The organism is Saccharothrix sp. NRRL B-16348 (assembly GCF_001280085.1).
Taxonomy (GTDB): domain Bacteria; phylum Actinomycetota; class Actinomycetes; order Mycobacteriales; family Pseudonocardiaceae; genus Actinosynnema.
The window spans coordinates 57,672-115,342 of the sequence record NZ_LGED01000196.1; the positions used below are offsets into that span (position 1 = coordinate 57,672).

44 protein-coding genes, 2 tRNA genes and 2 pseudogenes (2 of these 48 cut by a window edge) are annotated in these 57,671 nt (G+C 72.4%); 29 read left to right on the top strand and 19 right to left on the bottom strand.

Going from position 1 to position 57,671, the window contains the following annotated elements:
* A protein-coding gene (locus ADK67_RS19345; RefSeq protein WP_053717849.1) for a hypothetical protein crosses the window boundary here: on the top strand, positions 1-597 show its 3' portion. Its footprint begins 552 nt before the window's first position; 597 of the gene's 1,149 nt are visible here — the last part of the coding sequence; its start codon lies beyond the left edge, outside the window; its stop codon occupies positions 595-597.
* A 10-nt stretch (positions 598-607) separates the two neighbouring features.
* Here the strand turns inward: ADK67_RS19345 and ADK67_RS19350 are convergent, their stop codons facing one another.
* Positions 608-2,377, bottom strand: coding sequence for a hydroxysqualene dehydroxylase (locus ADK67_RS19350; protein ID WP_053717850.1), 1,770 nt, complete (start codon positions 2,375-2,377; stop codon positions 608-610).
* A 363-nt stretch (positions 2,378-2,740) separates the two neighbouring features.
* Here ADK67_RS19350 and ADK67_RS19355 point away from each other — a divergent pair, with 363 nt between their 5' ends.
* The 4 genes from ADK67_RS19355 (at position 2,741) to ADK67_RS19375 (ending at position 10,703) form a co-directional block, all read left to right on the top strand.
* Positions 2,741-7,012 carry a S8 family serine peptidase gene (locus ADK67_RS19355; RefSeq protein ID WP_082403593.1) on the top strand — a complete coding sequence of 1,424 codons (4,272 nt, stop codon included), beginning with the start codon at positions 2,741-2,743 and terminating at the stop codon, positions 7,010-7,012.
* Positions 7,013-7,412: 400 nt separating this feature from the next.
* On the top strand, positions 7,413-7,967 hold the full coding sequence (locus tag ADK67_RS19365) for a GNAT family N-acetyltransferase (RefSeq protein ID WP_053717853.1): 555 nt from the start codon (positions 7,413-7,415) through the stop codon (positions 7,965-7,967).
* Between the two features lie 79 nt (positions 7,968-8,046).
* Entirely contained in the window at positions 8,047-9,357 is a 1,311-nt protein-coding gene (locus ADK67_RS19370; RefSeq protein ID WP_053717854.1) for a UDP-glucose dehydrogenase family protein, read from the top strand.
* A gap of 158 nt (positions 9,358-9,515) precedes the next feature.
* The gene (locus ADK67_RS19375) at positions 9,516-10,703 is read left to right on the top strand and encodes an RICIN domain-containing protein (protein WP_053717855.1); all 1,188 of its coding nucleotides are present in this window, start codon (positions 9,516-9,518) and stop codon (positions 10,701-10,703) included.
* A gap of 104 nt (positions 10,704-10,807) precedes the next feature.
* Here the strand turns inward: ADK67_RS19375 and ADK67_RS19380 are convergent, their stop codons facing one another.
* From ADK67_RS19380 to ADK67_RS19395, 4 genes are all read right to left on the bottom strand, one after another.
* The gene (locus tag ADK67_RS19380) at positions 10,808-11,998 is read right to left on the bottom strand and encodes a glycosyltransferase family 2 protein (protein WP_053717856.1); all 1,191 of its coding nucleotides are present in this window, start codon (positions 11,996-11,998) and stop codon (positions 10,808-10,810) included.
* A 34-nt stretch (positions 11,999-12,032) separates the two neighbouring features.
* Entirely contained in the window at positions 12,033-13,199 is a 1,167-nt protein-coding gene (locus ADK67_RS19385) for a glycosyltransferase (RefSeq protein ID WP_053717857.1), read from the bottom strand.
* A 178-nt stretch (positions 13,200-13,377) separates the two neighbouring features.
* Positions 13,378-14,040, bottom strand: a complete 663-nt coding sequence (locus ADK67_RS48270) for a transposase (protein ID WP_063797653.1) — start codon at positions 14,038-14,040, stop codon at positions 13,378-13,380.
* Between the two features lie 304 nt (positions 14,041-14,344).
* Positions 14,345-15,553, bottom strand: a complete 1,209-nt coding sequence (locus ADK67_RS19395; protein ID WP_157620596.1) for an RICIN domain-containing protein — start codon at positions 15,551-15,553, stop codon at positions 14,345-14,347.
* A 361-nt stretch (positions 15,554-15,914) separates the two neighbouring features.
* Here ADK67_RS19395 and ADK67_RS19400 point away from each other — a divergent pair, with 361 nt between their 5' ends.
* The 5 genes from ADK67_RS19400 (at position 15,915) to ADK67_RS19420 (ending at position 22,521) form a co-directional block, all read left to right on the top strand.
* Positions 15,915-16,724, top strand: a complete 810-nt coding sequence (locus tag ADK67_RS19400) for a class I SAM-dependent methyltransferase (protein ID WP_231648267.1) — start codon at positions 15,915-15,917, stop codon at positions 16,722-16,724.
* The gene (locus ADK67_RS19405; RefSeq protein WP_053717860.1) at positions 16,721-17,380 is read left to right on the top strand and encodes a hypothetical protein; all 660 of its coding nucleotides are present in this window, start codon (positions 16,721-16,723) and stop codon (positions 17,378-17,380) included. Before ADK67_RS19400 ends, ADK67_RS19405 begins: the two co-directional genes overlap by 4 nt.
* A gap of 186 nt (positions 17,381-17,566) precedes the next feature.
* Positions 17,567-19,051 carry a hypothetical protein gene (locus ADK67_RS19410; RefSeq protein ID WP_157620600.1) on the top strand — a complete coding sequence of 495 codons (1,485 nt, stop codon included), beginning with the start codon at positions 17,567-17,569 and terminating at the stop codon, positions 19,049-19,051.
* Positions 19,052-19,166: 115 nt separating this feature from the next.
* Positions 19,167-20,645 carry an RICIN domain-containing protein gene (locus ADK67_RS19415; RefSeq protein WP_053717862.1) on the top strand — a complete coding sequence of 493 codons (1,479 nt, stop codon included), beginning with the start codon at positions 19,167-19,169 and terminating at the stop codon, positions 20,643-20,645.
* Positions 20,646-21,063: 418 nt separating this feature from the next.
* Positions 21,064-22,521 carry a pentapeptide repeat-containing protein gene (locus ADK67_RS19420; RefSeq protein WP_053717863.1) on the top strand — a complete coding sequence of 486 codons (1,458 nt, stop codon included), beginning with the start codon at positions 21,064-21,066 and terminating at the stop codon, positions 22,519-22,521.
* A 144-nt stretch (positions 22,522-22,665) separates the two neighbouring features.
* Here the strand turns inward: ADK67_RS19420 and ADK67_RS19425 are convergent, their stop codons facing one another.
* Positions 22,666-23,337, bottom strand: coding sequence for an AIM24 family protein (locus tag ADK67_RS19425; RefSeq protein WP_053717864.1), 672 nt, complete (start codon positions 23,335-23,337; stop codon positions 22,666-22,668).
* A gap of 157 nt (positions 23,338-23,494) precedes the next feature.
* Here ADK67_RS19425 and ADK67_RS19430 point away from each other — a divergent pair, with 157 nt between their 5' ends.
* Positions 23,495-24,187 carry a class I SAM-dependent methyltransferase gene (locus tag ADK67_RS19430; protein WP_063797657.1) on the top strand — a complete coding sequence of 231 codons (693 nt, stop codon included), beginning with the start codon at positions 23,495-23,497 and terminating at the stop codon, positions 24,185-24,187.
* A gap of 76 nt (positions 24,188-24,263) precedes the next feature.
* On the opposite strand, the gene ADK67_RS51040 is transcribed toward ADK67_RS19430, so the two are convergent.
* Positions 24,264-24,947 (bottom strand): hypothetical protein, encoded by a 684-nt coding sequence (locus ADK67_RS51040; RefSeq protein WP_053717866.1) that lies wholly within the window; start codon positions 24,945-24,947, stop codon positions 24,264-24,266.
* A gap of 158 nt (positions 24,948-25,105) precedes the next feature.
* Here ADK67_RS51040 and ADK67_RS19440 point away from each other — a divergent pair, with 158 nt between their 5' ends.
* Together ADK67_RS19440 and ADK67_RS19445 are read left to right on the top strand one after the other, a co-directional pair.
* Positions 25,106-25,696 carry a hypothetical protein gene (locus ADK67_RS19440; protein ID WP_053717867.1) on the top strand — a complete coding sequence of 197 codons (591 nt, stop codon included), beginning with the start codon at positions 25,106-25,108 and terminating at the stop codon, positions 25,694-25,696.
* A gap of 125 nt (positions 25,697-25,821) precedes the next feature.
* Positions 25,822-26,031, top strand: a pseudogene (locus ADK67_RS19445) (hypothetical protein); the annotation flags it as partial.
* 62 nt (positions 26,032-26,093) lie between these two features.
* Here ADK67_RS19445 and ADK67_RS55100 read toward each other — a convergent pair.
* A pseudogene (locus ADK67_RS55100) lies at positions 26,094-26,225 on the bottom strand (hypothetical protein); the annotation flags it as partial.
* A gap of 361 nt (positions 26,226-26,586) precedes the next feature.
* Positions 26,587-28,779 carry a rhamnogalacturonan lyase family protein gene (locus tag ADK67_RS19450; RefSeq protein WP_197289521.1) on the bottom strand — a complete coding sequence of 731 codons (2,193 nt, stop codon included), beginning with the start codon at positions 28,777-28,779 and terminating at the stop codon, positions 26,587-26,589.
* 572 nt (positions 28,780-29,351) lie between these two features.
* Between ADK67_RS19450 and ADK67_RS19455 the strand changes: the two genes are divergently transcribed.
* The 6 genes from ADK67_RS19455 (at position 29,352) to ADK67_RS19480 (ending at position 33,118) form a co-directional block, all read left to right on the top strand.
* Positions 29,352-29,687, top strand: coding sequence for an ATP-binding protein (locus ADK67_RS19455; RefSeq protein WP_157620602.1), 336 nt, complete (start codon positions 29,352-29,354; stop codon positions 29,685-29,687).
* Positions 29,688-29,739: 52 nt separating this feature from the next.
* On the top strand, positions 29,740-30,192 hold the full coding sequence (locus tag ADK67_RS19460) for an SPW repeat domain-containing protein (RefSeq protein WP_053717870.1): 453 nt from the start codon (positions 29,740-29,742) through the stop codon (positions 30,190-30,192).
* 91 nt (positions 30,193-30,283) lie between these two features.
* Positions 30,284-30,355: transfer RNA gene (locus tag ADK67_RS19465), tRNA-Ala, on the top strand.
* A 24-nt stretch (positions 30,356-30,379) separates the two neighbouring features.
* Positions 30,380-31,714: an SDR family NAD(P)-dependent oxidoreductase gene (locus ADK67_RS19470; RefSeq protein WP_053717871.1), complete on the top strand. Its 1,335-nt coding sequence runs from the start codon at positions 30,380-30,382 to the stop codon at positions 31,712-31,714.
* Positions 31,711-32,856, top strand: coding sequence for a ribonuclease inhibitor (locus ADK67_RS19475; protein WP_157620604.1), 1,146 nt, complete (start codon positions 31,711-31,713; stop codon positions 32,854-32,856). The genes ADK67_RS19470 and ADK67_RS19475 overlap by 4 nt, the downstream gene beginning before the upstream one ends.
* 186 nt (positions 32,857-33,042) lie before the next feature.
* A tRNA-Gly gene (locus ADK67_RS19480) sits at positions 33,043-33,118 on the top strand.
* 1 nt (position 33,119) lies between these two features.
* On the opposite strand, the gene ADK67_RS19485 is transcribed toward ADK67_RS19480, so the two are convergent.
* Genes ADK67_RS19485 through ADK67_RS19495 form a run of 3 tightly spaced genes read right to left on the bottom strand, consistent with a single transcriptional unit; the run spans position 33,120 to position 35,525 of the window.
* Entirely contained in the window at positions 33,120-33,956 is an 837-nt protein-coding gene (locus ADK67_RS19485) for a hypothetical protein (protein WP_053717873.1), read from the bottom strand.
* Positions 33,957-34,008: 52 nt separating this feature from the next.
* Positions 34,009-35,010 (bottom strand): hypothetical protein, encoded by a 1,002-nt coding sequence (locus ADK67_RS19490; protein ID WP_053717874.1) that lies wholly within the window; start codon positions 35,008-35,010, stop codon positions 34,009-34,011.
* 2 nt (positions 35,011-35,012) lie between these two features.
* Positions 35,013-35,525, bottom strand: coding sequence for a SigE family RNA polymerase sigma factor (locus ADK67_RS19495; protein WP_053717875.1), 513 nt, complete (start codon positions 35,523-35,525; stop codon positions 35,013-35,015).
* Positions 35,526-35,747: 222 nt separating this feature from the next.
* Here ADK67_RS19495 and ADK67_RS19500 point away from each other — a divergent pair, with 222 nt between their 5' ends.
* Entirely contained in the window at positions 35,748-36,752 is a 1,005-nt protein-coding gene (locus tag ADK67_RS19500; protein WP_053717876.1) for a hypothetical protein, read from the top strand.
* A 6-nt stretch (positions 36,753-36,758) separates the two neighbouring features.
* Here the strand turns inward: ADK67_RS19500 and ADK67_RS19505 are convergent, their stop codons facing one another.
* Both ADK67_RS19505 and ADK67_RS51045 read right to left on the bottom strand, forming a co-directional pair.
* The gene (locus tag ADK67_RS19505) at positions 36,759-39,776 is read right to left on the bottom strand and encodes an AfsR/SARP family transcriptional regulator (protein ID WP_053717877.1); all 3,018 of its coding nucleotides are present in this window, start codon (positions 39,774-39,776) and stop codon (positions 36,759-36,761) included.
* A gap of 57 nt (positions 39,777-39,833) precedes the next feature.
* Positions 39,834-39,977 carry a hypothetical protein gene (locus ADK67_RS51045; protein WP_157620606.1) on the bottom strand — a complete coding sequence of 48 codons (144 nt, stop codon included), beginning with the start codon at positions 39,975-39,977 and terminating at the stop codon, positions 39,834-39,836.
* Positions 39,978-40,227: 250 nt separating this feature from the next.
* On the opposite strand from ADK67_RS51045, the gene ADK67_RS19510 reads away from it, so the two are divergent.
* Positions 40,228-40,788 carry an EF-hand domain-containing protein gene (locus ADK67_RS19510; protein WP_197289522.1) on the top strand — a complete coding sequence of 187 codons (561 nt, stop codon included), beginning with the start codon at positions 40,228-40,230 and terminating at the stop codon, positions 40,786-40,788.
* 85 nt (positions 40,789-40,873) lie between these two features.
* Here ADK67_RS19510 and ADK67_RS19515 read toward each other — a convergent pair whose 3' ends face one another.
* The gene (locus tag ADK67_RS19515) at positions 40,874-42,223 is read right to left on the bottom strand and encodes a beta-xylosidase (RefSeq protein WP_231648261.1); all 1,350 of its coding nucleotides are present in this window, start codon (positions 42,221-42,223) and stop codon (positions 40,874-40,876) included.
* A gap of 247 nt (positions 42,224-42,470) precedes the next feature.
* Positions 42,471-43,481, bottom strand: a complete 1,011-nt coding sequence (locus tag ADK67_RS19520; RefSeq protein ID WP_053717946.1) for a LacI family DNA-binding transcriptional regulator — start codon at positions 43,479-43,481, stop codon at positions 42,471-42,473.
* A gap of 160 nt (positions 43,482-43,641) precedes the next feature.
* On the opposite strand from ADK67_RS19520, the gene ADK67_RS19525 reads away from it, so the two are divergent.
* The 4 genes from ADK67_RS19525 to ADK67_RS19540 are packed head-to-tail and all read left to right on the top strand — an operon-like array spanning position 43,642 to position 48,290.
* Positions 43,642-44,874, top strand: a complete 1,233-nt coding sequence (locus ADK67_RS19525; protein ID WP_053717878.1) for a sugar ABC transporter substrate-binding protein — start codon at positions 43,642-43,644, stop codon at positions 44,872-44,874.
* Positions 44,875-44,885: 11 nt separating this feature from the next.
* The gene (locus tag ADK67_RS19530; RefSeq protein WP_053717879.1) at positions 44,886-45,764 is read left to right on the top strand and encodes a carbohydrate ABC transporter permease; all 879 of its coding nucleotides are present in this window, start codon (positions 44,886-44,888) and stop codon (positions 45,762-45,764) included.
* A gap of 47 nt (positions 45,765-45,811) precedes the next feature.
* Positions 45,812-46,573 (top strand): carbohydrate ABC transporter permease, encoded by a 762-nt coding sequence (locus ADK67_RS19535; RefSeq protein WP_053717947.1) that lies wholly within the window; start codon positions 45,812-45,814, stop codon positions 46,571-46,573.
* A 10-nt stretch (positions 46,574-46,583) separates the two neighbouring features.
* Positions 46,584-48,290, top strand: coding sequence for an amylo-alpha-1,6-glucosidase (locus ADK67_RS19540; RefSeq protein ID WP_053717880.1), 1,707 nt, complete (start codon positions 46,584-46,586; stop codon positions 48,288-48,290).
* Positions 48,291-48,435: 145 nt separating this feature from the next.
* On the opposite strand, the gene ADK67_RS19545 is transcribed toward ADK67_RS19540, so the two are convergent.
* The 3 genes from ADK67_RS19545 to rhaI are packed head-to-tail and all read right to left on the bottom strand — an operon-like array spanning position 48,436 to position 53,124.
* Complete coding sequence (locus ADK67_RS19545; RefSeq protein WP_053717881.1) at positions 48,436-49,887, bottom strand: rhamnulokinase; 1,452 nt, start codon at positions 49,885-49,887, stop codon at positions 48,436-48,438.
* Positions 49,887-51,926 carry a bifunctional rhamnulose-1-phosphate aldolase/short-chain dehydrogenase gene (locus tag ADK67_RS19550; protein ID WP_053717882.1) on the bottom strand — a complete coding sequence of 680 codons (2,040 nt, stop codon included), beginning with the start codon at positions 51,924-51,926 and terminating at the stop codon, positions 49,887-49,889. The genes ADK67_RS19545 and ADK67_RS19550 overlap by 1 nt, the downstream gene beginning before the upstream one ends.
* A gap of 37 nt (positions 51,927-51,963) precedes the next feature.
* Entirely contained in the window at positions 51,964-53,124 is a 1,161-nt protein-coding gene (rhaI, locus tag ADK67_RS19555) for an L-rhamnose isomerase (protein ID WP_053717948.1), read from the bottom strand.
* A 211-nt stretch (positions 53,125-53,335) separates the two neighbouring features.
* On the opposite strand from rhaI, the gene ADK67_RS19560 reads away from it, so the two are divergent.
* From ADK67_RS19560 to ADK67_RS19575, 4 genes are all read left to right on the top strand, one after another.
* Positions 53,336-54,346 (top strand): LacI family DNA-binding transcriptional regulator, encoded by a 1,011-nt coding sequence (locus ADK67_RS19560; RefSeq protein ID WP_053717949.1) that lies wholly within the window; start codon positions 53,336-53,338, stop codon positions 54,344-54,346.
* Between the two features lie 224 nt (positions 54,347-54,570).
* The gene (locus ADK67_RS19565) at positions 54,571-56,085 is read left to right on the top strand and encodes a sugar ABC transporter ATP-binding protein (RefSeq protein ID WP_053717883.1); all 1,515 of its coding nucleotides are present in this window, start codon (positions 54,571-54,573) and stop codon (positions 56,083-56,085) included.
* Positions 56,082-57,128, top strand: coding sequence for an ABC transporter permease (locus ADK67_RS19570; protein WP_082403598.1), 1,047 nt, complete (start codon positions 56,082-56,084; stop codon positions 57,126-57,128). Before ADK67_RS19565 ends, ADK67_RS19570 begins: the two co-directional genes overlap by 4 nt.
* A protein-coding gene (locus ADK67_RS19575) for an ABC transporter permease (protein WP_082403599.1) crosses the window boundary here: on the top strand, positions 57,118-57,671 show its 5' portion. Its footprint extends 478 nt past the window's final position; 554 of the gene's 1,032 nt are visible here — the first part of the coding sequence; the start codon lies at positions 57,118-57,120; its stop codon lies beyond the right edge, outside the window. The genes ADK67_RS19570 and ADK67_RS19575 overlap by 11 nt, the downstream gene beginning before the upstream one ends.

Consider the following 57,671-nt stretch of genomic DNA (forward strand, 5'->3'; position numbering starts at 1 on the left):
GTGCTGTCCACGGAGCTGTCCGGCATGTTCGTGATCATCATGGTCAGCCTGGTCGAGGTGATGCTGCAGAACCCGGTCACCAACCCGTCGTCCGACCAGAGCATCGTGCGCTTCGTGCCGACGTTCGGCGCGATGCAGGCGGGCACGACCGCCGGCTTCACCGACCAGGCGTCGTGGGGCTACTGCCTCTTGGGCCTGGTGTGGTTGACGGCGTTCGGCTCCGTCTCCGTGACCGCGTTCCACCGGCGCACCAAGGACCACGCCCGACGTGCCGACGCCGGCGCCGCGCCCGACCTGGCCGTGATCACGCTGACCACGCGTGCCGACGGCACCCTGCAGGTGCTCTCGGCGACCGGCCCGGTGGTGCGGTGCGCGGACCTGTCGCGGTGCCCGGCGGGCTGCGCCGACGATCCCGCCGGAGAAGCCGCCGACGAACCTGCCGGAGCACCCGCCGAAGAACCCGCCGTGCCCGTGCCACCGGCGCGCAGGACCCGGCGGACCGCGGCGGCCACCGGGTCGGCCGAGCGGGCGAAGTCGGGCGACCGGTCGCGGACCACGACCCTCGACGGCGTCAAGGCGGCGCCGCTGGTCCGGTGAGACCCGCCCGTCACACCGGCAGGGTCAGCACGTCGAACGCGTTGGGCAGCCCGAGCCGGTAGTTCACCTGGTCCTGGGCCTTGAGCAGCTCGAACTCGGGCGCCCGGTACAGCGGGCGCACGACCGCGCGGGGAGCGCCGGACCCGGCTTCGTCCAGCAGCGCGTTGACCGCCATGCGCGCGGCGCTGTTCGCCCCTTCCATGCTGGCGCCGTTGATCGGCGCCTGGACGTAGTCGCCGGCGAGGAAGAGGTTCGGCACGGCGGTGCGCGCGGTCGGGCGGCGACGCCAGGAACCCACCGGCTGCACCACGAGCTCGTCGGCGTTGCCGGGGTTCGGCCCGCCGAGCCCGGTCAGGGCGGGGTCCAGGAACCAGGTGACCAGGGACGACTCGTCGAGCACCGTCCGGCCCGAGTCGTTGAGGTGCTGCTTGAGCTGGGCCAGCACCTCCTGCACGATCTGCTGCTCGGTCAGCTGCTTCGCGGGCCGGCCGAAGAGCACGCCGGGCTCGTCCCAGTCCGAGATGATGACGGACACGCAGTCCGCGACGCGGCCGTCGCCGTAGTCGGCCGGGAAGTCGCGCGCCGGCCAGAACGCGGCCTGGCTGATCGAGCTGAGCGACCACGGCGTGTGGATGTAGTACACGTGGCCGTGCACGAGCGGGGTCGGCCGGTCGAAGTAGAGCATCAAGCCGACCATCCACTCCGTCTCCAACGTCGCGGCCTCGCGCAGCCGCGGGTCGGCGGCCAGGAGGTCGGCGTTCCACACGTGCCGGGCGTGGTCCACGGGCAGCGCGCAGACGTAGTAGTCGGCCTCGACGGTCTGCTCGTTGCCCTCCGGGTCGCGGGTGCGCGCCGACGAGATCCGCCCGCCGTCCACGGCCAGGTCCTCGACCGACCACCCGAGGCGGAACTCGACCCCGAGGTCGCGCAGGTGCCGCTCCCACGGGTCGATCCAGGCTTCGTTCGTCGGCAGGTGCAGCACCCGGTCCACCGGGCCTTCGCCGCCGCGCCCGAGGAGGTTGAACACCATCTGCTCGATGATGAGGCCGGCGGTGTGCGCGCTGGCGTTGTCCGTCCGGGTCGCGCTGAGCGCGCGGGTCGGCCCGTAGACGAAGATCCGCTGGTAGTCCTCGGACTTCCCGCGCGCCCGCAGGAAGTCCGGCCAGGTCGTGTGCTCCCACTGGCCGAGGCGGCGTTCCTCGCAGCTGGTGAGGTAGACCAGCACGCGCTGGGCGAAGACGGCCGCCTCGTGCGGCGGCAGGTGGAAGGCGGTCTCGGCGACGGCGCGCACCTGGCGCAGCAGCACGTCCGGCGTCAACTGCCCCACCAGGCCGTCGGGGAGCGTCAGCGGGATGCGCAGGTCCTCCCGCCCGCCGGCGAACGACGCCAGGAACTCGGAGGCGGGGAGCAGGTTGTCGTGCACGCCGTTGGGGTTGCCCGGGAACGGGATCCGCCGCAGCGTGTCCGGCAGGTCCTGGTAGAAGCCGAAGAAGATGCGGAAACCGTGCTCGCCGGGCAGGTCGCGCCGAGCGCCCTGGCCCGTGCCGGGCACCGGGATGCTGCGGGCCTTGCCGCCCAGGGCGCGCCGCTCGTAGACCGTCACGGAGAACCCGCGCTCGGCCAGCTCGTGCGCCGCCGTCATCCCGGCGACCCCGCCGCCGAGGACCGCCACCGTGCCCGCCGAACCGCTGCCCGAGGCCACCCCCGGCAGACCCAACCCCGCCAGACCGGCGCCGGCGCCGGCCAGGAACGTGCGACGACTCAGCTCGAACCCGTCCACGAATCCGCCCCCTCGACCCGAGGTCAACGGGCAGCACCCTAGACCATCGAGCAGCCCGCACGAAGATCGTCAGGCCGACGTCGTCGTTCGTGGAAATGCTTGTGCCCCAACGGTTTTCGTGGTGACGAGACCAAGTGGAACCCGCCGATCCGCCGCCGACTGGTCCGTCCGAGTGCACCGAGAATCACCTGTTCGGGTGCGAAGTCGGCGTCGACGTGCACCACGCGTGCGGGGACATCCGGCCACTTCGGCTACCCGCTGTGCGGCATTCGGCTTCCACCGTGGAGCCATGCGATCGCTTGACGGACGGTGAATTTCAATCATTGTCATAGGGGTAAAAAAATCTTACCAAGGAGACGCCGGATGCCCCACTTGCCCCTGCCGAAGCTGAGACGTGCCGCGAGACGGTCGGCCAGACCCTGGTTGGCCGTGGTGACCGCGGTCGGTCTGTTCGCGGCTTTGTCCCCGACCGCCCCGCCGCCGGAGTCCACCCCCGCGTCCGTCGCGCCCGAACTCGTCGCGGAGGTCCGGGCGGCCACGCCGGGCGAGCCGGTGCAGGCGCTGCTGATGCTCCCGAACGCCGAGCTGTCCGGCGACCGGGACGAAGTCCTCGCCGCCCTCCGCGACCACGCGGCCGACACGCAGGCCGAGGTCGCCGCGGCCATCGGCGAGACCGCGACCGTGGTGAACCGGTTCTGGCTCACGAACATGCTGCTGGTCGAGTTCCCCGCGGACACCGGCACGCTCGACTCGCTCGCGGCCGTGCCCGGCGTGGCGCAGCTCGTCCCGAACTTCGACGTGGTCGCGCCCGATCCGGTCGCGAGCACCGCGGACGTCACCCCGTCCGCCGAGCTCACCTGGGGTCTGCAGAAGATCGGGGCGGCCCGGGTCTGGGACGAGCTCGGCGTCCGGGGCAACGGCGTGCGCATCGCCACGCTGGACACCGGCGTCGACATCACCCACCCGGACCTCGCCGGGAAGATGGTGACCGACGACCCGGGCGACGCCAAGCACCCCGGTGGCTGGATGGAGTTCGACGGGACGGGCAACCGCGTCGCCTCGGCGCCGCGCGACTCCGCCTACCACGGCACGCACGTGGCGGGCACCATCCACGGCGGCGCGACCTCCGGCACCGCGATCGGCGTCGCGCCCGCCGCCGAGATGATGCACGGCCTGGTGATCCCGGGCGGCAGCGGCTCGTTCGCGCAGGTCGCCGCCGGCATGCAGTGGGCGGTCGCGCCGGTCGACGCGGCGGGCAACCCCGCGGGACGGCCGGCGGACATCGTCAGCATGTCGTTGGGCGGCACCGGTTTCCAGGCCGCGATGGTGCAGCCGACGCGCGCCATCCGCGCCCTCGGCTCGTTCCCGGCCTTCGCCATCGGCAACAACTGCGGCACGATCGGCACGGCCAGCCCCGGCAACGTGTTCGAGGCGGTCGGCGTCGGCGCGACCGACAGCTCCGACAGCGTCGCGTCGTTCTCCTGCGGTGCCGTGGTGCGCAAAGACCAGTGGACCAGCCCGCCCGCCGACTGGCCGGGCAGCTGGGTCAAGCCGGACATCTCCGCACCGGGCGTCGACGTGTACTCGGCTTCGCCCGGCGGCGGCTACCGGACCCTGTCCGGCACCTCGATGGCCACCCCGCACACCGCGGGCACCGTCGCGCTGATGCTGTCGGCCGCCGGCGACCTGCCGGTGTCCGAGGTCGTGGACGTGCTGGCGGACACCGGGTTCTGGGACGACCGGTACGCGGGCGCACCGCCGGACACCCGGTTCGGCAGGGGCCGGATCGACGCCTACGAGGCGACCCGGTTCGTCGCGCTGAACTCGGGCGTGCGGGGCGCCGTCACCAACGCCGCCTCCGGCTCGCCCGTTCCCGGCGCCACCGTCAGGATCGAGCCGGGCGGCCGCACCCTCACCACCCTCGCGGACGGCTCCTTCACCAGCAGGCTCGAACCGGGTGACTACACCGTCACCGTGGAGGCGTTCGGCTTCGGCAAGGCCACGGCCAACGCCACGGTCGCGCCGGACTCCTTCGCCGCGGTCGACGTCGTGCTCACCCCGGCGCCCTTCGGCCGGGTGACCGGTGTCGCGAAGCTGGACACCTCCGGGGCCGGGATTCCCGGTGTCGCGGTCAAGGTGGTCGGCGTGCCGACCGACCTGTCCGCGGTGACCGGCGCCGACGGCCGGTACACGATCGACGGCGTGCCCGCGGGCACCTACCGGATCGGCGCCTCGTACCCGACGTTCCGGGCGCCCGGCGAGGTCGAGGTGACCGTCGTCGCGGGCGAGGCGGCCAGCGCGGACTTCGCGTTCGGCGTCCCGCCGCGCTCGGTGGCGATCGTGGACAGCTCGGAGACGCGCGCGAACCAGTACCGCGACGTCGTGTTCGCGCCGCGCGGCGTCGAAACCGCGTACTACAGCTGGGACGAGCTGGACAAGGCGGCGCAGCACGCGACCGTCGTGCTCGGCTACGGCACGCTGACGTCGGACTACGACGCGGCGGTGTTCCAGGCGTTCCTGGACGCGACGGACGCCAACGGCACCGGCGTGATCTTCACCGACCACGCCTACACGACGGGCAACGGCCTCCGGCAGCTGTCGAAGCACACCGGGCAGCCGGTGTCGACCGGGTCCAACACGGGCGGCGGCACGTCGGCCGTGTCGTACTACGAGGTGACCGCGGCGCACCCGATCTTCGACGGGTACGCGGTGGGTGACCGCATCCCGCTCGACGACAGCACCCAGGCCAAGTGGGTCGCGTGGTTCGACGGGTACTCCGGCGCGGGCAGGCAGACGATCGCGAGCCTCGGCCGGACCGTGGACGGCGTGATGGGCGGCGGCATCGGCGTCGACCAGCGGGCCACCAACCGGCACGTGCTGCTGTCGCTGCACGGCGCGTCGGCGACCAGGGGACCCGTCGACTGGACGCCGCAGGCGACCGACGTGTTCCTGAACGCGATCGACTGGGCCTCGCCCGCGCCGGACCCGCAGCAGCCGTACTACGCCCTGCACGACCTGAAGGTGTCGCCGGGGCTGGTGAAGGCCAGTGAGAACGTCACGGTGACGGTCCAGGTCAAGAACGTCGGTTCGGCGGCGGGCACCTACAACGCGGCGCTCAAGGTCGGCGGCGCGGTCGAGGCGACCACGCCGGTGCAGCTGGCGGCCGGCCAGTCCAAGACCGTCACGTGGACGGTCGACCCCGATCGGCTCGGCGCGTTCACGGTGCAGGTCGGTCACCTGACCGGCTCGTTCCGGGTGCGCGCGCCGCGCGTCGACCTCTCGGTGTCCACTGTGGACGCTCCGGGTGCGGCCGCGGTCGGTCCGCTGGCCGGTGCGGTCGTCGAGCTGATCGTCGGCGGCCAGGTCCGCGGGCTCGGCAAGACCGACGCCGCGGGCAAGCTCGCGTTCGAGATTCCGGACCCGGTCGGCAGGTACACGCTGGTCGTGCGCAAGCCGACGTCGGAGGGCGGCGGCGACGCCTACCTGCTGCACCGCGAGATCACCGTGATCGACGACGACGTGATCTCGTTCGCGCCCAGGGTGCTCGCGGGTGGCACGAGAGCGTCCGCGATCGGCGAGAACTTCGCCGTGCGGGCGGACATTGCGCTCGACGCCGCCGACGCGCGGCACACCGGTTCGGTGTTCCTGCGCCCTTCGGGCACCGCGCCACACGGGTACCGCTACGAACCGGGCACACTGGTGGCGACGCTGGACCGGTACGAGGCGGTCACCGTGCACTCGGTGCGGCACTTGGAGCAGGACTGGTTCCTGCCGAGCACCAAGGTCTCCGGGCTCGACTGGACCACGCCGTACGACGTCCCGTTCGCGTTCGGCGGCGCGGCGAAGGTCTCGCTGGGCGACGTCGTGGTCGGCGCCGACGGCAAGGCCACCGTGGACTGGTCGGTGACCGACGCGCACGGCGTGCCGTTCGCGACGGTGGTGGCCTCCGCCGTGCGGCCGTTCCTGACCCTGCCCGAGCGCGCGGCGCTGGAGGACGTCGAAGGCCTGGTCCGGGCGGCGGCGCCGAACGAGCTGAAGCCGGTGCTGCGCCTCTTCGCGCCGGACGGCACGCCCGTGCGGGCCGGGTCGATCAACTGGAACGCGCGGCCGTACGCGTTCACGGTCGAACCGGGCACCCCGAACGGGGCGTACCGGTTGGCGCTGGACGTGGACACGGGCGGCTACTCCGGCGACCTCACCGGCGAGGCCCGGCTGCGGGTGGGGCCGGAGCCGGTGGCCGTGGTGGCCGTGACGGACACGCGCGGCGCGTTCGTGCCGGGCGTGCACACCCAGTACGACGTGCGTGCGGCCAACAGCGGCACCGCCGACTCCGGGCCCCTGTCCTGGACGGTGCGCGTCGCGGCCGACCGGAGCCTGGCGCCGAGCGACGTCGTGCTGCGGCTGAAGGTCGGCGCCACGTGGCAACGCGTGACGCTGACCCGTGACGGCGGCGCCCTGACCGGCACCGTCACAGCCACCGCGGCGGTGGCGGCCGGCTCGGAGCAGACGTGGCGGATGTCGTTGTTGGTGCGGGCACCCGGCACCTACCACGTCGCCGACACGTTCACCGGCGCCGGCATCTCCGTCACCAACGCCGACGACCTGGTCGTGGCGGAACCGGTGGGCGTCCGGTAATGAGACCGTCCGGTCCCGCGGCGGCGCGACCGCGGGACCGGACCCCACCGGGGACGGCGGGTGCTGGACTGGTCGCGCTGTGGTGCGGCCGCCGTCCGCCGCGACTTCGTTCGGGGGAGGCGCGTCACTCACAAGTGCCCTCGCCGAACTCGTCGTGGTCACCGCCCAGCTGGTCCGACACCACCACGTGACGGCGCGGTCGCCGACGCCGTACCGCCTGGACACCAACGGCGGGCTGACCCCCGTCGGGTTGACCCTCACCACGGAGCCACGCCGATGACCCGACCATCACGGCACACGGCCCCGAAGGCGCGTACGCGTTGCGGGAGCCCTTGCTCGCCGTGTACGCCGAGGGCAACGCCGCGCACCTGGCCAACCCGCTGCGCTCCACCGAACGGCAGTGGCGCCGGCGGACGCGGCCGAACCCGGCTTCCGGCTCGTCACCGCGCACCTCGGCGACGACCTGGTCGGCTACGCCCTCGGGCACACCCTGCCGCGGGCGACCCGGTGGTGGGACGGCCTGCTCACCCCACCGGACGACCCCGGTCTCCTCGCCGAGGACGGACGGCGCACCTTCGCGTGCGTCGACATGACGGTGCGGCCCGCATTCCGGGGACGCGGCTACGCGCACCTGCTGCACGACGCGCTGCTCGCCGACCGCCTGGAACCGCGTGCCGCACTGGTGGTCGAACCGGACGACATCCCGCTCCGCACCGCGTATCGCGCCTGGGGTTGGCGCCCGGTCGGCGACCTCCGCCCCGCACTCGGCTCGCCCACCCACCTCGCGATGCTGCACGACCTCCCGCTCGACGTGCCGGACCGTGCCGCACACGATCGAGTGGTTGTGCGGACGCGGAAAAGCGCTGGCGCGCAACAAGTCCTTCGTGGACGGACGCACGTCACGCGCATGGCGGACGGTCGTCTGCGGCCGGGCGGAACGGGACGAAATCAGTAGCATCGACCCGGTGATCGATGCACCGCGGCCTCGCGAGTCCGCCGGATCGCGGGCACCCTTCGGAAGGGCGGGCGAGGCGATGGCCGCGGAACGGGTCGTGGTGATCGGGGCGGGCTACGTCGGGTTGACCACCGCCGCCTGCCTGGCCGGGCTCGGCCACCGGGTGGTGTGCGCGGACGTGGACCCGGCGAAGGTCGAGCGGCTGCGGGCCGGTGCGGTGGACATCCTCGAACCCCGGCTGCCGGAACTGGTGGCCGAGGGGCGGCGGACCGGGCGGTTGGCGTTCGCGCTCGGCGCGGGGCGGGCGATGCGGGACAGCGCGGGGGAGCCCAGGGTCGTGTTCCTGTGCGTCCCGACGCCCTCCGACCCGCAGGGGCGCGCCGACCTCGGCGCGGTCGAGGCGGTCCTCGCCGACATCGAGGGCGAACTGGCCGCGGGCGACGTGCTGGTGGTCAAGTCGACCGTGCCGATCGGCGCCACCGCGTGGATCGGCGACCGGCTGGGCCGCGCCGACGTCGGGCTCGCGGCCAACCCCGAGTTCCTGCGCGAGGGCACGGCGGTGCACGACTTCCTGAACCCGGACCGGATCGTGGTCGGCGCCTCGGACGCCGCCGCGGCCTCCCAGGTCGCCCGGCTGTACGACGGCCTCGACGCGCCGCTCGTGTCGACCGACCCCGTCAGCGCGGAGTTGATCAAGTACGCCTCGAACGGCTACCTGGCCGTGCGGCTGTCCTACGTCAACGACCTCGCCGCGCTCTGCGAGGCGGTGGGCGGCGACATCGGCGCCGTCACCGCGGGCATGGGCCACGACCCGCGCATCGGCTCGCGCTACCTCGCGCCCGGACCGGGCTGGGGCGGGTCGTGCCTGCCGAAGGACTCGCGGGCGTTGCTGAACCTGGCGAGCGCGCGCGGCGTCGACCTGGCGGTGCTGCGCGGCGCGGCCGACGCCAACCGCGAGCAGCGCGAACGGGTGGTGGCCAAGATCCTCGCCGCCGGGGGCGGGCGGGCGCGGGTGGCCGTCCTCGGGCTGACCTTCAAGGCGGGCACCAACGACCTGCGCGACTCGCCGGCCGTGGCGATCGCCGAACGGCTCGCGGCCGAAGCGGAGGTGGTGGCCTACGACCCGGCCGTCCGCTCCTCGACCACGCGGCTGGCGGGCGGCACGGTCGTCGACGACGTGGAGCTGGCGGTGAAGGGCGCGGCGGTGGTCGCGGTGCTCACCGACTGGCCCGAGTTCCGGGCGCTCGACTGGGTACGCGTGGCCTCGCTGATGGAGGGCACCGGGGTCGTGGACGTCCGCAACCACCTCGATCCCGCCGCGGTGCGGGACTCGGGTCTCCACTGGTACGGCACCGGGTGGGCGGACCGGGGCACGCCGACACCGGCCTGATTGGAAGCAATCCTGCACGAACGCCGGGGCGGTTCGCCCGGGCAAGCGATTCGGCGGGTTTTGCGGAGTGGTCCGCTCCGCGCCACGTCCTCGACCCCGTGCCAGGTCGCCATGCTGATGGGGCAAACGGATCTTCCTGGGAACAGGGAGTGTGCGCGATGGCGGTTCCGGTGGACGTGCGGGTGCGGATCGCGAGTGCGGCCGACGGCAAGGTGCTCGACACGGGCGCCGGCCGGGTGGGCGGGCGCGTCGGGCCGGGGTGGCCGGGGCACGGGGAGCAGGGGCAGTGGTGGCGGCTGGCTCCGGTGCCGGGCCGGCACCACCGGTTCCACCTGGTGCAGGTCGACAGCGGGTTGGTGGTGGCCGGCGTCGGGCACCCCGACCGGGGCGAGGTGCGGCTCACCGCCGAACCGGAGGACCCGCGGGCGGTGTGGTGGGTGCTGTCGACGGCGAACGACGAGTACTGGATCGTCAACGAGGTCAGCGACCTCGGCTTGGAGCTGGGGGACGGATCGGGGGACGACGAGGCGCACATCGGGCTGGTGAAGCACCAGAACAACGCGCGGCAGCGGTGGCGGCTGGTGACCGACCGCACCCCCGGTGGCACCCGGGCAGTGGTGACCATGGTCTACAACGAGGACGTCATGCTGCCCCTCTGGCTGCGCTACTACAGCCGCTTCTTCGCGCCCGAGGACATCTACGTCCTCGACCACGACTCCACCGACGGTTCCACCGACGGGCCCGGCTTCACCCGCGTCCCCGCCCACAACACCCACTGGAGCGGCAGTTGGCAGCGCGACGTCTGCCAGCAGTTCCAGCACGAGCTGCTGCGGCGCTACGACGTGGTGCTGCAGACCGACGTGGACGAGATCGTGGCGCCCGACCCGCGCTGCTGCGACCTCGGCGAGTACATCGACCGGTTCGACGGCGACTTCGTCACCTGCACGGGCTACGAAGTCCTCCACCTGCGCGACCGCGAACCGGGCCTCGACCTCGACCGGCCGGTGCTGAACCAGCGCGGGACCTGGTTCTTCAACGAGAGGTACGGCAAGCCCTTGCTCGCCCGCATCCCCATGTACTGGAGCGGCGGGTTCCACCGGCGGGAGGACGGGGTCGCCCGCCACGACCCGCTCCTGCGGCTGATCCACCTGCACCGCATGGACCGCGACCTCGGCCTGGCCCGCCACCGGATCAAGAACACCCGCAAGCGCGTGCAGCGCGAGATCGACCGGAACTACGCACCCGGGAACCGGATCACCGACCCGGACGAGTTCGACCGCTGGTTCTCCACCGACCGGGTCGAGAACCTGGAGGAGATCCCACCGCACTGGAAGGACGTCGTGTGACGGCAGGCGCCCAGCGAAGTGGGCCCCCGTCGTCGATCACGTGATCGACGACGGGGGCCCACTCGGCCTTCGTGCGCGGGAGCGACCGGAATCGGTGCCGACCGTCAGATCACCCCACGCCACCACGCCGGGACCGGCTCGAGCGAGATCGGCTTCTGCCGGGCGCTCTTGTTGTAGAACCACCGGGCGTAGAACCCTTCGGCGGTGATGTGGTTCTGGTAGCCCCAGTGCTGTTCGACGTCGACCTGCCGCTGCTTGCGCTGGTTGCGGACGCGGTTGCGGATCAGGCCGTAGTCGAAGTCCAGGCGGTGCAGGTGCAGCAGGTAGAGGGCGGGATCGCGGTGGACCAGGCGGTCCTCGCGGTGGTGGCAGCCGCTGACCCAGTGCATGGGCACGCGGGCGAGCAGCGGCTTGGAGTACTTGTGGTTGGGGAACCACGTGCCGCGTTGGTCGAGGACGGGTCGGGTGGGGTCGTAGGGAGGTTCGGTGTCCTTCATGTGGAGGATCTCGTAGCCGGTGCAGGTGACGAAGTCGTCGTCGAAGCGGTCGATGTACTCGCCGAGGTCCCCTGACCGCGGGTCGGGCGCGACGATCTCGTCCACGTCGGTCTGCAGCACCACGTCGTACCTGCCGATCAGCTCGTGCTGGAGCCGCTGGCAGACGTCCCGCTGCCACTCCCCGGAGTACTCGTCGTGGTGGACGGGGATGCGGGTGAAGCCGGGCCCGTCGGTGGAACCGTCGGTGGAGTCGTGGTCGAGGACGTAGATGTCCTCGGGTGCGAAGAAGCGGCTATAGTAGCGCAGCCAGATCGGCAGCAGCACGTTCTCGTTGTAGACGATCGTCATGACGGCACGGGTGCCGCCCGGCGCGACGCGGGTGTGCAGGCGCCAGCGCTGCTGGGGGTTGTGCCAGTAGGAGTGCAGGTTGACGGGCGTGTCGTCGCCCTGCTGCCCCCGGTGCAGGTCGAGCGCGCGGTCGTGGGCGAGGTTCTGGACGAGGTACTCGTCGTCGGCCAGGGGCACCACCGACCACACGGCCTGGGTGTCCGCCACGTCCGAGTCCAGCACGACCCCGTCGGCGCGGCCGGTGAGGGCGAGGCCGCTGTGGGTGTCGAGGATGCGGTAGTGGTAGTCGCGGCCGGGCACGGGATCGAGGAGCCACCACTGGCCCGGCCGGTCACGGGCGGGCCAGTGCTGCCGCACCCGGTCGCCGGCCCGGACGTCACCGGCGTCCAGCACCTTCCCGCTGGCCACGTTGCCCAAGCGCACCGGTGTGCGCACGGGGATGAACACCATCGCGCCGCTCCTTCAGTGAGTCCTCTGTGGATGGTCATTGCCGGGTGTGCCGGCGGATCAGGCAGACCGCGGCCACGGCGGCGCAGCCGGCGAGCACCACCTTGCGCTTCGTCGTCATCGGGGTGAGGTCCGCCTTGCAGCCGTGCCGGCCGGTCCAGGTGAGCAGGTGCTTGCCGAGCACCCACTCGCGCAGCATCCACCAGGTGGTGAGCGGCCCGGTCAGGGTCTGCAGCGCGAACCAGCTCGGGAAGCACCGCAACGTCGTCCGGGCGCCCACCTCCCGCGTGCCGACGGCCAGCGAGGCCACGAGCACGAGCAGCCACAGGGCGCCCCACCAGCGCCACAGCGCGGTGACGCCGTGCCGCCGGACGAAGGGCAGGAACGAGAACGTGGCCGCGCCGCCGATGACGCCGTCGACCACCTGGGTGACGACCACGATGAACGCCGACGGTCCCTGCAACGGCGCACGGTGCTTCACCATGCTCTGCGCGAAGCCGGAACTCCACCGATGCATCTGGGACAGCAGTTCCTTCAGCGTCGTCGGCTCGCGGGTGTAGACGAACGCGGCGGGGGTGAAGGCCACGCGGTGCCCGCGGCGGTGCAGCAGCCAGGTCAGGTTGAAGTCCTCGGTGATGCTGTCCTCGGGGTAACCGCCGTACTGGCGCAACACGTCCGTGCGGTGGCAGTTGGCCATCCCGCTGAGCACCATCTGCTTGCCGAGCACGTCCTGCAACCGGCGCACCCACCCGTTGGAGACGGCGTGGTAGAGCGTGCGGTACCGGCTGTAGGGGGTGTCGGTGTCGCGGGGGAGCGCGGCCGGGCAGGTGCCGACGGCGCCGGCGCGGATGGTCTCGACCATGAGCGCGGTGGCGTCGTGGCTCAGCGTGGCGTCGGCGTCCAGCGCCAGCACGAGGTCGCTGTCGACCAGCGGCAGCGCCATGTTCTGCGCCGCCGCCTTGGAGCCGCCCTGGCCGGTGATGACGACCGCGCCCGCCTCCCGGGCACGCCGGGCCGTGTCGTCGGTGCAGTTGTCGGCGACCACGATGACCTGGTCCAGCGGGTAGCTCTGCGCCAGGCAGGACCGCACCGTCTCCTGGATCGTCGCCTCCTCGTTGTGCGCGGGGATGACCACCGACACGGTGAGGGAACGGTCGGCGTCCTGTCGCGGCGCGCGGTCGGCGCACAGCTCTTCGTGCCGCATCAGAGTCGCCTGAGCCGGTGCGGTGTCGCGGTGCGGCGGGGAAGGTCGCGGCGGGGTGTCTTGCGGTTGTGCACCTTGCGTCCCGATTCGTGAGTAGGGCATGGGCGGTCGGCGCCGGCGGGCTGCCGACCGTGCTGCTTCTCGTGGCTCCGGTGCCGGTGGACGCCACCGTCCGCGGTCAGCCCGATCCGGTGCGTGGACTGGGCACGCGCCCGTGGTCGTCGAAGCTGAAGTGGACCGACCCGTCCGTCCGGTGGTTGAGGCTGCCCTTGATCCCGTTCTGCCGCATCAACCGCTCGACGGTGCAGCGGGCGACCAGGACGCCCTCGTCGGTCAGCCGCTGCCAGATCCGTCGCGCGCCCTGCTCCGGGTTGGTGCGGTGGATGCGGCGGATCTGCTCCAGCAGCACGGCGTCCCGCTGCTGACGCGCCGACGGCGTGTGCGCCTTGCGCGCGTAGTAGGTGCTCGGCGGGATGTCCAAGGCGCGGCACATCGCCTCGACGCCGAACCTGCCGCGGTGGTTGTCGATGAGCGCGATGACCTCGTCCGGCGACAGCCGGGTCTCCACCTGGAAGTACTCCTTGGTCGCCTTGAGGATTTCGATGGCCCGTTCGAGTTCCGCGAGCTTGCGGCGCAGCCGGTCCAACTCGTCCTTCGCCCCGGACGCCGGCCTGCGCCCGGTGCACCCGGCCGGCTGTTGCGCCTGTCGCACCCAGACGCGCAGGGTTTCCGGGTGGATGTTCAGCCGACGGGCGATCTGGGCAATCGGGCGACCGGTCTCGATCGCCTCTCGCACAGCACGCGCGCGCAGTTCTTCAGGGTACTTGCTGACAGTGGCCATCAGGCGTTCCTCCTAAAAGCCGACTACGGCGACCGCGATGACATCGGAGACAGAAGCGGACCGGGTGGTCGGCGGTCAAAACAATTCACCTGCGCGAGTCAACGGCGCAAACCGCCCGCGACACGCGAATTCGGAACTTGACAAGGATTGTGCGTCGAAGGGGCCGAAGGGCTTTCCTGCGTGGACGGTGGGGCCGGTGACGACCGGAGGGGTGTGGTCCCCCTGCAGGTGGGTCGTGGATCACCCGGCAGTGCGCCGGGCCCGGGCTGGGCCGGATCACACGGCCGGGTGCCGGCCCTCGGGGTCACACCACGTGCCGCCAGTGGTCGGGCACCGGCTCGGTGCGCACGGGCTTGGCCGCGGAGCCGGGGTGGTAGAACCAGCGGTGGAACTTCTCGGCGTCGAGGAGCCGGTTCTGGCGACCCCAGCCCCGGTCGAGGTCCATCCGCGCACGCGGGCGCCGCGTCCGGACCTGGTTGCGGATCAGGCCGTAGTCGTAGTCGAGGCGGTGCAGGTGGATCAGCCGCAGCGCCGGGTCGCGGCGGGTGGCGCGGTCCTTGCGCTCGTGGAAGCCACCGTGCCACTCCATGGGGACGCGGGCGAGCAGCGGCTTGGAGTAGCTGCTGTTGGGGAACCACGTGCCGCGTTGGTCGAGGACGGGCCGGGTGGGGTCGTAGGGGGGTTCGGTGTCCTTCATGTGGAGGATCTCGTAACCGTCGCAGGTGACGAAGTCGTCGTCGAAGCGGTCGATGTAGTCGCCGAGGTCCCCTGATCGCGGGTCGGGGGCCACGATCTCGTCCACGTCCGTGTGCAGCACGACGTCGTAGCGGCGGAGCAGTTCGTGCTGGTGCCGCTGGCAGACGTCCCGCTGCCAGCCGACGCCGAACTCCTCGTTGTGGACGGGCACGCGGGTGAAGCCGGGTCCGTCGGTGGAGCCGTCGGTGGAGCCGTGGTCCAGGACGTAGATGTCCTCGGGTGCGAAGAACCGGCTGTAGTAGCGCAGCCAGATCGGCAGCAGCACGTTCTCGTTGTAGACCATGGTCATCACGGCGCGCGTGCCGCCGGGCGCGACGCCGGTGTGCAGGCGCCAGCGCTGCTGGGGCGCCCGCCAGAACTCGGCCAGGCCGACGTGGGCCTCGTCGTGGTCGGACCCGTCCCACAGGTCCAGGCTGAGCCCGGTGACGGTGTTGACGAGGGCGTACTCGTCGTCGGCCTGGGGCAGCACCCACCAACTGGCCCGCGGGTCCCGCGCGTCCGGCTCCAGCGCGACCGTGCCGGTCCGCCCGTCGGGGGAACGGTCCTGCCCGGTCAGGGCGAGGCCGGCGCCGGTCTCGACCAGCCGGTACTGGTGGTTGCGGCCGGTCACCGGCACGAGGCGCCACCACTGGCCCGGCCGGTCGTGGGCGGGCCAGCGCTGCCGCACCGGGTCGCCGGCCCGCGCGGCGCCGGCGTCCAGCACCTTCCCGCTGGCCACGCTGCCCACCCGCACCCTGGCGTCGGCTGGAATGAACACCCCGTCACCTACCTCTCGTGAACGCTGCGACTGCGTCCAGAATTACCGGCTGGGCCGCGGACCGGAGCGCCGAAACGGGGCAATCACCCCGTCGAACTGGCGCGGATCACTTGTCCAGGTTAGCTGCCCCGTATTTCCTGGAGATTTGCATCCAAATCCCGGTGGGGCAAATGGAGCGGTATCCAGAAAACCCGGAGCAGGTGTTTCCTGAATTGCGTCGGTCGGGTTGGTTGGCATACCTTCGCCAGGTGCCGCTGTTAAGTCGCGGCCGTCGCGTGAACTCCGCGCGACCAATTTGTCCGGCCGGTTCCGCGCGGTGCGGACCGGCGCCGATCCACTGGCAGAGGAGAACCCGGTGTCCATGTTGGGCTACACCGGCGTCGGCTCGATCGCGCTCACCGCGGCCGCCTTGCTCAGGTACGGGTCCGACGTCCTGACGGCGGCGGCGCGTGGCGGATCGCCGAAACGGGACTCCGACCCTCGTCCGCACCACTCCCGGACGCACGGGTGGCGGGCCGGGGGAACACGAGATGAGGAGAAGATGGACGACGATTACGCGCTCGCCGCACCGGAGGACTTCGAGGAGGTCTGGGCGCGGGTCGCCCCGATCGAGGGCGGGCTGTCGAAGGACGACGGTGTCGTGCTGTACCGCGTCGCCTGCCACGTCCTGGGCGCGCTGCCGGACGACCCGGCGCTGGTCGAGGTGGGCCGCCACTGCGGGAGGTCGACGGTCCTGCTGGCCAGTGCGATGCGCGCGCTCCGGCCGAGCGACATGCTGGTGGCGATCGACCCCGTCGAAGGGGAACGACCCGGATCCGAACGCGCCGCCGAACCGGAGCCTGGCTGCGCGGAGTTCCGGGACAACCTGGTCGACGCGGGTCTGCTCGACTGGGTGGAGCTGGTCCGCGACCGCTCTACCGACGTCGTCTGGGGACGCCCGATCGGGCTGCTGCTCCTGGACGGTTCGCACGACCGCGCGGACGTCGGGGCGGACTTCGCCCGGTTCCGGGACTCGATCGTGCCCGGCGGCCTGGTCGTGCTCCACGACCACCGCGAGGTCCGGTGGCCCGAAGTCCTCCGGTTCGTCGACGAGCTCGAGCTCGACCGCGGCGGCGAGTTCGTCCCGGTCACCGTCACGGGCACGATCGCCGTGCTCCAGCGCCGGCCGTGAAGGCGGCGGTCCTCCGCGTCGCCGTGCTGGGCGCCGCCGGTGTTCCGCAGGCCGACGCCGTGCTGTGCGTCCTCGACGGCGACCGGGTCGCGGCCCTGCTCGCCGGGGACGCCGGCGACCACTTCGAGCAGGAGCTGGCCGCGCTCCGGCAGGTCGTGGACCAGCGCGGCGGACCGGTGTTCTGCGTCGTCACCCGGTGGAGCCGCGTCGCCGAACGGGGCACCGCGAGCGACGTCCTGCGTGCCCTGGCCCGGCTGCCGGGCTTCCCCGCGAGCTGCCGCGACGGGCGGGAACCACTGATCATCTCGTGGGAGGGGGCGAGGTTCGACGCGGCCGTCGAGGCCGACACCACCGCGGCCGCGCCGTTGCCGGCCTCGCTCCGCGACCTGCTGGCGAACGCCGTCCTGGCGGTCGCCGCCGGTCGGACGTGGCGGCTGCTCCTGGCGTGGCTGATGGCCCGCGAGATCACCGCGGCACGCGTCCGGCGCGTGCTCGGCTGCCCGGCGCTGCCCGCCGAGGCGCTGGAACTGCTCGTGGCCATCGCCGCCGAACAGGTCCGCGACCGGCCGGTCGACGCCGCGGCGGCCCGCGTCCGCCGGGAAGACTTCCGGCGGACGCTCCGTGCCTGTCGAGCCCGGTGGGCGAAGTCCGGTTGAGTTGCCCCGCATTATTTGTGACCAATTCGCCAGAAAACCCGGTCCGCTACCTCGGAAAGCGTGTCGTGAATAGCCTCGGACGAGTGGTTCAAGCGTTTTTGTCTGTTCATTCAGGCCGGGTCGGACAATTCTGGTGTGGCACCTGCCGGGTCAGCGTGGCAGAGCAAAGAAAGGGTTGAGCCGATCATGGCTTCCGATTTCACGTTCACTCCCGATCGCCTCACGGCATACGTGACCAACAAGGGGTCGTACTCGCCGAAGGTGACGGTCACCGCGCCGGACGACTTCAAGTTCGAGCGGGCCAAGTTCGACATCTACTTCCTGGCCGACAACACCGGCAGCATGGGCCCCAGCATCGACGCGGTGAACAAGCGCGCCAACGACATCCTCAGCGAGCTGCGGAACAGGGCCAAGCAGGTCAATGCCGACGTCCACTACGGAGTCGGCTTCTACCGGGACTTCTCGGAGTCGGTTGTCTTCAAGCACCAGCAGTCGCTCGTCGAGGACAGCGACCCGGCGGTCAAGGCGCTCGCGGACTGGTCCGCCTCGGGCGGCGGCAAGATCGCGGAGGCGCAGTTCTTCGCGCTGCACCAGCTCGCCGAGGACACCGACGGGAAGGGCGGGAAGATCGGCTGGCGCGACGACGCGAAGCGGATCGTCATCTGGCTCGGCGACGCCCCCGCCAACGACCCCATCCCCAAGGAGAAGTCCGGTCTCGCCGACGACATCACCGAGCAGGTCGTCACCGACCGGCTCACCGACCGGGGGATCAGCGTCATCGCCATCAGCGTGGTCGGGGACACCAATCCCGGCCTCAACGGCGATCCGGTCAAGAACGCGGAACCGTACGCCGGCAAGGGCGAGCCGGGCCAGGCCACCAGGATCACCACGGCCACCGGCGGCACGATGGCCGACAACTTGAAGGCGTCCGACGTGGTCGACCGGATCATCGACCTCGGCAAGGAGCAGATCAGCAAGATGGCCGGCCTGTCGCTGAAGGCCGAGCCGAAGTTGGCGCGCTTCAACGTCACCGCGACGCCGGATTCCGCCATCCCGCCGACCGGGTCGCGGCAGGTCAACTTCAACGTCAACCTGCCGTTCACCTCGGAGAACGCCACTCCGGCGAAGACCAGGGAATGGCCCTACCGTGCGCTGACGGGTGCGGTCGAGCTGCTGATCGGAGGCAAGCAGACCAAGAACAAGAAGAAGATCGTGGTCGAGTTGCGGCAGGCGGACCTGTCGGGCACCTACGAGATCCAGAACGCCTCCAACGACCACCTGCTGGACCTGACCGTGAACGGGCTCAACGTGACGCCCGACCAGGACCAGGACCACCAGCGGTGGACGCTCGTCCCGATCAAGGACGGCGGCTACCTGCTGGAGAACAACAACCGCTCGGCCGAGAACCGCTACGTCGCGCGCATCCGTCGCCAGGGCATCAAGGCCGCCCCCCACGGCACCGGCGACGAACTCCAGTGGGTGTTCGTCCCTGAAGGCGTCGACAGCCGCGGCTACCTGTTCAGCATCCAGCCGCTGGGGGTGTGGAAGACGGCCATCGGTTTCAGCGGCGGGAAGCTCACGTTGGGCGAGTACGTGGGCACCAACTACACCGGTGGCAAGTTCCAGGTCGACCACGAGCACTACCAGCTCTGGCGGCTCAACGCCCTCTGACCGGCCTTCGCGTCGGTAGCGGTCCGGTGGGATCGCTTTCGACCCGGCAAGTCCGGGTGATTCCTGTCGTGTACCTGCCGCGTCGACGGCAGCGCAAAGAAAGGTCGAGCCGATCATGGCTTCCGATTTCACGTTCGCCCCGGATCGCCTCAAGGCGTATCTGACCAACAAGGGCTCGTACTCGCCGAAGGTGACGGTCACCGCGCCGGCCGGCTTCACGTTCGAGCAGGCCAAGTTCGACATCTATTTCGTGGCCGACAACACCGGCAGCATGGGCAGCACCATCGACGAGGTGAACAAGCGCGCCAACGAGATCCTCCGCGACCTGCGGAAGCGGGCGCAGGAGGTCAACGCCGACGTCCACTACGGCGTCGGCGCCTACTGGGACTTCAACGGCGAACTGCCCTTCAAGAACCACCAGAAGCTGTCCGAGAACGCCGACGACGCGGTCAAGGCGCTCGGTGAGTGGACCACGAGCCACTCCAGCGTCGCGTACGCGGAGGCGGCGTTCTACGGGCTGCACCAGATCGCCGAGGACGCCGACGGGAAGATCGGCTGGCGCAAGGACGCGAAGCGGATCATCATCTGGGTCGGCGACGCGCCGAGCAACGACCCCATCCCGGAGCACCTCTCCGGGCTCGACTTCGCGATCACCGAGCAGGTCGTCACCGACTCGCTCAAGGCGCAGGACATCAGCGTCATCGCCATCAGCGTGGTCGAGGGCAGCAACCCCGGCCTCAACGGCGACCCGGTCGCCAACGGCGAGTCGTACGCGGGCAAGGGCGCACCGGGCCAGGCCAACAGGATCGCCGACGCCACCGGCGGCACGATGGCGGACAACCTCACGTCCGCTGAGGTGGTCGACCGGATCATCGACCTCGGCAAGGCGCAGATCAGCAAGATGGGCGGCCTGTCGCTGAAGGCCGAGCCGAAGTTGGCGCGCTACAACGTCACCGCGACGCCGGATTCCGCCATCCCGCCGGCGACGGGGTCGCGGCAGGTCAACTTCAACGTCAACCTGCCGTACACGTCGGAGAACGCCACTCCCGCGAAGACCAAGGACTGGACCTACGGCCCGCTGACGGGTGCGGTCGAGCTGCTGATCGGAGGCAAGCGGACGAAGAAGAACAAGGTCGTGGTCGAGCTGGTGCAGGCGGACCTGTCGGGCACCTACGAGCTCCAGAACGCCGCCAACGACCACCTCCTCGACCTGACCGCCGGCGGCGGCCTCGACGTGACGCCCGACCAGGACCAGGACCACCAGCGGTGGACGCTCGTGCCGATCAAGGACGGCGGCTACCTGCTGGAGAACAACAACCGCTCGGCCGAGAACCGCTACGTCGCCCGTCGCGGCGAGCGCGTGTGGGCCGCCGGCCACGACACCAGCGGCACGCACCAGTGGATGGTCATCCCCGAGGCCGTGGACGAGCGCGGCTACCTGTTCAGCCTCCAGCCGGTGCGGGCGTGGAAGAAGGCCCTCGGCTTCAGCGGCGGGAAGCTCTCGGTGACCGAGTACTCCGGCACCGACTACTCCGGCGGCAAGTTCGAGGTCGACCACAAGCACAACCAGCTTTGGCGCTTGAACGCCATCTGACCGGCCTCCGCACCCCGACCGGTCGGCCCTCGCGCCGATCGCGGAGCGCCGCTGGGCGGCCCCGTTCCCGTCGACCTCCCGGGACGGGGCCGCCCACCCCGAGGAAGCGTGCCCTCACCTGTCGAGGACGCCACACGTCGACCTGACCGGATCCCGAACGACCGACGAACCCCAGTGGTTCGGCGACCGCGAAGGCGCCCGGACGAGGTGGACGGCCTCGGCGGCCTGACCGGGTTCGCCGCGCACGTCACGGTCGTGCGGTCGAGCCGCGAGTGCGGCGACACCGTCACCGCCGTGCGGACCTGAGGTCATCGAGCCGCCACGACCGCGTGCTCGGCCAGGTCCGGAGCGGCCGAACCACCCCCTGCTGCCGCGACCCCGACCGCGGCAGCAGGGGCCCCTCGGCGATCGGAGCGACATGGCGACGCGATCGGAGCCCCGGCAACCGGCAGGACGACCGCCGGCCGCCGGCGGCGCTCGGGCGCTGCTGGGCCGCGGCGCGGTGGTGGCCGGCGCGCTGGTGGCGCTGTGGACCACCCAGCCCCTGTGGGAACCGGTGTGGTCGTGGCTGGTCCGGTGGTGGCCGCTGCCGGTGGCGGCCCTGCTGATCGCGGCCGGCCTCCTGCTGACCGGGCAGCGCGACTCCTCCGACGCGGACGCGCTGGAGGTGCGGCCGCTGTCCGCGCGCGCCATCGTCCTGGGCGCGCTGGCGTTGACGGGCATCTCCGCGGCGGCGGCGGCGTTGCTGCTCGACGCGTTCGGCGGTGGCGCGCCCGCGGAACGTCTTGAAGCGCTCCGCACGGCGGGCACGATCGTGATCGGCAGCGGCGGCGGCGCGGCGCTGCTGCTCAACGCGCGCCGCCAGCGGGCCACCGAACTCGCGCTGGCGCACCAGCAACTCGTCGCCACCGCCGCCGAGCACGACGCGACGGAACGGCGCACCACCGAGCTGTTCACGCGGGCGGTGGAGCACCTGGGCTCGGACAAGGTCCCGGTCCGCTACGGCGGCCTGTACGCGCTGGAACGCCTGGCCCAGGACAACCCGCAGTACCGGCAGACCACGGTCAACGTGCTCTGCGCCTACCTGCGGGTGCCCTACGCGCCGCGGCCCGCTCTCGGTGGCCTGCGCGGGATCGGCGTCCGCGCCCGCCCCGCGCCGACGTGCCGTGCCGCCGCGTCGGTGAACCGCGCCGACGAGCACCGCCGGCAGGAGCACGAGGTCCGCGTCGCCGCCGAACGCATCCTGGCCGACCACCTGCGCCCGCACGCACCGCCCGGCGCGTACTGGGCCGACATCGACCTGGACCTCGCCGGCGCCACCCTGCTCGCGCTCGACCTCACCGACTGCCGGCTGCGCAGCGCGCGGTTCCGCGGTGCGGTGTTCACCGGCGACACCTCGTTCATCCGCGCCGAGATCGCCGCCGACGCCTGCTTCGAGCGGGCCAGGTTCGCCGGGCAGGCCAGGTTCAGCGCGGCGACGTTCGCCGGCAAGGTGGACTTCAGCGACGCGGTGTTCGCCGAGGGCGCGTGGTTCAGCCTCGCCACGTGCACCGGGCGGGCGTCGTTCGCGCGGGCCGCGTTCACCGGCGACAGCTGGTTCACCGACGCCCTCTTCGCCGCCGCCGCGGACTTCCCGGAGGCGGTCTTCGGCGGCAGCGCGTCGTTCAAGCGGGTGACCTTCGCCGGGACGGCGGCGTTCGACCGGGCGACCTTCACCGGGCCGGCCTGGTTCGACGGCGCGACCTTCGGCGAGCGGGACGGCGGTGGCGACGGGCACGCGGTCCTGTGCCCGGACTTCGCCGACACCGTGTTCGCCGCGGGCGTGCCGGACGCCGTGGCGCGGTTCGTGCCGGCGGGCGACCGGGCCGACCGGTGACGTGCGAGGCGTCGTCGCGCACGCAAGGAGCTGAAAGCCCAAGGGCCGCAAGGCCGCCAAACGCGCAGCGCGAGCACACCGGTCCTTCGTGGACCGCCTGGGCGGGCTTGATCAGTGTGGTGATCAAGCCCGCCTCGGCGCACGTCACTGCTTGGGCGGCAGCGGGTGTCCTTCGGATGCCTGCACGACGACGATGCCCCGGCCGGCCAGCGCGAGCTGGTACGCCTCGCCCGAGCCGCGACCGATGGCGGCGCCCAGCTTGGCGGTCCGGCGGATCGAGGACTGCAGCGAGGTGGACCACAGGACGGCGGACTGCATGTCGACGAACGTCGGCACGTCCACGTTCAGCACGACCGGCGTGCCGAAGGCGGTGACGGCGAGCGCCCCGGTGCCGGTGAACGTGGTGTTGAACAGGCCGCCGCTGAGCATCGACGCGCCCTCGACGCGGTTGATGTCCCACGTGAGCGTGCTCTCGAACGCGAGCACGTTCTTGCCGTTGACGGTCACGCCCTCGTTCTCCAGGTAGAGCACGAACACCTCGTCGGCGTCCTGGGCGAGGAACACGTCGCCGCTGCCGGACACCTTCATCAGCGACATGCCCTCACCGGTGAAGGCCTTCTTGAACATCTTGCCGATGCCGCCGCTGCCCTCGTAGGCGAAGTCCACATCGCCCTGGTAGGCGACCATCGACCCCTGCTTGGCGAAGAAGAACCCGCCGCTGCCGGTGAGGTCCACCTTGAGCATGCGGTCGTTCTGCAGTTGGAAGCTGCCGGGCTCGACGGACCGCTCGGCGTGGTTGAACAGTGAGCTGCGCATGCCCCGATAGTGCAGGTGACCACCAGGAGACGCACCACGGGGGTCACGCCGGGTGACGTTCACCGTCCGGCTCCCGTTGCGCGACTGACGCGCCGGTCTCTTTCGGGCCGCCATAAGTCGATTTGCCCCGCGTTCGGCTCTCGCTAGGGTGCGGCCGATGACCGAGAAGGCGTTGACCACGGCCGGGCAGGACTGGGAAGAGCAGGCGCGGAACTGGATCGCCTGGGTGCGCAAACCGGGCTTCGACTCGTACTGGCGTTATCGGGACGCGTTCTTCGCGCTCGTGCCGGACGCCGGCCGGGCCACCCTCGACCTCGGTTGCGGCGAGGGCCGGGTGGCCCGCGACCTCGTCGGGCGAGGGCACCGGGTCACCGGCGTCGACGCCTCGCCCACGCTGGTGGAAGCGGCGCGGCAGGCCGACCCGGAGAGCCGGTACCTGACGGCCGACTCGGCGGACCTCCCGTTCCCGGCCGACAGCTTCGACCTCGTCATCGCCTACTGCGTGCTGATGGACGTCGACGACCTGCCGGGCACCGTCCGCGAGATCGGCCGGGTGCTCGAACCGGGCGGCAGGCTCTGCCTGTCGATCACCCACCCGATCACCAACACCGGCAGCCGCCGGGACGGCGTCTTCGTCCTGGACCGCCCCTACTTCGGCCGGCACCGCTTCGAGGAGGAGGTCGAGCGGGACGGGCTGCCGATGAGGTTCACCGGGTGGAACCACCCGCTCAGCGCCTACACCGAGGCCTTGGAGGACGCCGGGCTGCTCATCGAGGCCCTGCGGGAACCGCGGATCGGCGACGACACGTTCCCCTGGCACCTGTGGATCAGGGCGGTGCGCCCGCGCTAGTCGGGGCGGCCCCGACAGGGTGAACACCCTGGCGTAGCGGCCCCTGTGGTCTCAATGACTTCAGTGTTGTCTAAAGCTAAGCCTTCACCAGCAGGTCGGCGGCGGCCGGCACCAGGTCGAGCAGGATGCCGATGGACTCGTCCTGGTACGGGATGCCGCCGACCGCAGTGATCGACATCAGGTCGCCGCGGGACAGCAGGGCCCAGCACAGGGAGAAGGTGTCGTTGCCCTCGCAGAAGCCGTAGGCCGCGTCCGTCCCCGGCTCCGGCGCCAGGTCGAACGCGGTGACGGTGATCGGCTGGTCCGAGCCCGACAGTTCCGGCTCCACGTACTGCCGGCAGGACTCCGCGTGCGTCCGGATCCTGGTCAGGGCGGTCGTGCCGTCGCCCTTCTTGAACCACGTCACGAGGTGGTGGACGACGTAGTCCGACCCTTCCCAGCTCCGGTTGTGGTTGATGTAGTAGCCGAACTCGTCCCGGCTGTCCGGGCGGGGAGTCACGCACGGCGTGGGCAGACCCCACCGCGTCCACGGCACTTCCGGGGCGACTTCCTTCGCGCCCATCGCGGCCAGGGCGTCGGACGGGAGGGTGGCGGCCTTGACCCGTCGGGGCGCGAGCTCGCCGGGTGAGGCGGTGGTGGTGGTCGCGGCGGCCGTGGCGTCGGTGGCGGCAGGCGTCGGTGGAGGGGTCGGTGCGGTGGTGCACGCGGCACAGAGCAGGGCGGCACAGAGCAGGATCGCCGACAACGCCGCGCGTCTCACTCGAGTTCCCCCAGGGTCGGACCGTGCCGGCGGCGCGAGGATATCCGGTCCGACGCGGGCGTTCCGGCAGTTGGGCGAATCGCGATGCCACCCCGGCCGCGAACGGCCGTGTCCGGGCGTGAGGTAATTGTCCGAGCAAGCACGGCTGAGGGGGCGGCATGGGTGACGGGCAGTTCACCAAGGGGCACGTGATCACGTTGATGATCACCTCGTTGATCGGCGTCGGGTTCGGTGTCGGGTGGTGGTTCTCCGGCGTGGCGTCGGTGACCGGCGGTGCGACCGCGCTCGCCGTGGTGGGCGTCGTGATCGCCCTCGGCCTGGCCGGCTGGGTGTTCCGCTTCGGCCGCTCCGGCGCCGGGCTGGCCCCTGGCGGCGGCCGGTCCGACAGCCCGTTCGGCAAGGGGTACGGCATCGCGGTGCTGCTGATGCTGGTGGGGATCTTCGGTGGCTCGCGGCTGCTGGCGTCCCTCGACCTCGCACAGGCGACCCCGGCGTGGGTCCTGTTCGTCGTCGGCGCGCACTTCGCGCCGTTCGCCAAGCTCTTCGGCTCCAACCGGTACCTGCTGCTGGCCGCCCTGCTCGGCGGCACGGCCGTGTTCGCCGTCGTGCTGGGCGCGGTCGGGCTGGAGTGGGCGTGGCGACTGGTGCCCGGCTTCGGCGGCGCCGCGGTGCTGTGGGGGACGGTCGTGGCCGGTCTGCGTGACGGGCAGCGGCTGGTGGCGCGGGACGTCGCCCCCGCGGGCCGGTGACACGTCGCACCGGGTGACCGGCTACCCCCGAACGGGTACTCCAAGGCTGCTCCGACTGGCTTAAAGTGTGTCGGCCGGGTGTCGTAGGAGTCCGCCGACGGGCTCGCCAGGCGAGGGGGCCACCGATGCCGTGCCGACCTGCGAGCGCGTTGCCCGCGGAGTTGACGAGCTTCGTCGGGCGCCGGCGCGAACTCACGGACGTGCGCCGTTCGCTCGGCGGCGGCCGGTTGCTGACGTTGACGGGCATGGGCGGGGTCGGCAAGACGCGGCTGGCGCTGCACGCCGCCGCCGGGTTGGGCCGGGCGTTCCCCGACGGTGTCCGGCTGGTCGAGCTGGGCGGGGCCACGCCGTTCTCGTAGAGCCCGACCTGCCTGCCGTTCACGAAGACCGTGGCGGCCTGCCGCACGCCCTCGAACTCCACCAGCACCTTCATGCCCTGGTGCGCCGCCGGCAGCGTGAACCGCTTGCGGTACCACCGAGTCCACGTCGTTGTACGTGTGCGGCACGCTGATCGTCGCCCAGGCCGAATCGTCGAACGACGGCGCCTCGCCGCCCGCCACGTCCCGCTGGGCGAACCGCCAGTCCGGGTTCAGGTTGTAGACCACCCGGCTGCTCGCCGTCGCCGCCTCGGCGGGCCGTTCCCGCAGCAACGGCGTCGCGCCGACCGCCAACGGCGCCCGCGACCGCGCCGGCCGGCACGCTCCGCCTGCTCACGCCCTTGCTCGTGTCGTCCGCCGACGTGACGCCTTTGTCACTGGAGATCACCGTGCACACTCCTGACCCGATGAGGTGGTTGCCGACGTCTGCACATCCGCCGAGAAGCCCGCCCGCCGCCGGTGGGATGGCGGGCGGGCTTCTCGGTTCACGTCACGCGGCGGTGCCGGACACGCCTACCTCGGCGGGTAGGTGATGTTCGGGCGGGGCGGTGTGGCCATGTTCGCGCCGAGGAAGTAGTCGACGTGGTGGGACTGCAGGTAGCCCTTGAGGGTCATGGCGTTGCGGTAGGCGGGGTTGTGGGCGAGCGTGTACAGCCTGGTGCTGCTGGGTCGGTTGGTGGTGAAGATGATCAGTTCGTTGAAGGCGGCGTTGGTGTAGAGGACTTCTTCGCGCCAGTCGCCGAGGACGTCGCCGTAGATGACCGGCGAGTTGCCCTGGGCCGCGTCGACCGCGCCGTACTGCGACGTCGTGAGCAGTCGCGGCACGCTGTTGGTCGGCGTGGGGCTGGTCGGGTTCCACTTCTCGAACTTGCCGTCGTTGAGCAGTTCCATGGTGGTGTCGCCGTCCCAGTACAGGCCCAGCTGCGGCCACGGCTGCAACGACGTGCTCGACTGGGTGAGCCGGTTGGTCGACGCGTTGTAGAGACCGGAGAACGCCCAGACCTCCATGCCGGGGTGACGGGGGTCGACGTCGCCCGCCATGCCGCGGCCCACGTCGGCGGTGCCGGGCTCGGTGTGCCGCCAGATGATGTTGCCGTTCGCCGCGTCGTAGTAGTAGTCACGCAGGCCGCTCGGGTTGACCTGCTGCACGCCGTAGCCTTCGAGGCCGGGGCGGCCCGGGTCCAGGTCGGCGATGTGGAAGCGGTCGCCGTGCACCACGCCGGCCGGGCCGAGGGAGTAGCGCAGGCGGCCGTCGCCGTTGAGCACGAAGCCGATCTCGGCGATCTCGTCCTTGCCGTCACCGTCGACGTCGATGATGCGGGTGTTGTGCCCGTCCGGCAGGTTCTGGTTGCCGCGCAGGAACTTCCACTGCATGGTCAGCGCGTTGCCGGTGAACCGCCAGGCGGTGAACATGAGGTTGAAGTCGCCGCTGCCGATCCGGTTCTTCATGAACGCCACCAGGCTCGGGTTGACGCCGTCGAGGTAGCCCACGCCGAAGCGCGCGTACAGCGGGCCGTCGGCGAGGTAGTCGGTCGGCACCGGCGCGGTGGCGCGGGGCGCGCCGGTCAGGCCGTCGAGGATGGCGATGAACTGGCGGTTGTCGTCGCTGTTGGTGAACCTGGTCCCGTTGCCGAACGTGACGCCGTTGGCGATGCGGACGGCGACCTCGGCGCGGCCGTCGCTGTCGAGGTCCTGGACGGTGACGCCGTCGTTGTGGCCGACGTCGATCGTCGCGGAGCCGCCCTCGATGTTGTCCTGGTCGGTGCTGTTCGGGCCCATGTCGACCTGCCAGAGGAACCGGCCGTCACGGCGGTAGGCCTCGATCTTCTGCGGCGAGGTCTGGCGGTCGAGCACGTAGTCGTACTCGCCGTCGCCGTCCAGGTCGCCGACCCAGAGGAACTTCACCGCGCCGCCGGCGCGCAACGGCACCCGGACCACCGGCTCGACCGCGCGGTTGGCGGCCAGCGTGAACGCGCCGCTCGGCGCCTGCTCCGCGCCGTTGACGACCGGGCGCACCCGGTAGCTGTTGGCGCGGGTGGCGTTGGCCGTCGCGTCGACGAAGTTGGTGCCGCCGGTCAGCACGGAGGAGTTGAGCTTGACCTCGGCGCCGCCGTCGGTGGACCGGTAGACGTTGAAGCCGATCCCCGTCGGGTCCAGGCCCAGCAGCCGCCAGCTGACCAGCACCTCGGTGTTGCTGGAGCGCACCGCCACCACGCCGCGGCCCAGGCTCTCCATCCGCCGGGCGCCCTCGGCGCCGCCGCCCGTGGTGACGTCGAGGTAGTCGATGTTGGCCAGCCCGCCCGCGGTGGTCGCGGCGAGCTGCACGGTGTTGGCGCCCGCGGTCACCGGCACGGTGAGCGTCTTGGTCGCCCAGGTGTTCCACGCGCCGGTGCCGTCGAACGCGGAGCCGGCCTGCACCACCGCGCCGTTCACGCTGATGTCCGCCGGCCGGTTGGTGGAGCCGTTGGCGTACCGGATGGCGAAGGTCGCGGCGCCGGCGCCGGTCGCGTTGACGGTGAACCGCGCCGCGGCGCCGACCGCGCCGGCGGAGTCGCAGAACCCGGAGCCGGAGTACCCGGAGTGGTTCGCCGCGACGGTCCCGTCGCAGGTGGCGGGCGAGGACTCGGCCTCGTACCGGGTCGTCGCGGCGTGCACGGCGGGCGCGGACACCACCGCCACCGCGATACCGGCCAGGACTGCGGTCACGGCAACGACTGCGGACGTCTTTGTCGGTCGTCTCATGATGGTCCCTTGACGTGTCGGTGTGGCGCGCACTCCGACGATCGGACAGTTCAGTTGTGCCCGGCGGCTGCGGGTCCGTGAAAACGGTTACCCCGCTCGGTAGGGAACCAGGCGGTCTGCGGGGATGTCAATATCCGGAGGACGCGGTGACTCCGTTCGGCAGCACCATCGTTGGTGATGAGCTGCGTTTCGGCCGACCAGTGAAAGCGTTTTAACGACTGGTCGCATCGGGGGTCGCGCCGGACGTGGATCGTCAGGTGTTCGTCAGGTTCGGCGGGCGATGTCCGGGGCATGATGATGTGGCGACTCGCGGGGGCGGTACCCACGCGAGTCGACCACTCTCCGGACCCCCGACCGTGTGATCGGACCGCGCTCGTGCCCGCACTGCGCCGGCTGAACGCGGTGGCGGGCAGGGCCGGCAACAGCAAGGCGATCGTCAGGTTCACCGAGGCCGGATCACGGGATGCTGGGACGTGTGTTTCGAGCGCCAACCTCGTGACCCGGCACGCGGTCACGACACCGTCGCCCTGGTCATCGTGGACCACGACTCCCCGCCGGGACCCGAGGTCGCGTCGTGGTTGAGGGACCGCGTCGACGGCCGGCCCGACCAGGACGTCCTGCGGGTGTGCGTGGTCGTCGGCGAGCTGCTGGACAACGCCTGGCGGCACGGCGAGCCGCCTTACGTGCTGGAACTGACGATGGACGCGTGGACCGACACGCTGACGATCCGCGTCCGCGACCACACGCCCCGGCACGATGCGCAGTGGTCCCTCGGAGCCGGGCTGCTGATCGTCGACGGCCTGGTCGGGCAGTGGGGTGTCGTCTCGGCGGCGGCGAGCACGACCGTGTGGGCCAAGGTGCCGTTCGACTGACCTCCGACCACCCGATCACGTCGGTCGGGCGTGCCGACCGGAACACCGCACCTTGGAGGTCACCATCGACCACGAACTCGACCACTCCTTCCGCGTCGTGGACGGTCGACCGGCGCGGACGCCGCGGCGCCACGCGATCGCCGCCTGGTTCAGCTCCGGCGCGTTCCTGCTCGGGCTGTGGCTGGTCGTGTCACCGTTCGCCCTGGGCTACGGCGTCGTCGGGGCCTGGTTCACCGGCCACAGCAACGAGGTGGTCACCGGGGTCGTCGTCGTGGTGGTCGCGCTGACCGGCGCGATGGCGCCCGCGGACGCCAGGTGGTCCGGGCCGGTGACGGCCGCGGCGGGTGCGTGGCTCGCCGCCGCGCCGCTGCTCGTCGGCTACCGGGACCAGGTCGACCACACGGCCGCGACGATCAACGACCTGGTGGTCGGCGGTGTGCTCGCCGCGCTCGGCGTCGCGGTCACCCTGATGGTCCGTCCACTGAGGACTGTGGACGTCGGGTGAGAGGCGCGAGCGCCGTCAGCGCGACGCGCCCCGGGGCACGGCCGGTTCGGCGGTGGATAGGATGCCGTGCACAGCCTTGGCGGCTGTCGGGGGTCCCGTAGCGCAGAGGCAGACGCGCCGCTTTCGCAAGGCGGAGACGCAGGTTCGAATCCTGCCGGGACCACGCGAACCGGGGGAGATCGGCGGGATGGACGACGACGAGCAGGCGGTGTTCCACGCGGTCGTGTCCCGGCTGCGCGCCCTGCCCGTCGACGATCCGGTGCGCCTGCGCGCGGAACGGGTCGCGGAGTCGTTCGTGCGGGACGGCAAGCAGCGGCGCCGGAAGGCCCGTGACGCCGCGCGTGCGGCGGCCGACGCGGCGATCGACGCCACGACCGCCACCGGTGGGCTCGACCGTCGTGACGACGCGCCGCTGCACGTCGAGCCGGCCGCGACGGCACGTCCGCTCGCCCGGCCGCGCCGTTGTTACGTCTGCAAGGCGGGTTATCGGCTGGCCGACGCGTTCTACCACCGGCTGTGCCCGACGTGCGCGGCGGAGAACGCCGAACGCCGGGACGCGCGCACGGACCTGACGGGACGCCGCGCGCTGCTCACCGGTGGCCGGGTGAAGATCGGCTTCCACCTGGCGCTGATGATGCTGCGCGACGGTGCGGAACTGATCGTCACCACGCGCTTCCCGCACGACGCGGTGCGGCGCTTCCGGGCGGCGCCGGGCAGTTCGGCCTGGTCGGACCGGCTGACGGTGGTCGGCATCGACCTGTGCGACCCGCGCCAGGTGCTCGGCCTGTGCGAGTCGCTGCGCGCCGAGGGCCGGCCGCTCGACATCCTGGTGAACAACGCGGCCCAGACCGTGCGCCGACCGCCCGAGTCCTACGCGGCCCTGGTCGGCGGCGAGACCGGTGTGCTGCCCGCGAACGTCCACCTCGCACCGGGTTTCCGGCCGATGCCCGCGCTGGGCGGCGGCCGTCGGCCGCTCACCCTCGTGCCGTCCGCGGCGGACGGGACCGTGGACGAAGCCGGGCTGCTCCCGGACACCGCGCCCGCCAACTCCTGGTCGGCGCGCATCGGCGAGCTGGACCCGACCGAGGTGCTGGAAACCCAGCTGGTCAACGCGCTCGCGCCGACCCTGCTGTGCGACCGCCTGCTGCCGCTGCTGCTGGCGTCCACCTTCCCGCGCCGCTACGTCGTCAACGTCTCCGCGGTCGAGGGCCGGTTCGCGGTGCGGAACAAGACCGCACGCCACCCGCACACCAACATGGCCAAGGCCGCGCTCAACATGCTGACCCGCACCAGCGGCCCGGACCTGGCCAGGCAGGGCGTTTACATGTGCGCGGTGGACACCGGGTGGATCACCGACGAGAACCCGGCGCCGAAGAAGGCGCGGCTCGCCGGGCTCGGTTTCCGCACGCCGCTGGACGTGGTCGACGGCTCGGCGCGCGTCTACGACCCGATCGTGCGAGGTGAGGCGGGCACCCCGGTCGCCGGCGTGCTCCTCAAGGACTACCGGGAGGTGGAGTGGTGAGCCCACCGCGTCCGGCAGGCGATCTGGAACCGCTGCTGACCTGGCTGCGCACCGGCGGCACGACGGACCGGCGGTTGGACTTCCCGGCCGGCACCGCGCTCCCGGACGGTCGCCTGGACCTGTGCAAGCAGGCGCTCGGGCCGAGCGGGGCGCGGCTGGTCGCGGACGCGTTGCGGCCCGGCGTCGTCCGGCACCTGCTGCTGGGCACCGACGGGCTCGGCGACGAGGGCGCGGTGGCGGTGGCGGGCCGGGCCGTCGAACGCGAGGTGGAGACGCTGTACCTGGGCTGCAACGGGATCACCGCCGGTGGCGCCTGCGACATCGCGGACAACCTGCGCGCGTCACCGCAGGCGGCCCGCGTCACCGGGATCTGGCTCAAGCGCAACCCGCTCGGCGACGGCGCGGGCGAGGCCGCGGCCGGGATCGTCGAGGCCGCCCGTTCGCTGCGCACCCTCGACCTCGTCCAGACCGGCCTGGACGCGCCGGGCCTCGCCGTCCTGGTGGACGCCCTGGTCACCGCCGCCGCGGCCGGTCGTCGGGTCGAACGCCTCTACGTCGGCGGCAACCCGCTCGGCGCGGAGGGCGCGGCGCACCTGGCCACGCTCCTGCGTGCCGACGTGATCAGCGAGCTGTACGTGTCCGCGGCACGGCTCGGCGACCGGGGCGCGGAGACCATCGCGGACGCGCTCGTGCCGGGCGGGCGGCTGCGGCGGCTGTCCGTCGCGAGCAACGGCATCGGGCCGACCGCCGCCACCCGGCTCGTGGTCGCGGCCGTGGCGGCGGACGTCGAGGCGTGCGACATCGGCCGGGTGCGAGCGGCGGGCGTCCTCGGCGCTCCGAACAACCGGCTGGACGAGACCGCCACGTCCTCGATCGCCACCGCGCTCGCCGAACGCCCGCACCGCTTGCGGCACCTCGTCCTCAGCGACACCGGGATGCGCAGCGGCGAGGCGCACCGGCTGCTCGACGGCGCGGCGCGCGCGATCACGCCGACGCGTTTCGTGCTGGGCAAGGGCATCGCCACCAGCGTCCGACGCCGGCTGGACGCCTTGAGCACGGACATTCCCGACCACCCCACTCCGCACGCCGACGTGTCCGCCGTGCGCAGCGTGCACCGCCAGCCACCGCCCGGTCAGCCCTGATCCGCCCAACCACGGCCCGGTCAGCGCCGGGTCGGCAGCCACTGCCCCGGCCTGGCCCTGATCCCGGCAGCCATCGTCGGCGCGGCGCGGGCTCGGCAGCCACCCCCGGCCGGCCCTGATCCGGCAGCCATCGCCCGGCTTGCCCTGAGCCGCCGGCCGGTCATGTGCGTGCCCTACGATCGGCGCGACGGGTCGTAGCGCAGAGGCAGGCGCACCGCATAGCCAATGCAGAACACGCTGGTTCGAATCCAGCCGCCCGTCACCTACACCGAGGCGACCTCGCCGCACGTGCGCACCAGCTCGGTCGGCGTGCCCGAGAACGTCGGCAACACCCGGGCCAGCGCAGCCCACGCGTCGAGGTTCGCCCCGAGTTCACGGCGCACGAGAGGCCCGAGGAGCTCCGCGGCCTCACGGGCGCGTGCGGGGAACAGGGCCGTGCCGAGCCGCAGCACGTCGAGCACGGACCGCGCGGGCCCCCAGTGGTCGGCGTACTCGCGCGCGTCGGCGACGATGCCCGCCCGCTTCAGCCGGTGGGTGAACTTCGGGTGCGACCCGAACTGCGCGCGCACCTCCGGCGGGCAGTCGACCCGGGTCGACAGCACCCACCGCGCGTACCCCGGCAGCGGTTCCACCCGGTCCGCCTCGGCGACCTCGGGCCAGTCGGCCTTGCCCACCGCACCCGCCGCCGCCCGTGCCGTGGCCATGGAACGCGCCCGCCGCAGTCCACCTACCAGCCCGAACGGGCTCACGACGAGCCGCGGTTCGTCGTGGACGCAGCCGGGCGTCACGCACGTTCGCACCACCGGCAGCGGTCCGCGGGCCGTGCCGAACGGGACGCCGCGGACGATGTCGCGCCTGATCGCGTCGGTGACGTTCGGGTGGTGGTACGCCAGCGCGTTCGTGGCGGGGTCGTCCCGCTCCAGCATCCACAGCAGCACCGACCGCGGCGCCCGGAGCTGCAGCAGCCGCCACGCCCACCACCCCGCGCGCTCCACCTCGGGCTCGCCGATCCCGAGCCGCCGCCGCACCGTCGCGGCGTCGGCCGGATCGACCGACGAGAGCAGGAAGTGCACCCCTGGGACGTTGTTCTCTCGGTCCACGTGCGGATCCTCGCACGGTGATCCACCGCGATCCCGTCCACAGCGGTGGCGGTCAGCCGAGGGGACGCGCGGTCCACGTCGACTTGTCGTCAGGGTCCGGCACCAGTCGCACACCCCGGGCGATGGCGAGCGCGTCGGCGGCGCCGCCGACGTCGACCGCGAACCCGGCGGTGAACCCGAAGATGGTCACCTTGCCCTCGGCGACCATCGCCGGATGACCGTCCACGGTCTGGTTCACCTCGCTCTGCAGCGCCACCACCCTCCCACCGTTCTCGACGCCCACGGAGAGGGCGTCGGCGTAGTTGCCCGCGTCGGGGAGGTCTTCGGTGCCGAAGAGGAGTTCGGTGCGCACGAACGGGTCGCCGGGCGGGCGCAGCTGCGTGGCGGTGCCGACCAGCCGGTACGGCGCGGGCCGCGGCACCGTGAACGGCACGGTCACCGGCTCGCCGTCGCCGACCCGCACGGCCGTCGCGATGCGGCGCGTGGTGTCGCGGTTCGCCTCGTCCCCGACCTGGTGGTCCCGGAAGTGGACGACCGCCCAGGCGCCGTCGGTCCACTGCCAGGCGAGCCGGTCACCGGACGGCGTGCCGACCCAGTAGGCGGGCCGGCCGTCGACGGGTTCGGTGAGCGTGCCGGTCTCCGGCCGCAGCACGACGCCGTCGGAACCGGTGACGGGCCTGCCCGGCGCGTACGCGGTCACCGACCCCATCCCGGTGTGCCCCCTCTGCACGCTGATCCGCTGCCAGCGCCGCGCGGTGGTGTACGAACCGGCGACGACCCCCGGCACGTCGCCGACCGTGACCACCCTCCGCATCGGGTCGAAGTCCGCGGGCTCCACGGCCCGTTGCGACGTGGCGGCCGGCTCGACCGTGGAACCGGAGCCGCCCGGCAGCCCGAGGACGGGCACCAGGAGCGCCACCACGGCCACGAGCGCGCCCGTGCCGACCCACCGCGCCCGCACCCGCCTGCGCCCCACCCGGACCGCCCGGTCGAGGTCGACCTCGGACGGCGGCAACGGGTCCTCGTCACGGAGCGGGTCCAGCAGTCGGTCCACGATCAGGCCTCCTTCGCGGTGATGGGCAGCGGGTTTTCGTCGAGCAGCCGCCGCATGGTGGCCAGCCCGCGCGCGGTCTGGCTCTTGACCGTGCCGGTGCTGCAGCCGAGCGTGCCGGCGACGTCGTCGACCGACATGTCGAACAGGAACCGCAGCACCAGCACCACGGACAACCGGCGTGGCAGCCGGTCGAGCGCGGCGCGCAGGGTGGCCCGGTCGTCGACCCGCCGGTCCGGTTCGACGGCGGCGTCGGGCGCGGAGGCGAACAACGACACGCCCGCCCAGCGCAGCCGGCGCTCGTCGAGGTACACCCGGACCAGGATCCGCCGCACGTAGGCGTCGGTGTTGTCGGCCGCACGCGCTCGCCGCCAGTTGACGTAGAGCTTCGTGATCGCCTGCTGGACGAGGTCGTCACCGCGGTGCGCGTCCCCGCACAGCCGGTACGCGGACCGGCGGAGCCGGTCGAGGTTGGCCCGCACGTACGCCACGTACTCCCTTTCCAACGCCGCCTGCATCGTGCTCCTTCCGTCCCCCTACCCGTACGACGGGCTCGGGGCGCCGGCGGGTTCTCGCCGCGGTCGAGTTCGTCCGCGACGGCCCGGGCTGTAAGGCGTTCACCTGACATCACGGGCCCTGCGGTCCGCCTAGCCTGATCGGCAACGGTGGGCCGCGCGCACTCGTTGTTGAGGGGCGGCGAGCGCGGCGCCGCCATCTTCACAGTCGGACGAGGGGTATGCATGAAGCCGTGGGTTCGCCACCCGGTCGCCGCGTTGGGGGTCGCGGCACTGCTGGTCGCGGGTGGCTGCACCCAAGCGGTCACGGGAGTGGCGACGCCCGAGGGGTCCGGTGCGAAGGCGACGGACACCGCGGGGGAGGAGCGCCGGACCGGGTTCGACGAGTGCGGCCTGGCCGAGCCGGGCGAGGTCGCCAAGGCGATCGGGGTGAGCGCCATGCACGTCACCTCCCGTTCGGCGATGACGCAGTCCGACGGCAGTCGCCGCGCCGTCTGCACGTACTTCCCGGAGAACGTGCCGGGCTTGCTCGGCCTCCAGATCGGCACGGTGGCGGACACGGACCCCGAGCGGTTCTTCGCGCCGTTCGCGAAGAACTTCCGCAACATCCAGACGATCCCCAACCTGGGCGACCGCGCCGAAGCCGTGGCGTACAAGGCGAACGGCACCTCGACCCACTTCATCGAGGTCCGGACGATCGCCGGTGACCGGGGACTGCACCTGTTCTACACCTACGCCGACGACCGCGGCGCCATGCCCAAGGCCGACGGCGCGGCCGCCGCGGTGATCCTCGTGCAGGCGTTGAGCCGGCTGCCCGCGAAGGTGACGATCCCCGACGGGACGCCGGAGGGCCGGTGCGCGGACATCGACCTCGAACCCGCCGCCGAGGCCGTCGGCGCGAAGTTCACCATGGCCCGGTCGGTCGTGTCCGACAGCGGCGGCCTGAGCTGCTACTTCAGCGGCGGCAACGGGAACCTCGACGTCACCCTGCTGACCGACCCGAACCGGGCGGAGAAGATGGCCGTCGCGCCGGACAAGATCACCCACGCCGACATAGGCGACGGCGCCAGGGTGATCGTCACGGAGGCCAACGCGCTGGACGCCCGGGTCAACGTGGGCGACCGGGTCGTGGCGATCACCGCGTCCTACGCGAGCAAGGTCACCGCGCCGCGGCCGGCGGACGTGGAGCTGGTGCGGACCGTCGTCGAGGCGATCGGCAAGCCGAACTGACCGCCGTCACGCCCGTCCGCTCACCTCCGCCAGCCGCCTGCGGATGTCGGCCGTCTCCGGCAGGCACGCCCGCGTCGCGATGGCCAACGCCTTCTCCCAGTGGTCCAGCGCCACCGCGTAGTCCCCGCGCAGCGCCGCGACCCTGGCCAACCCGTCGTGCGCGAGGGCGGACTTGACGTCCTGGTCGCCCAGCGCCACCACCCGGGCGAAGCACTCACCGGCGGCGTCCGGCGCGCCCAGGTCGTAGTGGACCTCCCCGAGCGCGCACAGGGCCTGCCCCTCGACGTCCGGGCTGCCGATCTCCCGCGCGAGCACCAGCGCGGACCGGCCCGCGTCCAGCGCGTCCTCCAGCTTCCCCAGCCGGCGCAGGCAGTCCGACAGGAAGTGCAGGCCGCGCGCCTCGATCTCCCGGTCGCCGATCCGCCCGCCGAGCGACAACGCGCGCCGCAGGTGGTCCAGCGCCACGACGAGGTCGCCCGACCTGGTGTGCACCCAGCCCAGGTTCAGCAGGCTCGACGCGATCATGTACGGGTTGTCCAGCTCGGTGTTGATCGCCAACGCCCGGCGGTGGTGGTGCGCGGCCTCGTCGTAGCGGCCCGTCTTGGCGTGCGCGACGCCCAGGTTCGACAGCACGGCGGCGAGGTCGCGGGGTGTGCCGAACCCCTCCGCCAACTCCAGCGCGCGGCACAGCGCCGTGACCGCTTCGTCGTAGCGCCCCGACCGGATGCACGCGATGCCCAGGTTGGACAGCATCCGCCCGGCGCCGCGCCGGTCGCCCCGCGCCTCCTCGATCGCCAGGCCGAGCTCGAAGGTCCGGTGGGCCGCGGCGAAGCGGCCGGCGCCCAGGTGGGCGACACCGAGGTCGCGGTAGACCACGGCGAGCGCGTCCAGGTCGTCCACCCGGCGCGCCGCGTCCAGGGCGTGTTCGTAGCCGGACAGGGCGTCCTCGACGTACCCCTGGCGCATCAGGCCCGTGCCGAACACCACGGCCAGCCGCCACACCAGGTCGTGCAGCCCGTGGTCCAGGGCGGCGCGGATGGTCGGCTGGAAGTTCGGCTGCACGGCCGCGACCACCCGGCGGGCGTCGGTCGCGGTGCGCAGCGGTGGCAACGAGGAACGCCGTCGCGGTGCGGGCACCTTGAGGTCGCGGCCGGGGTCGATCACCCGTTCCACGGCCGTGCCCAGGTCGACGAGGTGCTCGCCGAGCCGGCGCAACGCCGCCTCCCGGTCCGCCGCGGACTCCAGCCGGCCGGCGAGCGAGTGCGCGTGGTGCCGCAGCAGGTCGTGGAAGCGGTAGCGGTCGATCGCGTGCCCGATCAGCAGGTGCACGTCCAGCAGGCCCTCCAGCAACCGCTCGGCCTCGTCGGGCGGGACGTCCAGCAGTGCCGCGGCGGCGTGGAGGTCGAACAGCGGGCCGGGGTGCAGGCCGAGCAGCCGGAACGCGCGCTGCTGCCGGGCGTCGAGGTGGTGGTAGGAGACGTTGAACGCGGCCGGCACGCTCCGGTCGCCCACCGCCAGCTCGGTGAGCCGCCGCCGCTCGTCGCGCAGCCGGTCGGCCAGGTGCGCGACCGTCCAGGTCGGACGGTGCCGCAACCGGGACGCGGCGATGCGGATCGCCAGGGGCAGCAGCCCGCAGTGGGCCACCACCTCGGCGGTCGCCGCCGGCTCCGCCAGGACGCGTTCGTCGCCCACCACGGCGCGGAACAGCGCGATCCCGTCGTCGCGGTCCATGACGTCCAACGAGAACGACACCGTGCCGTCCAGGTCCGACAGGCGGCGGCGACTGGTGGCCAGCACGCCCGCGGTGGCGCCGCCGGGCAGCAGCGGTCGCAGCTGACCGCCGTCGGCCACGTTGTCCAGCAGCACGAGCACGCGCTTGCCCGCGAGTTCGGACCGCCAGCGGCTCGACCGCTCGGTGACGCCGTCGGGCACCTGCTCGGGCGGCACGCCGACGCCGCGCAGCAACCGGTCCAGCGCGGCGGTCGCGGTCAGCGGCTCCTGGCCGGGCGTGTGGCCGTGCAGGTCGATGAACACCTGGCCGTCCGGGAACGCGGTCCGCAGCAGGTGGGCGGCCCGGACCGCCAGCGTCGTCTTGCCGACGCCCGCCATGCCGTCGAGCGTGGTGATCACCACCGCCGTCCCGTCGGTCGGCGACACCAGCCCCAGGACGCGGTCCAGCTCGGCCGCGCGGCCGGTGAAGTCGGCGATGTCGTGCGGGAGCTGGCTCAGGCTTGCGGCGGGCGGCTCGCGCGGCGTCACGGGTGATGGCGCGGGCTCGTCCCGCAGCATCCGCCGGTGCAGCTCGCGCAGCTCGGGGCCCGGGTCGACGCCCAGCTCCGTGGCCAGCGCCGCCCTGGTGCGCTCGTAGGCCAGCAGCGCTTCGGGCTGCCTCCCTGCCCGGTACAGGGCCAGCACCAGGTGGTGCCGCAGGCGCTCCCGCAACGGGTGCTCCTGGACCAGGTGGACCAGCTCCGGCACGAGGGTCGACGTGTCGCCCAGGTCCAGCCGGAGCCCGATCAAGGTCTCGTGCGCCGCCAGCCGCTGCTCCTCCAGCGCCGCGGCCTCCGCTTCCAGCGCCCGGCCGGTCAGCCCGTCCAGCGCGGGGCCGCGCCACAGCAGCAGCGCCTCCGACAGCGTCGCGACGGCGAGGCCCGGCTCGCCCCGCCCGACTTGGTCCTCCGCCGTCGCGACGGCCAGCCGGAACCGGTGCGCGTCCACCTGGTCGGCGGTCGCGTCGATCCGGTAGCCCGTGCCGTCGGTGATCAGGAGATCACGGAACGCACCCAGGTGCCGACGTGCCGCGGCGATCGCGTTGTGCACCTGCTTGCGCGCGGTGTCCGGCGGGTCCTCGTCCCACAGGGCGTCGACGAGCCGTGCCGCGGTCACGAGCCGGCCGGGCCGGAGCAGGAGCGCCGCGAGCAGCTTCTCCTGGCGGCTGCCACCCAGCGGGACGCGCCGACCGCCGACCAGCGCCTCGAACGGGCCGAGCAGCCGAAACTCGACCCCGTCGGTTCTCCTCCCCATCCGGCCATTGTCCGCCGGCGGCGGCTGTGGCGTGGGAGAACGGCGGCACGGACGCCGCTATCCGCACTTGGTGATGGGGCAGTGGCCCGAAGTGCCCGCACCGGGGTGCGCGCCGTCCGCGAACGCCGACGCCGTGACCGCGGGCGCCGCGATGAACGCGAGGACGAACGCCAGCGCCGCCGTGAATCGAACTGCCCTCATGCTGTTCCCTCCCTCTGCGCCCGGTGGGCGCCCCCGTGCGACGATCCGGCACGACGGTATCGAACCGCTATCGGACGCCGATGCCCTCGGCCCGGACCGACCACTCAGGACACCTCTCCGGTGTTCGATCACGGCGGGCCACCACCCGATCGAGGCGGCGGGAGACCCGTTCGGATGTTGTCCGGCCCTTCCCGGCGGCACCATCCTGTGTGCCGTCCGCGTCAACCGAACACGTACGTGCGGAGGGTTCGTGCCGGTCACCGACATGCTCAAGGCAAAGATCAACCACGGGTTCGCCTACCTGGACGTCGACGGCGACGGGCTGCTCACCGAGCAGGACCACGTCCTGATGGGCAGGCGGGCCGCGGAATCCCTCGGGCACGCCCCCGACTCGCCGCAGGAGCAGCGCATCATCGACGCCTACCTGCGGATCTGGCACGACCTGCACCTGCCGCACATCCCCGGCGGCGGCACGGCCATCTCGCGCGAGCAGTTCCTCGACTCCACCGGCTCCCTCGCCGACGACCCGGACGCCGCGCGGGCCAGCGTCGGCGCGCTGGCCGAGGCGTTCCTGGCCATCGCCGACACCGACGTCGACGGCCGGGTGAGCCCCGCCGAGTACCTCGTGTTCCAGCGCGGTCACTTCCCCGGCCTGACCGAGGACCAGGCCGCCGAGGCGTTCGCGCACCTCGACACGGACGGCGACGGCTACCTCACCGCCGACGAGTTCACGCGCGCGTGCGTGGAGTTCTGGTCCAGCACCGACCCGGACGCGCCGGGCAACTGGTGGATGGGCCACCCCGTGGCGTGACCCGTCCCGCCGCACGTCCGCTGCCGGTGGCAGTGCGAACCCGCCGCGGTGCGGTGCTCGGGTCCGTGCTGTCCAGGCACTGCTGTCAGCGCTGGGCGACGGTCTGGAAGCTGTGGTCCGACGGCGGCAGGAGCGTGATGGTGAAGGCGTCCTCGGCGGTGGTGTGCGGCAGGGTGACCGTCGTGGCGTTGCCGGACAGCGTCACGACGGAGTTCCGGACGGTCACCGGTCCCTGGACCGCGCCGCCGCCGTTGTAGGGGATGCGCTGGACGACCACGCGCACCTGGTCGTCCAGCACGATCCCGCTGGTGGTGTCGAGGCGCCGCAACGCGACCGCGACGTCGCTCGTGGTGTCGCCACCACCGCCGACCAGGACCTTCGCCGAGCCGGGTGCCTTCGTGGCGAACGCGTCGTACGACCGGCTCGGCGTCACCGAGGCGACCTGGCCCGTCTGCGAGCCGTAGAAGCGGTAGACCCACCACTCGCCCTTCGGCAGGTGCTGCCCGGACGAGTCCCGGACGAGCATGTTGCCGAGGTCGTTGTGCAGGTTGCCCGCGCTGGCCCAGTTGGCGCGCAGGCCGTCGGCCCCGGCGCGTTCCAGGCGGGCGACGTACCAGGAGCCGGCACCGGGGTTCTGCTCGTTGGCCGCGCCGTACTCGTTGATCTGGTACGGCCGCGGGTGCGGGATGCCGCGCGCGTCGAGGGTGGCGTCCGCCGCCGCCACGTTCGCCACCGGGTCACCCGGCAACGAGTGCCAGCTGACGATGTCCGGCACCGTGTCGCTGCCGCGGACGAAGTCGAGGTACTGGTTCCACCACGCGCCGTCCGCCGTCGGCACGCCCGCGAAGCTGGGGCCGACGATCGGCTGCTGCGGGAACGCGGCCCGCACCCGCTGGTACGTGCGCCGCCACAGCTCGAAGTACCGGGCCTGCGGGCGGTTCCAGAACGGGGTGATGTTCGGCTCGTTCCACAGGTCCCACTGCACGGGCGCGCCCGTCGCCCGCACGTCGGCGATCAGGCGGGTCAGGAAGGCGTCGTAGTCCGCCCAGTCGCCGTCGTCGCCGGGGAAGCGGGTGATCGGGTAGCTGTCGGCGCCCCACAGGTCGTGCACGAGCAGGATGAACTCGCCGCCCAGCGACCGGGTGCGCAGCAGCTGCGCGCGGGTCGAGTTCCACCGGCGGTCGTACTTGCCCGCGACCCAGCCGCCGGGGCCGTCGAGCTGGGCGCCGCCGGCGCGCATGTACCGGAACCCCACGTCGCGGAAGAAGTGGTCCGCGGGGCCCGTGCCGTCCTCGGTCATGCCGTAGATCCACCCGGAGGCACGGTGGGTCGGGGCGCCGCCGGCGACGGAGAAGTCCACGGAGAGGGACTCGTCCGGGGCCTGGGCGGTAGGGCCGGGGGTGCCGCGGTCTCGTCCTCGGGGCTTGGGGTGCACGATCGACTCCTTGACCAGAATGATGGGCGTGACGTGCGCAGGGCAGGCCGCGAGCCTGTCCTGGAAACACGAGGAAGTGCGCGCCGGCCTCTGAACGGTAGTCGAACCGGTTCGACCACCGGCGGGCCGCACGGTACGAATACGACGAGACGTCACGCTAGATGGTCATCGAACCGGTTCGCAACCGTAACCGAGCGGTAGCGTGGCCGGGTGGCGGAGGCCGTGCCCGTTGAACCGGTTCGCGCGACTAGCGGAAGCGGGCCCCGGTGCTCGACCGCAACGTGACGGCCGGTTCCAGCAGGGCGTTGCGCGGTGTCGCGGCGGGGTCGGCGATCTGCTCGACCAGCAGGTCGACGGCGAGTCGGGCCATCTCCTCGGCGGGCACGTCGGCCGCGGTCAGCGGCGGGTGGAAGCCCTCGGCGAGGCGGCCCGCGACGACGCCGGTGATCGAGAAGTCGCGCGGCACGTCCAGCCGCGCCCGGTGCAGGGCCTGCTGGAGGCCGGGCAGCGCGGCCTCGTTGATCGTCACGGCCGCCGTCACCTCCGGCCACCGGGCGCGGATGTCCTCGAAGCACGCCAGCCCCGCCGCGGGCTCGTCGGCGCAGCACACCGTGCGCGCGGTCAGCCCGCGCGCGTCCGCGGCCTCCAGGAAGCCGGCCGACGAGCGCAGCGCGGGTCCGTAGCCGGCGGCCACCAGCTCGTCGGACCGGTTGATCAGCACCACGTCCTGGTGGCCGAGGTCGGCGAGGTGGTGCACGCAGCGCCGGATCAGCGCCGCGTAGTCCACGTCGACCCACCACGACGCGCCGGGGTGCTCGACGTGGCCGATCGTCACGAACGGCAGCCCGGCCTGCTCCAACCGCGCCACGCGCGCGTCGTCCAGCAGGATCTCCATCAGGATCACGCCGTCCACCCGGCGACCGGTGACGATCCGCTCGAACGACCGGTCGTGGTCACCGCCGCTGGGTGAGAGCAGCACGTCGAGGTCGTGCGTGGCGGCGGCCTCTACCACGCTGGCCACGAAGCCGAGCTGCGCGTCGGTGAGCCGGCTGCTGGCGGGCGGTATCACCAGGCTCAACGTGCGGGTCCGCCCCTCGGCGAGCGCCCGCGCGCTGGCGTTGGGCCGGAAGCCCAGCTCGTCGATGACCTCGTTGATCCGCCGGGCGGTCGCCGTCGACACCGGCCGCTTCCCGCTCAGCGCGTAGGACACCGTGCTGCGCGACACCCCCGCCCGCTTGGCGATCTCGCCGATGTTCATGCGCACTCCGATCAACCGGTTCGACAGGGTGTCGATGATAGTCGGCAAGGTCTTGCACGGGTTCCTCCGGGACGTTACGTTGGCCGAACCTCACCTGGGTCGAACCGGTTCGACCCGAGGGTCTGACGGGTCGTCAGCGCAGCCGCCAGGAAGGACCCCCATGAACTCCGCACCGATCACCCACCGGTTCGCCGTCGCCCTCGTCGCGGCGGGACTGGCCCTGTCGGCCTGTTCCTCGTCCACCGGTGATGCCGGCGGCCCCGCGGGCGGGAAGTTCGCCGTGTGGGACCCGTACCCGCAGTTCGACGGCGGCTCCGAGTGGGTGAAGGTGATCGAGGACTGCGGGCGGCAGGCCGGGGTCGAGGTCGAGCGCCAGGCGTACGACACGTCGGACCTGACCAACAAGGTCCTGCTCGCCGCGCAGCAGGGCGTCGCGCCCAACGTCCTGGTCGTGGACAACCCCGTGGTGTCCACGCTGGCCGAGGCGGGCGTGCTGAAGGCCAACCAGGACACCGGTCTGGACGCGTCGCAGGCGTCGACGAACCTCATGGCGGCGGCCGAGTCGGAGGGGAAGGCGTACGGCGTGCCGATCGGGGCGAACACCCTGGCGCTCTACTACAACAAGGCGGTGCTGACCGCGGCCGGCGTCGACCCGGCGTCGATCACCGACTGGGCGGCGCTGGACGCGGCGCTGGCGAAGGTCGTCGCGGCGGGCAAGAAGGGCATCACGTTCTCCGCGATCGGCACCGAGGAGGGCACGTTCCAGTTCCTGCCGTGGTTCTGGGGCGCGGGCGCGCAGCTCACCGACCTGTCGTCGGCGCAGGCCGTGGCCGCGGTGGAGCTGTGGAAGTCCTGGCTGGACAAGGGGTACGCGCCGAACTCGGTCATCGGCAACACGCAGACCACCAGCTGGCAGGAGTTCGCCACCGGCGAGTACGCCTTCGCCGAGAACGGCACGTGGCAGCTGGGCAAGGCCGGGTTCGAGTACGGCGTGATCCCGATCCCGTCCCGCGCCGGCGGTGTCGCGCCCGCCCCGACCGGCGGCGAGGTCGTCACCGTGCCCGCCCAGGACGACACGGGCCGGGAAGCGACCGCGGCGAAGATCGCCGGCTGCCTCACCGGCGCGGACACCGTGCTGGCGACCGACACGGCCCTGACCTACGTCTCCGCGGTCGAGTCGGTGCGCGAGCGGCAGGTCGCCGCCAACCCGGAGCTCGCGGTGTGGGTGGACGCGGTGAAGTCGGCCAAGGGCCGCACCGGCGACGGCCTCGGCACCCGCTACCCGCGGATCTCCCAGCCGCTGTGGACCGCCGTGCAGGCCGCGCTGACCGGCTCGAAGGCGCCGGCGGACGCGTTGAAGGACGCCCAGGCCGCCGCGGCCACGGCGAAGTAGGCCCGCGGTCGATGCGCAAGAACCTCGTCGGTTGGGCGTTCCTGAGCCCGATCGTGGCCTACCTGCTCCTCTTCTACGCGTACCCGCTGGTGACGACCGTCGACCTGAGCATCCGCGACTACACCGTCCGGTCGTTCGTGCGCGGCGGCGCCCCGCTGACGGGGTTCGAGAACTACCTGACCGTGTTCGCCGATCCGACCTTCCGGACCGCGCTGCTCAACACGGTGCTCTTCACCGTCGTGTCGCTCGTCTTCCAGTACGGCATCGGGCTGGCGATGGCGGTGTTCTTCTCCCGCCACTTCCGGCTGTCCGCGACCCTGCGGGCGTTGTTCCTGGTGCCGTGGCTGCTGCCGCTGATCGTGTCGGCCTCGACGTGGGCGTGGCTGCTCAACAGCGAGGCGGGCGTCGTCAACGCGGTCCTGCGCTTCGTCGGCGTCGACGGCGTGCACTGGCTGACGTCACCGGACTGGTCGCTGGTGTCGGTGACCATCGCCAACATCTGGATCGGCATCCCGTTCAACCTCGTGGTGCTCTACAGCGGCCTGCGCGACATCCCGGCCGAGGTGCACGAGGCGTCCGCGCTGGACGGCGCGAACTCCTGGCAGTCGTTCCGGCACGTCACCTTCCCCCTGCTGCGGGCGGTCTCCACGGTCACGCTGCTGCTGGGCCTCGTCTACACGCTCAAGGTGTTCGACATCATCTGGATCATGACGCGCGGCGGCCCGAGCGGGTCGTCCACCACCCTGGCCACCTGGTCCTACGAGCTGGGCTTCGGCAACGCGCTGCCCCGCTTCGGGCCCAGCGCCGCGGTGGGCAACGTGCTCATCCTGATCGCCCTGGTCGCCGGCCTGGTGTACGTGCGCGCGCAGCGCAAGCAGGAGGCGTCGTGACGCGGTCGTGGTGGCGGACCGCGGTGGGCGTGCTGCTCACCGCCGTGATGCTGTTCCCCGTCTACTGGATGGTCAACGTCTCGCTCACGCCGGCGAGCCGGATGCGCAAGTCGCCGCCGGACCTGTTCCCCGTCGACCCGACGTTCGAGGGGTACGCGCGGGTGCTCGACGAGCAGCTGCCGTACTTCGGCACCAGCCTGCTGGTCGGGCTGGGCACCGTCGTGCTGACGTTGGCGCTGGCCGCGCCCGCCGCGTACGCGCTGGCGAAGCTGCGCCCGCGCGGCCGGGGGTCGCTGATGTTCGTGCTGCTGGTCGCGCAGATGATCCCCGGCATCGTCATGGCGCTGGGCCTCTACGGGATGTTCGTGCGCTTCGGCATGACGAACACGGTGTGGGGCCTGGTCCTCGCCGACTCCACGATCGCGGTGCCGTTCGCCGTGCTGATCCTCACCTCGTTCCTGTCGGCCGTGCCCGACGAGATCGTGCAGGCGGCGCGGATCGACGGCGCGGGCCCGTTCCGCGTGTTCTGGTCGGTCGTGCTGCCCGCCGGCCGCAACGGGCTGGTCACCTCCGGTCTGTTCGCGTTCCTGTGGGCGTGGTCGGACTTCCTGTTCGCCACCACCCTGGACAGCGGCGGCGCGCTGAAACCGCTGACGCTCGGCATCTACCGCTACATCGGCAACAACAACCAGGAGTGGAACGCGATCATGGCCACCGCCGTGGTCGCGTCCGTGCCCGCCACCGTGCTGCTCGTGCTGGCCCAGCGCTTCGTCGCCGCGGGCATCACGGCGGGCGCGGTCAAGGACTGAAGGGAAGCCTGTGGACGACTTCTCGGTGCGCGAGATCCCGTTCAGCCACCCGGGCGCGTGGTTCGGCCTCTCCCCGGTCACCGCGCTCGCCACGTACGCCGACGACCTGCACCTGGTGTCGCACCGCAACGGGATGCGCGCGGTGCTGTCGCTGGTCGTCGGCGGTGGCGGCGCGGTCGACGTGACGGCCGACCCCGCGCTGCTGACGTGGACGGCGGGGCGGGGGAGAGCCAGGGCCGCTTTCGAGACGCCCTCCGCGTTGCGGATCACCGGCCACGGCGTCGGCCTGCGCATCGCCGCCGCGGACCCGACGTTGACGCCGTTCACCGGGACGTACTTCTTCCACGACCCGGTCACGTCGTCGTACGTGTTCACCTCCTACGAGACCGGGCACCGCTACCGCGTGACCGTCCTCTCCGGAGAGGCCGGGGCGGTGGGCGCCGGCGCGTTGGGCACGGCGGAGCGGGCCGTCGTGATCGGCGAGGACGGCGGTGAGTGGGAACTCGCGCTGGAGGAGCTGACGACGGCCCGCCGCGCCTTCACGTCCGACGCGACGTTCACCGAGGTGGTGACGGCCGCACGGCGGTCGTTCGCCGACTTCACCGACGCGGTCGCGCCCTGGCGCGGCGATCGCACGCCGGCCGCCGAACTGGCCTGCTACGTGCTGTGGTCGGCGACCGTGGCGCCGGCCGGGTTCATCAAGCGCCCGGCGGTGCTGATGTCCAAGCACTGGATGGACAAGGTGTGGAGCTGGGACCACTGCTTCAACGCCCTCGCGCTCGCGCCCGGGGCGCCGGAGCTGGCGTGGGACCAGCTGCAGGTGGTGTTCGACCACCAGACCGAGGAAGGCGCCCTGCCCGACTCGATCACGCACTCCGAGGTGCTGCACAACTTCGTCAAGCCGCCGATCCACGGCTGGGCGGTGAGCAGGCTGCGCGAGCTCCTGCCCGGCGGGCTGCCCGCGGCCGAGCTGCCACGCCTGTACCGGCAGCTGGCGGCGTGGACGACCTTCTGGCTCGACCACCGCCGCGTGCCGGGCGAGCCCTTCCCGCACTACGAGCACGGCAACGACAGCGGCTGGGACAACTCCACCGCGTTCCGCGGCGATCCGCTCGTGCGGACCGCCGACCTCGCCGCGTTCCTCGTCCTGCAGCTGCGGGAACTGGCCCGGCTGGCGGGCGAGATCGGCGACCCGGCCGCCGCGACGCGCTGGACGAGCGAAGCCGACACCATGCTCGCCGCGATGGTCGACCGGCTGTGGAACGGCGACAGGTTCGCCGGCCGCGGGCTCGACGGCGCACCGCGCGCCACGGCGAGCCTGCTCGACCTCGTGCCCGTCGTCCTCGGCGCGGAACTGCCGCCGGACGTGCACGGCGCGGTCGCCGAGGCCGTGGCCGGCCACCTGACGTCGGTGGGCCTGGCCACCGAGCTGCCCGACTCGCCCTGGTACGAAGCCGACGGCTACTGGCGCGGACCCGTGTGGGCGCCGTCGACCGTGCTGGTCGAGGACGGCCTGCGGCGCGGAGGTGCGGTGGCGTTGGCCGACCAGGTCAGCGCGAGCTTCCGCGCCGTGTGCGAGAAGTCGGGCTTCGCCGAGAACTTCGACGCGCTCACCGGCCAGGGCCTGCGCGACCGCGCCTACACCTGGACCGCGAGCGCCTACCTCGTGCTGGCCGGCGACGCCGAACGCCGACTCCAGGACGGCCCGAGCGCTTGACGTCACCGGAGTTCCCTCACGCCGGCCCGACTGCTTGATGGTGCCGCGATGTCCCGCCCCGCATGGCGCGGGCGCACACCCCGCTGCCGACTGAAGTGCCCGGAGGAGGCCGGTGTGGACGCTCGCCGCACCGGCCTCCAGGCCGTCACCCGGCCAGGCGCTCCTCGGCGGCCCGCCACGCCCCGGGCTCACCGCTCGGCTCGTACCGGACCAACTCGGTCGAGGACCGCACCACGGCCCGCAGCTCCGCCAGACCACCGGTGACCACGCCCAACGCGCGGGCCTGGACCAGGGCGTTGCCGTAGGCGGCGGCCTCGACCGGTCCCGCCACGACCGGCAGCCCGCAGGCGTCCGCGGTGAGCCGGCACAGCAGGCGGTTGCGCGCGCCGCCGCCCACCACGTGCACGACGTCGACCCGCCGTCCGGACAGGTCGGCGGCCTGCCGGACCGCCCGGCGGTGGGCCAGCGCCAGGCTGTCCACCACGCACCGGACGATCGCGGCGGGCGTCGACGGCGGCGTCTGGCCCGTCCGGGCACACGCCTCCCTGATCCGGGCGGGCATGTTGCCCGGCGGGATGAACGTCGGATCACCCGCGTCGACCACCGCCGCCAACGCGGGCTCCGCGCCCGCCGCGTCGAGCAACGCCGTCAGGTCCGGGTCGCCCCACTCGCGCAGGCACTCCTGCAACAACCACAGGCCCATCACGTTGCGCAGGTAGCGGACCGTGCCGTCCACGCCCAGCTCGTTGGAGAAGTTCGCGGCGCGGCTCGCCTCGGTGAGCACCGGCGCGTCCAGCTCGACCCCGACCAGCGACCACGTCCCGGTGGCGACGTAGGCGAAGTCCCGCGTCGCGGCCGGCACCCCGACGACCGCCGACGCGGTGTCGTGCGACCCCACGGCCACCACCGGGACGGGCCCGGTCAGACCGGTCTCCGCCAGCACGTGGTCGTGCAGCGTGCCCACCTCTGTGCCCGGCTCCACCAGTGGCGGGAACAACCCGTCGGCGAGACCCAGGCGCGCCACCAGCTCCGCCGACCACGTCCGCGTCCGCGCGTCGAGCAGGCCGGTGGTGGAGGCGTTGGTGACCTCGCCGACGTCCGCGCCGGTGAGCCAGCGCGCGAGCAGGTCCGGGATGAGCAGCAACCGTTCCGCCGCGCCCAGCTGCGGCGTGCCGCGGGCCGCCGCCAACTGGTAGACGGTGTTGAACGGCAGCACCTGCAGCCCCGTGACCCGGTACAGCTCGGTCGCCGGCACGCGCGCGTGCACGGCCTCGGGCACGCCGTCGGTGCGCCGGTCGCGGTAGTGGACCGGGTTGCCGAGCAACGCGCCGGTGGCGTCCAGCAGGCCGTAGTCGACCGCCCACGAGTCGATGCCGACCGCGTCCAGCCGCGGCCCGGCCGCCCGCAGGCCGTCGAGCACGCCCCGGTAGAGGCCGAGCACGTCCCAGTGCAGCGTGTCGCCGAGCCGCACCGGCCCGTTGGGGAACCGGTGCGCCTCGGCGAAGGTCACCCGACCGGGCGCGATGTCGAAGACCATCACGCGTCCGCTCGACGCGCCGAGGTCGACCGCCGCGACCCGGACCGCACCCCGGCCCATCAGCGCAGGAAGGCGGCGGCGACGCCGGAGTCGACCGGCACGTGCAGCCCGGTGGTCTGGGACAGGTCGCCCGCGGTGAGCGCGAAGACGGCGGCGGCGACGTGCTCGGGCAGCACCTCACGGCCCAGCAGCGTGCGCTTGGCGTAGTAGGCGCCCAACTCCTCCTCCTTGACCCCGTACACGGCGGCTCGCTGCGCGCCCCAGCCGCCGGCGAAGATGCCCGACCCGCGCACCACGCCGTCAGGGTTGACGCCGTTGACCCGGATGCCGTGCGGCCCCAGCTCGGCGGCCAGCAGCCGCACCTGGTGCGCCTGGTCCGCCTTGGTCGCGCCGTAGGCGACGTTGTTGGGCCCGGCGAACACCCCGTTCTTGCTGGAGATGTAGACGATGTCGCCGCCCATGTCCTGCTCGATCATCACCTTCGCGGCGGCCCGCGACACCAGGAACGACCCGCGCGCCATCACGTCGTGCTGGAGGTCCCAGTCGCGCACGGTCGTCTCCAGCAACGGCTTGGAGATCGACAAGCCGGCGTTGTTCACGACCAGGTCCACCCCGCCGAACGCGAGCACCGCCGCGGCGAACGCCCGCTCCACGGCCGCCTCGTCCGACACGTCCGCGGCCACGCCGATCGCCACGTCCGCGGTGCCGATGCCGTCGGCGACCGCGGCGGCCTTCTCCCCGTCGAGGTCGGAGACGACCACGCACGCGCCCTCGGCGGCCAACCGCTCGGCGATGGCCTTCCCGATGCCCGATCCCGCGCCGGTCACCAGCGCCACCCGCGTGGCCAGCGGCTTCGGCTCGGGCATCCGGGCCAGCTTGGCCTCCTCCAGCGCCCAGTACTCGATGCGGAACTTCTCCGACTCGGGGATCGGCCGGTACGTCGACACCGACTCGGCGCCGCGCATCACGTTGATCGCGTTGACGTAGAACTCGCCCGCCACCCGCGCGGTCTGCTTGGTGCGCCCGAACGAGAACATGCCGACACCGGGCACCAGCACGATCGCCGGGTCCGCACCGCGCATCGCCGGGGAGTCCGGGGTCGCGTGCCGCTCGTAGTAGGCGCGGTAGTCCTCCCGGTAGGCGGCGTGCAGGTCCTTGAGCCGCGCGATGATCTCGTCCACGCCCGCCGTGCCGGGCAGGTCGACCACCATCGGCTTGACCTTGGTGCGCAGGAAGTGGTCCGGGCACGACGTGCCCAGCTCGGCCAGCGGCGCGAGCCTCTCCCGGGACAGGAAGTCCAGCACCACGTCGGTGTCGGTGAAGTGGCCCACCTGCGGCAGGTCGGTCGACGCCAGGCCGCGGATCGCCGGGAAGATCGCCGCCGCCTTGGCCCGCCGCTCGGCCTCGGGCAGCGGCTCGTTGCCCGGCACCACCGCGCCGAACGGCTCGGCGGACCCGTGCCGCGCCAGGAACTCCTCCGCGGTCCGGATGATCTCCGTCGAGTGCGCCTCGCACTCCTCGGACGTGTCGCCCCACGCGGTGATCCCGTGCCCGCCCAGCACGCACCCGATCGCCCGGGGGTTCGCCGCCTTGATCGCCGCGATGTCCAGGCCGAGCTGGAAACCGGGCCGGCGCCAGTCCACCCACGCCACCCGGTCGCCGAAGCACCGCTCGGTCAGCTTCTCCCCGTCGGCCGCCGTCGCCAGCGCGATGCCCGAGTCGGGGTGCAGGTGGTCCACGTGCGGCGCGTCGACCAGGCCGTGCATGGCCGTGTCGATCGACGGCGCCGCGCCGCCCTTGCCGTGCAGGCAGTAGTCGAACGCGGCGACCATCTCGTCCTCGCGCTCCACGCCCGGGTAGACGTCCACCAGCGCGCGCAGCCGGTCCAGGCGCAGCACGGCCAGGCCGGCGGGGGTGAGGGTGCCCAGGTCGCCGCCCGAGCCCTTCACCCACAGCAGCTCGACCCGGTCACCGGTCACCGGGTCGGTGTCGCTGCCCTTCGCGGAGGTGTTGCCGCCCGCGTAGTTGGTGTTGCGCGGATCGGCGCCCAGCCGGTTCGAGCGGGCGACCAGCGCCGCGGCGGTCGTGTTGTCGGTCATCTGCGGAAACTCCTCGTGGACGAGCGGTGGCGAGGGGTCAGAGCCAGCCGGCCTGGGTGCCGCCGACGCGGGCGGCGGCGATCCCGTCGGCGTAGCCGGACGTGCGGTAGGCGGCCATCGGGTCGCGGGGGAGGCCCTTGGCCTCGCGGCGGTCGGCCAGCGCGCCGCGCACGTCGGTGTGGAAGGCGTCCATCAGCACGTCGTGCGCGCCGATCACGTCACCGGCCTCCTCGGCGGCGGCCAGCGCCCCGGTGTCGACGAGCAGTGCCTTGGCCAACGCCTGCTCGACGTTGAGGACCGACCGGAGCTGGCCCGCGATCTTGTCCTCGATGTTGTGGCACTGGTCGAGCATGAAGTTGACCCCGGAGTCGGGGCGGTGCGCGCCGACCGCGACGATCTCGGCCATGATCCGGAACAGCTGGAACGGGTCGGCCGACCCCACGATCAGGTCGTCGTCGGCGTAGTAGCGGGAGTTGAAGTCGAACGCGCCCAGCCTGCCCGCCCGCAGCAGCTGCATGACGATGAACTCGATGTTCGTGCCCGGCGCGTGGTGACCCGTGTCGAGCACGACCTGCGCGCGTTCGCCGAGCGCCTGGCAGTGCAGCAGCGCGGTGCCCCAGTCGGGGACGTCCATCGCGTAGAAGTACGGCTCGAAGAACTTGTACTCCAGCAGCAGCCGCTGGTCGGGTCCCAGCGCGGCGTAGATCTCGGTCAGCGACTCGGCCAGCCGGTCCTGCCGGGCGCGCAGCGACGCCTGCCCCGCGTAGTTCGTGCCGTCGGGCAGCCACAGCTTCAGGTCGGTCGAGCCGGTCTTCGCCATCACCGCCACGCAGTCGAGGTGGTGCGCGACGGCCTTGGCCCGCACCCGCGGGTCCGAGTGCGTCAGCGAGCCGAGCTTGTAGTCGTCGTCCTGGAAGAGGTTCGAGTTGATCGCGCCGATCCGCACGCCGTGCTCCTCGGCGTGCGCCGCCAGCGCGCCGAAGTCCTCGACCCGGTCCCACGGGATGTGCAGCGACACCCGCGGCGCGAGCCCGGTCAGGGCGTGCACCCGCGCGGCGTCGGCGATCTTCTCGAACGGGTCGCGCGGCGTGCCCGGTGTGCTGAACACCTTGAACCTGGTCCCGGAGTTCCCGTACGCCCAGCTCGGCACCTCGATGGTGAACCCGTCGAGTTCCGACAGCACCTCCTGCAAGGACATCACACGTCGTTCCTCTCGGCAGCGGGTCAACCGGTGTGGGGCCGACGGTAGCCGACCTTGGAACGTTTCACAACGGAGGTTCACGGGGTGGCGTCGGTCATCCGGCACACCTTCTTCTCCCTGCTACGCTTCGGCCGGACGCGGTTGCTTGGACGTTTCATCTCCCGGTCGCGTCGATCACGGAGGAGGGTGGGCGGTGTCCGCGCCGAGCATGAAGGATGTCGCCGCGCACGCGCGCGTGGCCGTTGGCACGGTGTCGAACGTGCTCAACCACCCCGAGCTGGTCGCCGAGAGCACCCGCAAGCGGGTCCTGGACGCGATCGCCGAGCTGGGCTTCGTGCGCAACGAGTCGGCCCGCCAGCTCCGCGGCGGCACCAGCCGCACCCTCGCCTACGTGGTGCTCGACACCCGCAACCCGTTCTTCACCGACGTGGCCGCCGGCGCGCAGCAGGTGGCGGAGGACGCCGGGCTCGCCATGTTCCTGTGCGACGGCGGCGAGGACCCCACCCGCCAGGCCAGGTACCTGGACCTGCTCGAGCAGCAGCGGGTGGAGGGCATCCTGATCACGCCGGTCGACGCGAACGACCCGAGCCTCGCCGCGCTGGCCCGTCGCGGGACGCCCGTCGTGGTCGTCGACCGCGGCGCGGGGCCGGACCGCTGCTCGGTGTCGGTGGACGACGTGCTCGGCGGGGACCTCGCCGCGTCGCACCTGCTCGACGCCGGCCACCGCCGGATCGCCTTCGTCGGCGGGCCGCGCTCGATCGGCCAGGTGGCCGACCGCCTGGCGGGCGCCGAGCAGGCCCTCGCCCGAGCAGGCGCCGAGCCGCTCACCGTGCTGGAGACGGCACGCCTCGACGTCGCCGAGGGCAGGCGGGCGGGCGAGCGCCTGGCCGGTCTGCCCGCGGCCCGGCGGCCCACCGCCGCGTTCTGCGCCAACGACATGCTCGCGCTCGGCCTGCTCCAGCAGGCGGTCCGGCTCGGCCTGCGCGTGCCGCACGACCTGGCGATCGTCGGCTACGACGACATCGAGTTCGCGGCCGCGGCGGCGGTGCCGCTGACGTCGGTCGCCCAGCCGCGCCAGCTCCTGGGCCGCACGGCGGCGGAGCTGCTGCTGGCCGAGGCGCGGCACCCGAAGGGGCACGTGCACCAGCAGCGGGTGTTCGAGCCCGAACTGGTGGTGCGCGAGTCCACCAGCATGCGCCGGTTGGACGGCGTCGCCTGATCCGGTGACGTCCGGCGCGGTCGGTGTTCCGAAATCTTTGCGCAATCGTTTGAAACGTGCCATCTGTCGGCGTGCCCGACGGGCCGCGCGCTTGAGCACGATGACCTAACGATGACCGTCTCATCTCGGCAAAGTTGCCGGACCGTCGTTGACGGTGGGTCTGAGCAGCCCCTAGCCTCGCGCATCATCACCGCATTGAAACATTTCAGTGAAGGAGATGCCGAATGGACCGAGAACACGCGGCTCCGCTGCTGGAGGTACGGGGTGTCTCCAAGTCGTTCGGCGCGGTGGCGGCCGTCCGCGAGGTGTCGTTCCCGCTGCACGGCGGTGAGGCGCACGCGCTGGTCGGGGAGAACGGCGCGGGCAAGTCGACGATCGTGAAGGTGCTCGCCGGCGTGCACGAGCCGGACACCGGCGTGATCGTCCTGGACGGCGAGGAGACGCGGCCGGCGGGTCCCGCCGCCGCGCGGGCCGCCGGCATCGCGGTCATCTACCAGGAGCCGACGCTGTTCCCGGACCTCTCGGTCGCGGAGAACATCTTCATGGGCCGCCAGCCGCTGGGCCGGTTCGGGCGCATCGACCGGGCGGCGATGAGGGCCGAGGCGGTGCGGCTGTTCGACCGGCTCGGCGTCCGCCTCGACCCGGACCGCCCCGCGCGCGGTCTGTCGATCGCCGACCAGCAGTTGGTCGAGATCGCCAAGGCGCTGTCGCTGCGGGCTCGCGTGCTCGTGATGGACGAGCCGACCGCCGCGCTGTCCGGCGTCGAGGTGGAGCGGCTGTTCGCGGTGGTGCGGGCACTGTGCGAGGAGGGCGCGGCGGTGCTGTTCATCTCGCACCGGTTCGACGAGGTGTTCTCGCTGTGCCACCGGCTCACCGTGCTGCGCGACGGCACGTGGGTGTCCACCGATCCGGTCGCCGACCTGACCGTCGACCAGGTCGTGCGGCGCATGGTCGGGCGCGACGTCTCGACGCTGTACCCCAAGGAGGACGTCGAGCCGGGTGACGTCGTGCTGGAGGTCGCCGGGCTGACCAGGCACGGCGTGTTCGCCGACATCGGGTTCTCGGTGCGGGCGGGCGAGATCGTCGCCCTCGCCGGGCTGGTCGGCGCCGGCCGCAGCGAGGTCGTGCGCGCGGTGTTCGGGATCGACCGCTACGACGCGGGCGAGGTCCGGGTGGCGGGCGAGCGGCTGCCCGCCGGGACACCTGCCGCCGCCGTGGCCGCCGGGATCGCGCTGGTGCCGGAGGACCGCCGCCAGCAGGGCCTGGTCATGGAGCTGTCGATCGAGCGCAACGCGACGCTCACCCGCCTGAAGCCGCTGTCCCGCCTCGGCCTGCTCGGCGGCGGGCGTGAACGCCGTTCGGCTCGCGAGTGGACGAAGCGGTTGCAGGTCAAGTACGGGCGGTTGGCGGACGCGGTCGGCACGCTGTCCGGCGGCAACCAGCAGAAGGTCGTGCTGGCCAAGTGGCTGGCGACCGGCCCGAAGGTGCTGATCGTCGACGAGCCGACGCGCGGCATCGACATCGGCACGAAGGCCGAGGTCCACCGGCTGCTCTCGCGGCTGGCGGCCGACGGGGTCGCGGTGGTCATGGTGTCGTCCGAGCTGCCCGAGGTGCTGGGCATGGCCGACCGCGTGCTCGTCGTGCACGAAGGGCGGATCACCGCCGAGCTGAGCCGCGCCGAGGCGACGGAGGAATCGGTCATGTTCGCGGCCACGGGCCGGAAGGCGGCGGTCGCGTGAGCGCCCGGTTGGCGGCGCCCGCCGTGCCGCCGGCGGAGGCGGACGAGAGCCGGACCCGGTTCGTCCGGAAGCTGTGGCTGGCGCGGGAGTTCGGCATCGTCGTGGCGCTCGGGCTGCTCGTGCTGGTGACCACGCTGGACAACCCCGCGTTCCTGTCGCCGCAAAGCCTGCGTGACCTGCTGCTCGGAGCGGCGATCCTGGTGGTCCTGGCGGTCGGGCAGACCGTGGTGATCATCTCCCGCAACATCGACCTGTCGGTCGGCGCGGTGCTCGGCCTGGTCGCGTTCGCGACCGGCAAGCTGCTCAGCACGGCGCCGGGCACGCCGGCGGTGGTCGCGATCCTGGCCGGCGTCGGGCTGGGCGCGGTGTGCGGAGTGGTCAACGGCGTGCTGGTGGCGGCGGCGCGGGTGCCCGCGCTGGTGATCACCCTGGGCACGCTCTACGCGTTCCGCGGCATCGACCACTCGTGGGCGCAGGGTCAGCAGATCAACGCCTCCGACATGCCGCGCTCGTTCCTCCGGCTCGGCACGTGGACCGTGCTCGGCATCCCGGTGCTCGCCGTCATCGCCGTCGTGGTGATGGCGGTCGTCGGCTTCTACCTGCGGTCCTACCGCAGCGGGCGCGAGCTGTACGCGATCGGCTCGGAACCCGCCGCCGCGCGGCTGTCCGGCATCCCGGTCGGGCGCCGGGTGCTCACCTCGTTCGTCCTCTGCGGCGCCCTCGCCGGGCTCGCCGGTGTGCTGTACGCGGCACGCTTCGGCACCGTCGACGCCACCGTGGGCACGGGCATCGAACTCCAGGTCGTCGCGGCGGCCGTGGTCGGCGGCGTGGCCATCTTCGGCGGCAGCGGCAGCGTGTACGGCGCCGCGCTCGGCGCGGTGCTGCTGACCACCATCGGCAGCTCCCTGGCGGTGCTGCGGATCAACCCGTTCTGGCAGCAGGCCGTGGTGGGCGGTCTCATCCTCGCCGCGATCGGACTGGACCGGCTGCTGGCCGTCCGCGCGGCGAACCGCTTGCGAGGGAGGTCGTCCCATGGCGCGTGACACGGTGGCGGTGGACGTTCCGGGCGCGCCGGCGGAACCGGCCGCGGGCGTGCTGCGCTCCGCGTTGGTCCGCTGGGACACCGCGCTGCTCGTGGTGCTCGTCGCGGTCGTGGTGATCGCCGGGGTGCTGGTCGAGGGGTTCGCGAGCGGGCGGAACCTCCAGTTCCTCCTGCTGGACGTGATCGCGATCGCGCTGATCGCGCTGCCGTTGACGCTGATCGTCATCACCGGCGAGATCGACCTGTCGGTGGCCAGCACGCTCGGGCTGTGCAGCGCGGCGATGGGTCAGCTGTGGGTGGCGGGCCTGCCGCTGGAGCTGATCGTGGTGCTGGTCATCGGCCTCGGCGCGGTGCTCGGCGCGGTGAACGCGGTGTTCGTGACCAAGTTCGCGCTGCCGTCGCTCGCGGTCACCATCGGCACCCTGGCCGCGTACCGCGGCCTGGCGTTCGTGGTGCTCGGCGACCAGGCCGTCGCCGACTTCCCGTTCCGCTGGACCGAGGCCGCGAGCGGCACCGTCGGCGACGGCGCCGTGCCGTGGGCGGC

What these genes read in the sequence shown, in the direction of transcription:
- ADK67_RS19355 (WP_082403593.1), top strand. Translation starts at nt 2,741, where the DNA reads ATGCCCCACTTGCCCCTGCCGAAGCTGAGACGTGCCGCGAGACGGTCG.
- ADK67_RS19370 (WP_053717854.1), top strand. Translation starts at nt 8,047, where the DNA reads ATGGCCGCGGAACGGGTCGTGGTGATCGGGGCGGGCTACGTCGGGTTG.
- ADK67_RS19375 (WP_053717855.1), top strand. Translation starts at nt 9,516, where the DNA reads ATGGCGGTTCCGGTGGACGTGCGGGTGCGGATCGCGAGTGCGGCCGAC.
- ADK67_RS19380 (WP_053717856.1), bottom strand. Translation starts at nt 11,998, where the DNA reads ATGGTGTTCATCCCCGTGCGCACACCGGTGCGCTTGGGCAACGTGGCC.
- ADK67_RS19385 (WP_053717857.1), bottom strand. Translation starts at nt 13,199, where the DNA reads ATGCGGCACGAAGAGCTGTGCGCCGACCGCGCGCCGCGACAGGACGCC.
- ADK67_RS48270 (WP_063797653.1), bottom strand. Translation starts at nt 14,040, where the DNA reads ATGGCCACTGTCAGCAAGTACCCTGAAGAACTGCGCGCGCGTGCTGTG.
- ADK67_RS19400 (WP_231648267.1), top strand. Translation starts at nt 15,915, where the DNA reads ATGTTGGGCTACACCGGCGTCGGCTCGATCGCGCTCACCGCGGCCGCC.
- ADK67_RS19410 (WP_157620600.1), top strand. Translation starts at nt 17,567, where the DNA reads ATGGCTTCCGATTTCACGTTCACTCCCGATCGCCTCACGGCATACGTG.
- ADK67_RS19415 (WP_053717862.1), top strand. Translation starts at nt 19,167, where the DNA reads ATGGCTTCCGATTTCACGTTCGCCCCGGATCGCCTCAAGGCGTATCTG.
- ADK67_RS19420 (WP_053717863.1), top strand. Translation starts at nt 21,064, where the DNA reads ATGGCGACGCGATCGGAGCCCCGGCAACCGGCAGGACGACCGCCGGCC.
- ADK67_RS19425 (WP_053717864.1), bottom strand. Translation starts at nt 23,337, where the DNA reads ATGCGCAGCTCACTGTTCAACCACGCCGAGCGGTCCGTCGAGCCCGGC.
- ADK67_RS19430 (WP_063797657.1), top strand. Translation starts at nt 23,495, where the DNA reads ATGACCGAGAAGGCGTTGACCACGGCCGGGCAGGACTGGGAAGAGCAG.
- ADK67_RS19440 (WP_053717867.1), top strand. Translation starts at nt 25,106, where the DNA reads ATGGGTGACGGGCAGTTCACCAAGGGGCACGTGATCACGTTGATGATC.
- ADK67_RS19470 (WP_053717871.1), top strand. Translation starts at nt 30,380, where the DNA reads ATGGACGACGACGAGCAGGCGGTGTTCCACGCGGTCGTGTCCCGGCTG.
- ADK67_RS19495 (WP_053717875.1), bottom strand. Translation starts at nt 35,525, where the DNA reads ATGCAGGCGGCGTTGGAAAGGGAGTACGTGGCGTACGTGCGGGCCAAC.
- ADK67_RS19500 (WP_053717876.1), top strand. Translation starts at nt 35,748, where the DNA reads ATGAAGCCGTGGGTTCGCCACCCGGTCGCCGCGTTGGGGGTCGCGGCA.
- ADK67_RS19505 (WP_053717877.1), bottom strand. Translation starts at nt 39,776, where the DNA reads ATGGGGAGGAGAACCGACGGGGTCGAGTTTCGGCTGCTCGGCCCGTTC.
- ADK67_RS51045 (WP_157620606.1), bottom strand. Translation starts at nt 39,977, where the DNA reads ATGAGGGCAGTTCGATTCACGGCGGCGCTGGCGTTCGTCCTCGCGTTC.
- ADK67_RS19520 (WP_053717946.1), bottom strand. Translation starts at nt 43,481, where the DNA reads ATGAACATCGGCGAGATCGCCAAGCGGGCGGGGGTGTCGCGCAGCACG.
- ADK67_RS19525 (WP_053717878.1), top strand. Translation starts at nt 43,642, where the DNA reads ATGAACTCCGCACCGATCACCCACCGGTTCGCCGTCGCCCTCGTCGCG.
- ADK67_RS19530 (WP_053717879.1), top strand. Translation starts at nt 44,886, where the DNA reads ATGCGCAAGAACCTCGTCGGTTGGGCGTTCCTGAGCCCGATCGTGGCC.
- ADK67_RS19535 (WP_053717947.1), top strand. Translation starts at nt 45,812, where the DNA reads ATGCTGTTCCCCGTCTACTGGATGGTCAACGTCTCGCTCACGCCGGCG.
- ADK67_RS19545 (WP_053717881.1), bottom strand. Translation starts at nt 49,887, where the DNA reads ATGGGCCGGGGTGCGGTCCGGGTCGCGGCGGTCGACCTCGGCGCGTCG.
- ADK67_RS19550 (WP_053717882.1), bottom strand. Translation starts at nt 51,926, where the DNA reads ATGACCGACAACACGACCGCCGCGGCGCTGGTCGCCCGCTCGAACCGG.
- rhaI (WP_053717948.1), bottom strand. Translation starts at nt 53,124, where the DNA reads ATGTCCTTGCAGGAGGTGCTGTCGGAACTCGACGGGTTCACCATCGAG.
- ADK67_RS19560 (WP_053717949.1), top strand. Translation starts at nt 53,336, where the DNA reads ATGAAGGATGTCGCCGCGCACGCGCGCGTGGCCGTTGGCACGGTGTCG.
- ADK67_RS19565 (WP_053717883.1), top strand. Translation starts at nt 54,571, where the DNA reads ATGGACCGAGAACACGCGGCTCCGCTGCTGGAGGTACGGGGTGTCTCC.